This is a genomic window from Streptacidiphilus neutrinimicus (genome assembly GCF_000787815.1).
Taxonomy (GTDB): domain Bacteria; phylum Actinomycetota; class Actinomycetes; order Streptomycetales; family Streptomycetaceae; genus Streptacidiphilus; species Streptacidiphilus neutrinimicus.
This window is the reverse complement of record NZ_BBPO01000005.1, coordinates 116,869-174,539: the sequence shown is the minus strand read 5'-3', so window position 1 is coordinate 174,539 and position 57,671 is coordinate 116,869. Positions and strand designations below refer to the sequence as shown.

Here is a 57,671-nt window from a genome sequence, read left to right as displayed (position 1 = left end):
TCACTCCTTCACGGGCGGTGCACGGATGCGCCTCGGAGCGGGAGCTGAGGCGTGTGTGGCACCGTCTCACCGCCCCCCGCGGCTCCACAATGAGGTGTGACATAGCATATGGCGGCGAACGGACATAACGCCGAGGCCGTCCAGTCGGCCTCGCGGCCGGCCTCGCGGGGTCAGCCTCGCGCCGCCCAGGCCTGAAAGTGGGCCGCCTGCGCGATCAGGTCCCGGTAGGACGCGGTCGCGGCGGCGTGGAGCGACTCCGCCAGCTCGTCCGGCACGCCCTCGCTCCGCCAGGCCAGCAGGTAGCGGCACCACAGCGGGGTGCCGGCCAGGGGCTTGACCACGACTCCGGCGATCGGCCGCAGCGTCGCCTGCACCACCGAGACGCCCAGGCCTTCGGCGATCATGTGCTGCAACTGGAGCTGGTCGCCAAGGAACTCGTGCACCGTCGCGGGGGCGAAACCGGCCCGGGCACAGGCCGAGTGGAACACCCCGGGCCAGCCGGCGCCGTCGTCGGGCGTCACGAACCAGGCGTCGTCGGCCAGTTCGGCCAGCTCGATCTCGCTCCGGTGCCGCAGCCGGTGACGGGCAGGCAGCGCCACGAAGGACGGCTCGGTCACGATGCCGCGGTGCCGGACCGCGTCGGAGTGCCGCAGGTCCAGGCCCGGGTAGTCCGCCGCGACGGCGGCGTCGAGTTCGCCCTGCTCCAGCAGGCCGACGATGTCGGCGGAGGAGTAGACGCTGCTCACCCGCAGCCCCACATCGGGCGCCCGACTGCGCAGTCGGGACACCAACCCGGGCAGCACGGGCGAGTTGGTGGCCGCCAGCCGCAACGTCCGGCACGCCTCCGCGGATGCCGCCTCCCCGGGCGGGTGGCCGCCGATCGCGTCCATCCGCGCCAGCACGTCCCGCGCCCGGCCGAGCACCTCCGCGCCGTACGGCGTCGGTTCCACCCCCCGGGGGCTCCGCTCGAACAGCGCCTGCCCGAAGTGCCGCTCGATCCGCCGCAGCTGCGTGCTCATGGCCGGCTGCGAGTAGCCGAGCCCGGCGGCGGCGCGACTGACGCTCCCCGCGTCCGCGATCGCGCACAACGCCCGCAGATGCCGCAGCTCCAACTCCACCCGCGCCCCTCCGTCCCCGGCCGACCGGGCCGGCTCCGATCGGGACCGACCGGACCGGACGCTCATGGAGCGTAGCCAGCGGCGGGCCGCCCCCGGACCCGCCGATCGGCTGCCCGGACGGACTCGGCGGGGGGACGCACAGGGGTCGGTCAGGGGTGTGTGGTGCGTCAGGGGAGCATGCCCAGGCCGCCGACCGCGCCGGGCAGCATCCCCAGTGCCGTCGGGGCCATGCCGATCCCGCCGGTGAGCGCGCCCGCGCCGGTGAGGGCGCCGCCGGTGACCAGCTTCGTCGGCGACATGTTCTGCGACAGGTGCTGGACGTCGTGCGGGGCCCCCGCCGCGTCGGCGGACGCGGGAGTGGCGGCGCCGAGAGCGGCAGCTCCTGCGGCGAGTGCGGCGGTGGCGAGGATGCGACGGCGGAGATTGGTCATGCATGGCCAACGATCCGCCGCCGCCGGGGGCAACGCCCGCGGGCGAAGAACAGCACGTTCGGGCCAGCAGACCCCAGGCCGCGGTCAGCCTGAGCGGCGGACGGGATGAGCCAGCGGGACGGCGCTCAGCGGGAGGGCGGTCAGCGGGACGGCGGTCAGCGGTCCTTGAACTCCTCGATGGCGGTTCGGACGACCTTGCTCAGCGCCTCGCTGCCCGCGTGGCCGGAGTCCTCGATGATGTGGAGACGGGCCTCCGGCCAGCCCTTGGCCAGCTCCCAGGCCGTCTGCGGCGGGGAGCCCATGTCGTGGCGGCCGTGCACCAGCACCGTCGGGATGCCGGCCAGTTTGTGGGCGTCACGCAGCAGTTGGTCCTCCTCCAGCCAGGCGCCGTTGCTGAAGTAGTGGGCGCAGATCCGGACGAAGGCGATCTGCGCGTCGACCTCCCGATCGCTGTACATTCCGGGCACCCCGTTGGGCTCGCCCGAGATCACCGCGTCCTCCCAGGCGAGCCAGTCCGCGGCGGCCTTCTCCCGGACCGCGCGGTCGGGGTTCTCCATCAGCCGGGCGTAGGCGGCGAGCAGGTCCCCGTCGCGTTCGTCCTCCGGGACGCCGTCGCGGAACCGCTCCCACGCCTCCGGATGGAAGCGGGCCGCGCCCCGATAGAGCCAGTCGAGCTCGGAGCGGCGCGTGGTCGTGACGGCCGGGATGACCATCTCGGTGACCCGCTCGGGATGCTGCTGCGCGTAGGCCAGGACCAGGGTGGAGCCCCAGGACCCGCCGTTGAGCAGCCAGCGCTCGATGCCGAGGTGCTCGCGCAGCCGTTCCATGTCGTCGATGAGGTGCTGCGTGGTGTTGAGGCTCATGTCCGCCGCCGGGTCGCTGGCGTGCGGGGTGCTGCGGCCGCAGTTGCGCTGGTCGAAGCGGATGACGCGGTAGCGCTCCGGGTCCCAGGCCCGGGTCGGGCGCTGCGGAGCGCCCGAGCCCGGCCCGCCGTGGACGTTCAGGGCCGGCTTGCCCTCGGGGTTGCCGAGCTGTTCGTAGTAGATGCGGTTGCCGTCTCCGGTGTTGAGGTAGCCACTGTCGTAGGGACCGGTCGGAGGGTAGAAGTCAACCATGACCACCGATCCTAGGCGGCACGGGCCGCGCGGCGGTTCGGTCAGCAGAGGTTGACGTGGCGGACGGCCAGCACCTGCCCGGCGGCGTCGATGAGGCGGGCCCGGGGGAGATGGCCGCTGCCGACGGCGTCGGTGATCGCCGTGGAGATCGCGTTCGTCTCGCCGCTCACGTTGGAGACGAGGCCGAACATGACGAGGTCGGCCCCGGAGTTCAGCGCCTGGACGGCCGCCGCCGGGACGCCGAAGCCTGCCGCGGAGACGGCCTTGGCGGTCAGCGAGTCGGTCATCACCAGGCCGTGGAAGCCCAGTTTGCCCTTGAGCTCGTAGGTGATCTGGGTCGGCGAGAGGCCGCCCGGATTGGTCGCCAGCCCCGGAACCGTGGCGTTGGACATCATCACAGAGGGGGCCCCGGCGGCGATGGCCGAGGTGAAGGGCGGGAGGGCGACGGTCTTCTCCGTCGCCCACGGCAGGGTGTGCGCGGGCCCGTCGTCGGTGTTGTAGCTCGCGCCGCCGAGGCCGGGGAAGTGCTTGAGTACCGGGATCACCCCGGCCGAGCGCAGGCCGTTCATATAGGCGACGGTGTCGCGGGCCGCGACCGCCGTGTTGCCGCTGAAGGAGCGCCAGCCGTCCGGATCGGTCGCGCCGGGCGCGACGTTGCGGCCGTCGACGTCGGCCACGGGCGCGAGGTCCACGTTCACCCCGGCGGCGGCCATCTTCTTGCCGACGGCGGCCACGTTCGCCTGGATCTGGGCCGCCGTCCAGTGCGCGCCCATGTAGGACGGCCAGGGCAGCGATCCGACCAGGTTGGCCATCCGCTGGATGCCCCCGCCCTCCTCATCGGTCATCACCAGCAGTCCCAGCCGCCCCGGCACGTGCGAGCGCAGCGTGGCGAGCTGGAAGCCGAGGTTGGACGGGGCGGAGCTGCCGAAGAGCAGGACCGCTCCCGCCCCTGCGGCGACCTCCGTGGTGACGGCGGAGGGCGTGGTCTCCGGGACGGGGACCGCGATCGTCATCATGGCCAGCCGCTTGTTGGACCAGGTGGCGAGTTGACTCGCGTTCGTGCAGGTGGCGACGGTGTCGGCCGCGGGTTCGGCGGCGGGCGTCCGCACGGTGTCACCGGCGAGGGCGGCGGCGCAGCCCGAGAGCAGCATCGCGAAGCCGAGGGTGACGGCGGAGGCCTTCACTGGCAGTCCGCGCGGGTGGGGGGTGGCGGGAGCGGGATGCAGTCTCATGGCTGGCTTCGTTCGAGGAGGGACGGATGGAGACCGGGCGAGGCGAGTGTGCCGCAGACAGAGCGCGTCGTACATATGGCGGGTCGTATCCAGAGTGCGCCGCCGGGCCGCCGGACGACCAGTCAGGAAAGGATGTTGATGGCCCGGGCGATCACCAGACCGACCACCACCAGCGAGACGGCCGCCTGCGTCATCATCAACAGCTTGGCCCACGGCTTGATCGCGGACACGTCGGTCGGGCTGAACGCCGTCGCGGTCCAGAAGGCCAGCGACAGGTAGTCGACGTAGACAGGCACCCAGTCCGGCGCCCCGTAGCCGCCGCGCTGCATCTCCGGGAAGACGAACGCCGGGTTCGCGAAGGGCTGGTGCGCGCGGGCCGCCGCGCCGCCGCGGTCCAGGTCCCAGTACCAGAGACCGAAGGCGATGATGTTGGTCGCCCAGATCACCCCGCCCGTCGCGAGCAGGCCGATCGCGTTGTTCGCATACAGCTTGTTGTTCGTCAGGATCTCGGCGACGAGCTTTCCGGCGGCGAAGAGGTTCGCCGTGGTGATGGCGATGATGAGCAGGCTGGTGACCACGCGCAGCCAGGTACGGCGCCGGTCGATCCGCCCCGGGTCCCCGACGATCAGCGCCGCCAGCAACGTGAGGACTGCCGCCGGCACCAACCAGCGCGGCGAGGTCCGGTACGCGGCCGGCAGGGCCACGTGCAGCGCCGCTGCCACCAGCACCGCGAGCGCCACCGGCCACCAGTGCTCACCGCGCTGCGCCGGGCCGCCCTCCGCGGCCGACGGGGTCGGACCGCCCTGCTCAGGAGCCGTTGCCACGGCTCATTGTCGGCGGCGGACGCGAGAGGTCCGCGCTGCGACACGCACGCGGACCGGCTCGGCGTGCCGTCGCGCTGGCAGGATGACGGCATGGAACGTGTGCTGGGAATCGGTGGGTACTTCCTGCGGGCTTCCGACCCGGAGGCCCTCGGCGCGTGGTACCGGGACTGCCTGGGCCTGGACGCGGACGAGAACGGCGTGTGGCGGCAGGAGGCGGGCCCGACGGTGTTCGCGCCGTTCGAGGCCGGGACGGACTACTTCGGCTCCCGCGCCCAGCAGACCATGCTCAACTTCCGGGTGCGCGACCTGGACGCGATGCTCGCTCAGCTGCGGGCCAAGGGAGCCGACGTGGCCGAGGAGACGCAGGAGATGGAAGGTGTCGGCCGGTTCGGCTGGGTGACCGACCCGGAGGGCAACCGGGTCGAGCTCTGGCAGCGTCCCGTGCAGTAGGTCCGGGGGCTCGCCCCGGGCGCACGGCGCAGGGGAGACGCTCATGAACGCAGGAAGACCGCACGCGAGAAGATCCGGACGGTGGCTCACGGTGGCGGCGGTCGCGGCTGCCACCGCGCTCGGCTTCTCGGGGACCGCCTGGGCGGGGGGTGCGCTGCCGAGCGGGACCGCGGTCTCCTCGACGGTGGCCCAGGGATACAACTACACCACGTCGTACGACTACTGGTCGGTCGCCGCAGTCCAGCCGTCCTCGGGCGCGAACTACGGGCTCAGCCTGCTGAACGCGGGCGGGGGCCCCGTCGGCGGCAGCAACCTGGGGGCGAACCGGACCAACTTCGTCGCGGTGGACTCGAACGCGGGCACGAATCCGTTCGGCACCTGGTACCCGCAGGTCGTCCAGCACACGGCGGGCTCGTACTGGGTCGAGGCGCAGTACGGCGCGAAGGTCACCACCATCCCGACGCCGACCCACCACGGCACGACTGGAGCAGGCGACCCCGACATCGCCTTCTCCGTGCTGAACGGAAATCAGGTCGCGTCGATCTCGGACATCTACCTGACCGCGGGCCAGTCCTTCTGGGCGAGCACGCCGACGGCGGCCCAGTCGCTCTACCTGCTGGAGGCCACCCCGGGCCAGTCGTCGACCTACACGCAGGGCCGTGGCACGGCCGCCGCCGCGCAGAGCACCAAGGTGGTCGACAACTGCACCCTGTACACGGCCGAGCAGACCGGCTGGCACGCGCTGGTGCTCGTCGGGGACGCCCCGCTGACCGGCAACTCGCAGGCGGGCATCGCGATCGGCATCCACCAGTACGACCCGTCCCAGCCGAGCTCCTGCCCGATGGCGGACTTCCCCGGCCCCACACCCTGACCACGCCGCGTCCACGAGACCCACGCCCGCGTCGAATAGTCACACAAACAATCCCCTCGGCCATTGACATGGCCAGGATCAGTCTGAATTCTCTGTCGCACCGCCAGAACGCCTGAATGACAGGCATGTTGACAGGGGAAACCATGCGCCGCACCATCTCGGCCGCGCTCCTCACGCTCGGCCTCGCCGCCACTTTCACCGTCCCGGCCGTCGGCACCGCCTCAGCGGCCGGGACGTCCGCCCCGGCGCCGCACCTGAGCCACCGGATCGACCGCCACGCGAGCGGCGATTCCAACTGGGGCGGCTACGCCGTGACCGGCGGCACCTACCGCACCGTCACGGGCGACTGGACCGTCCCGGCGCTGGACTGCTCGGCGACTTCGGGGGACATATCCTTCTGGTCCGGCCTCGACGGATGGAGCAGCAGCAGCGTCGAGCAGATAGGCCTCGACGCCGTCTGCACCCGCAAGGGCGCCGTGCAGTACAACCCGTGGGTCGAGATGTATCCGGCGAACTCCATCTACTTCACCGAGACGGTCAAGGCCGGCGACACCATGACGTCCTCGGTGACGACCAACGGCAGCGGCTCGTTCACGCTCACCCTCGCCGACCCGACCCGGGGCTGGACCAAGACCTACACCAAGACGCTGGCGAGCGCGCCGCTCAGCTCGGCCGAGGTCATCGTCGAGGCGATCGGCAGTGCCGGCATCCCGGCCTGCCCCGACTTCCACCAGGTCCAGTTCAGCGACGTGACCGCCAACGGCCAGGCGTTCGCCTCCGCCGGGACGGTGAACACCACCAACCTCGAACGCGGCGGCGTCCTGCTCACCCAGGACGGCGCGCTCAGCGGCACCTCCTTCCCGGTCTCCTGGCTGCACGCCTGACCAGGCCGGGCCCCAACCCACGAACGACGGCGCACGAACGACAGCGCGGCAGCCGCGAGTTCGCAGCTGCCGCGCCGTGTGCCCGGGACGCCCTCACGTCCCCGCGGTTCGCGTCAGCGACGCTGCCCGCTGCGCTGCCGGGACCGGTTCGGCACCCGGCCCGCGGCGACCACCTCGTGCTCCGCGCCGCGGCCGAGCCGGCTCGGCCACCAGAGCCGGTGGTCGAGGTCCATGGCCAGCGCCGTCACCAGGACGGATCGGACCACGAAGGTGTCCAGCAGGACGCCGAGGCAGACCGCGAAGCCGATCTCGGCGAAGCTGACGATCGGCAGCGTGCCCAGCACCCCGAAGGTGCTGGCCAGGATCAGACCCGCCGAGCTGATCACCCCGCCGGTCGCCGCCAAGGCGGCCAGCGAGCCCGTCCGGGTGCCCCGGTGGGCCGACTCCTCGCGCACCCGCGTCATCAGGAAGATGTTGTAGTCGATGCCGAGCGCGACCAGGAAGACGAAGACGAACAGCGGGAACGCGTTGTCCTCGCCCTGGAAGTGGAACAGGTGCTGGAAGGCGAACGCGCTGACGCCCAGCGCCGCCGCGAAGGACAGCACCACCGTCAGGATCAGCACGATCGGCGCCACCACCGCCCGCAGCAGCAGGCCGAGGATGAGCAGCACGACCACCAGCACCAGCGGGATGATCACCTTGTTGTCGTGGTCGGAGGCCCGGGCCACGTCCAGCTTGACCGCCGTGTCGCCGCCGAGCAGCGCGTGCGCGCCGGGGACCGCGTGGACGGCGGCGCGGGCCGCGTCGACGGTGTTCTCGGCCGCGGTGCTGTCCGGCGCGTTGGTCAGCGTGCCGGTGAAGTAGGCGAGATCGCCCTTGACCTTGGGCGTGGTGACGCCGGTGACGCCGGGGACGCCCTTGAGCGCCGTGACGACCTGGTCGGCGGCGGAGGCGTCGGAGACCACCTGGAGCGGCGAGCCGGTCCCCGCCGGGTAGTGGGCGTCGATCACGGACTGGGCGGTGATCGAGTCCGGCTTGTTGGTGAAGGTGCCCATGTCGCTCAGGCCGTTCGCCTTCAGGCTGAACAGGCCCAGCGCCAGCGCGCCCAGCACCACCGTGGTGCCGATCCAGACGAACCGCGGGCGACGCGAGATCGAGCCGCCGACGCGGGCCCACAGACCGGTCTCGGTCGGCTCGGCGGAGCCGAAGCGCGGCCGCGACGGCCAGAAGACCCAGCGCCCGCAGATCACCAGCAGCGCCGGCAGCAGCGTCAGCATCGCCAGCAACGCGACACCCACGCCGATGGCGCAGACCGGGCCGAGGCCGCGGGTGGAGTTCATCTGGGCGGCCGTCAGGCAGAGCATCGACACCGCGACGGTCGCCGCGCTGGCCAGGATGGCCGGACCGGCGCGGTGCAGGGCGGCGGCCATGGCCTCGTGACGGTCCTCGTGCCGGCGCAGTTCCTCCCGGTAGCGGGCCACCAGCAGCAGCGCGTAGTCCGTTCCCGCCCCGATCACCAGGACGGTCAGGATGCCCGCGCTCTGTGCGTTGACGGTCAGTCCGGCATGGGTGGCCAGCAGGTAGATGACCGCCTCGGCGACGGTCAGCGCCAGGCCCGAGGAGATCAGCGGCAGCAGCCACAGCGTCGGGCTTCGGTAGGTGAGCAGCAGCAGCACGATCACGATGCCCAGGGTGGCGTAGAGCAGCGTGCCGTCGATGCCGGTGAACGCCTTGCTCTGGTCCGCGCCGAAGCCGCCGGGCCCGCCGACGTGCGCGACCAGCCCCGGATCGCCGTGGTTGGCCGTCGCGCGCATCGAGTCGACCAGCGAACCGATGTCGGTCCAGCCGCCGTTGGACAGGTTGATGACGACCGCCACGGTCAGCGCCTTGCCGTCCTGCGACGGCTGCGGCGGCGTCTCGGGGCCGACGACATGGTCGAGCTTGGCGAAGGTCTGCGCGTCGGACGCGGCCTTGGCCTGGTCCGCCGCGGTGATGCCGCCGTCACGCGAGTAGACGACGATGGTGGGCATGGTCTGCGTGGAGACGAACTGTCCCTGCAGATTCACCACCTTCGTGGACTCCGCATTGCCGGGCAGCCAGCTCGACGTCTGGTTGTTCTCGGCGCCGTTGAGCTTTCCGGCTAATTGGCCGAGCGCCATCAGCAGCAGGATCCAGACAGCCAGGATCACCCACTTGCTGCGGCGTCCGGAAGGGAGGGCGGCAAGCCGCCGGGTGAAGTTCATCAGTAGGTAGCCCCCACTAGAGACAGCGCTGGTCAGCGCGTCAAGCGTGACGGGGCCCACTCGATTCCCGGTCGTGAACCGGTCGTGTCCGAAAACATGGCCCGCAGGCGGCGGGCCGCGGGTGAGGCGCGGCGGAAGGACAGGCGGGACACTGGCGACATGAACGCCCCCGATCCCGCGACCGTGGCCGCCCGGGCCGCCGAACGCGAGCGGCTGCGCGCCGCCCATCTCCTCCCGCGCGGGCGCCGGCCCGCATCCTCCGCACGCGGTATCCACCACACGGCGCTGATCAGCAGCGACGTGGAGCGGACCATCCGCTTCTACCAGGACCTCCTGGAGTTTCCCCTCACCGAACTGATCGAAAACCGCGACTACCCGGGGTCCTCGCACTTCTTCTTCGACCTCGGCAACGAGAACCTGCTCGCCTTCTTCGACTTCCCCGGCCTGGACGTGGGCCCCTACGCCGAGGTGCTGGGCGGCTTGCACCACATCGCCATCTCGGTCGAGCCCGGACGCTGGCGAAGACTCCGGCAGCGGGTCGCCGACGCGGGCGTCGCCCACGAGGTGCACAGCGACGTCTCGCTCTACTTCCGCGACCCCGACGGCGCGCGCATCGAACTGATCGCGGACCCGCTGGGTGAGATGTACGGCAGCGAGATCCTCGAACCGCGCCCGGACGCCGAGGCGGGCCCCGAAGCGGACTGAGCGGCTCCGCCGAGTTGTTCCCCCGGGTGGGTGGGTTCAGGCTGATCTCATGGAGCCCGGGAGCCGAGAGCGCGGGGCCGGGGTGACCGGACGGCCCCGCATCGGCACGATCGGCGCCGACCCGCTGCCCGGCATGTTCGCCCACGCTCCGGTGATCTTCGCCGCGCTCGGCGGCCCCACCCATCTGGTCGAGGGGGCCAACGAGGCCTTCTTCGAGACGGTGGGCGTCGGCCGGGCCAGGGACGTACTCGGCCGGCCGGTCGCGGAGGTCGTGCCCGAGCTGGTGCACCAGGGCCTGCTGCCCATGCTCGACTCCGTCTACCTGCGGGGCGAACCGGTCGTCGCGCGCACGGCCGGCGTGCTGCTGGGGCCGGTCGGCAGAAGCCGCCTGCGGTACTTCGACTTCAGCTTCGAGCCGCGCCGGGACCGGGCCGGGCGGGTGCGCGGCGTGGCCTTCCTCGCCGTCGACGTGACCCGGCAGCACGCGGCGCACAAGCTGGCCGCCGAGCAGCAGGCGCTGCTGGAGCAGATCGCCCGCGACGCGCCGCTGGGGGAGGTGCTGGACGGCATGTGCCGGGCCATCGAGAAGCTCTCCCCCAAGGTGCTCAGCTCCGTGCTGCTGCTCGACGAGACCGGCACCCGGCTGCTGCACGGCGCGGCCCCGAGTCTGCCCGCCTTCTACAACGAGATGGTCGACGGCAGCCCGATCGGCCCGCACGAGGGCTCCTGCGGCACCGCCGCGTACCGCCGCGAGATGGTGGTGGTCAACGACATCGCCACCGACCCGCTCTGGGCCGACTACCGGGACCTGGCCAGGCGCGCGGGGCTGGGGGCCTGCTGGTCGTCCCCGATCCTCTCCAACGCGGGAGACCTGCTGGGCACCTTCGCCATGTACCACCGCACGCCACGAACCCTGCGCGAGGAGGATCTCGACCTGAGCATCGTCTTCACGCGCACCGCGGCCCTCGCCATCGAACGCCACCGCACCGAGGTCGCGCGGCGGCAGGCACACGAGCGCGAGCACGCGCTCAGCTCCGACCTGGAGTTCGTGCTCCGGACCAGTACCGCGGTCAGCGAGGAGGCGTCCTACCCGCAGAACCTCCAGCGGCTGGCGCGGCTCGCGGTGCCCGCCCTCGGGCCGGTCTGCGTGATCGACGTGATGGAGTCGGGCCGCGTCCGGAGGGTGGCCGTGGCCGTCGCGCCCGAGCTGCCCCGGCGGGTGGAGGCGCTGCTGGCGGCGGAGAGCTCGGCCCACGTGGAGGACGGCCCGGTCGGCCGCGTGCTGGCGAGCGGCCGGAGCGAGATCGGCAACACCGCGCCCGGAGGCGCGTGGCAGGAGCTCGGCCTCGACATCAGCGGCCAGGTCTGCGTCCCGCTGACCGCGCGCGGGCACACCTTCGGCGCGCTGACGCTGATCTCGACCGTGGACCGGCCGCTGGGGGCCCGCGCGATCGCGCTCGCCGAGGAGCTCGCCCGCACCGCCGCCGCCGGAGCGGAGACCACCCGTCAGCACGCCCAGCGGGCGCGCCTGGCGCACGACCTCCAGGCCGGTCTGCTGCTCGCCGCGCTGCCCGACGTCCCCGGGGCGCGCCTGGCGGCCTCGTACCGGCCTGCGGGCGAGGGCCTGGACATCGGCGGCGACTTCTACGACGTCTTCGCGCTGCCGGGCGACTGGTGGGGCCTCGTCATCGGCGACGTCTGCGGTCGCGGCGCCTACGCGGCGACCACGACGGCGCTGGTCCGCAACACCGCCCGCGCGGTCGCGCCGCTGCTCCCGACGCCGGGGAAGGTGGCGGAGGCGGTCAACGAGGCGCTGCTCGCCCGGCCGGACAGCACCGAGAGCTTCGTGACCCTGATCTACGCCGAACTGCGCCGGGTGCGCGACGGCATCGCGGTGAGCATGGTCCGCGCCGGACACCCGCCGCCGCTGCTGCAGCGGGCCGACGGCACCGTGACCAGCCCCAGCCCGGCAGGCCAACTCCTGGGCGTCTCCCCCGATCTGGAGCTGACCATGGAGTCGTTCACCATGCGCAGCGGGGACCACCTGGTCCTGGTGACCGACGGAATCCTGGAGGCCCGCGACCGGGCCGGCGTCCTCTTCGGCGAGGAGCGCCTAGTGGCCGCCCTGCGGTCGACGGCGGGGGCCGACGACGCGCAACGGGTTCTCGACGCGGTCACCGCGGCCGTCGACGGCTTCGCGGGCGGCCTCACGGACGACGACCAGGCGGTGCTGGTCCTGGTCGCGGAGTAGCGGCCCTGTTTCGCGGCGTGACGGCCCGACGCGTGAGACCGTGAAAGCTCCGTGACGAGGGGGCAGCTCATGGGGCATCCGGTCCGGCGCGTCGACCGGCGATCTCGCTCCCGCTCCACCAGGACGTCGCCCCCGGCCTGCCCGGCGGCGTCCAGATCCTCGCCGCTCCCTGGCGCGAGGACCTGCTGCTCCAGGTCGCCCGCGCCCTCGAGGTCGCCCTGCCCTGGGCGCGCCGCCGCCCGCCCGTGGGCTGAACCTCGGAAGTCACGTCGGCCCGCGCGTCGGACGGGGGTCGGACCGCGATCGGACGGGGGTCAGACGGCGGCGACCGGGGCGTAGTCCGGCTGCCACATGGCGTCGCGGACCCGTGCCTCGATGTCGTCGCCGACGGGGGTGCGGGCGACGCCGTCGGCGTCCGCGGCGCGGGCGACGGCCACGGCCACCGCGAGGGAGGTGTCGCGCAGGTGGCGGGTCGGCGGGAGGATCGGCGCGCCGGGGGCGCTCGCGTCGACCTGGCCCGCGACGGCGCGGGCGGCCGCGCTGAGCATGCCGTCGGTGATGCGGGTGGCCCGGGCCACGATCGCGCCGAGACCGAGCCCGGGGAAGACCAGAGCGTTGTTCGCCTGCCCGATCTCGTACGTGACCCCGCCGTGCTCGACCGGGGCGAACGGGCTGCCTGTGGCCACCAGTGCGCGGCCGTCGGTCCAGGCGAGCAGGTCGCCCGGGGTCGCCTCGGCGAGCCGGGTCGGGTTGGACATCGGCAGGATGATCGGGCGGTCGACGCCCGCGGCCATGTCGCGGACCACGGCCTCGGTGAAGGAGCCGCCCTGGCCAGAGGTGCCGACCAGGATGGTCGGCCGGCAGCGGTGCACCACCTCGGCCAGGGTGATGCCTGCCGTGCCCGCGCCGCGGGCCCAGTCGGCGACCTCGGCGGCCGGGCGGGCGTAGGGGCGCTGGAAGTCGCGCAGGTCGGTCATGTCGTCGGTGAGCAGGCCGTAGCGGTCGACGCACCAGATCCGGCGGGCGGCCTCCTCGCGGTCGAGGCCGTCGGCCATCAGGGCGTCGCGGAGCTGGTCCGCGACGCCGACGCCGGCGGTGCCGGCGCCGAACACGACGGCCCGGTGCTCCCGCAGCGGGGTGCCGCTGGCCCTCACGCCGGACAGGACGGCGGCCAGGTTGACCGCGCCGGTGCCCTGGACGTCGTCGTTGAAGGTGAGATGGCTGTCGCGGTAGCGCGTAAGGATCCGGCGGGCGTTGCTGGTGCCGAAGTCCTCCCAGTGCAGCAGGGCCCCGGGGAACAGTCGCGACGCGGTCTCCACGTAGGCCGCCAGGAAGGCGTCGTAGGTCTCCGGGTCGACCCGGGGGTGGCGGTTGCCCAGGTAGAGCGGGTCGTCCAGGAGTTCCTTGCGGTTGGTGCCGACGTCCAGCACCACGGCGAGGGTGCGCGCCGGGTCGATCCCGGCGGCGGCGGTGTAGACGGCGAGCTTGCCCACCGAGATGCTGATGCCGCCGACGCCCCAGTCGCCGATGCCCAGGATCGCCTCCCCGTCCGTCGCCACGACGAGGTCGACGTCGTCCGGGCCGAGGCCGCTGGCCCGCAGCGAGCGCTCGATGTCCTGCGGCGCGTCCACGGAGAGAAAGAGGCCGCGTGGGCGCCGGTAGTCGTGGCTGTAGTGCTCGATCGCGGTGCCGATGGTCGGCGTGTAGACGATCGGCAGCATCTCCTCGAGGTGCTCGCTGACGAGCCGGTGGAACAGCACCTCGTTGCGGTCGTGCAGGGCGGCCAGGTTGAGGTGCTTGGCCAGGTCGTCCGGTTGCGCGAGGTACTGCCGGTAGGCACGCGAGCTCTGCTGGGCGATCGTGAGCACCGTCGGCGGGATGAGGCCGACCAGGCCGAGACGGTCCCGCTCGTCCGGCGGGAAGGCGGTGCCCTTGTTCAGCCGCGGATCGGTGAGCAGCGCCCGCCCGCGAAGCTCGGTCTCCCAGCGCCGTCCCTGCGGGTTCCACTTCGTCGGCTGCACTGTCGTTCCCGTCTACTCCTGGTCACAGGCCCGTTCATCGTCGCCGGGAACGGGCGGCCGGGCAACCGGCGGGAGCCGCCCGGGTGCGCGGCTGCGGCCTGGCCCACGCCGTAGCCGAGCGGGGCGGGGGCACGGGCCTACCCCGCCGCGCAGGAGGCGTCGGACAGGGCGGACCGGTACCACGGGGCCGCCTGCGCGAACGCGGACGCGAAGCCCGGACCGGGGGTGAGGCGCAGATCGCGCCAGAGCGGGGCGCTGTCGAAGAAGTGGTCGGTGCGCAGCATGTCGAGGGCGTGCAGCGAGCGCGGGTCAGACGCCAGCAACCCGCAGGCCTGGAGCGCGGTCAGATCACGTTGCGGCCACGGCAGTTCGGCGCAGTCGGCCACGGCCCGCAGCAGCGTCGCCGCGGTGACGGGATCGGGGTGGGAGGCGTGGTAGGTCATGGCCGTCAGGTCGGCGGCGGGCGCGAGCCCGGCGGCGACCGCGAGCCGGGCGAGCTCGTGGACCGAGACGAGGGAGAGGCGGGCGGACCACCCCTCGACGGTGCCGGGCAGCGCCCGCAGCAGCCGGCTGACGCCCGGCACCACCCACGCGTCCCCCACGCCGTAGACGAGGTGCGGCCGCAGCACGAGACCGCCGGCGTCCAGGACGGCGTCCTCGGCCGCCGCCCGCGAGGCGGAGGTGGGCGACCCCGGGTTCCGGGTCAGCTCGGCCGGGGTCGCGCCGCAGAAGGAGCCCCGCCCGTACACGGAGGCCGTGCTCACGTAGACGACGCGGGACACCCCCGCCCGGCGCGCCTCGGCGACCAGGTTGCGGGTGCCCTGGGCGTTGACGAACTCGTTGTTCTGCACGGAGCCGCCGATGTAGGAGGCGCAGTGCATCACCACGTCGATCCCCTCGCAGACTCCGCGCAGCGAGTCGGGGTCGCGGAGGTCGGCGCAGACCACCGCGCACCCCGGCCGGGTCACGACCGCCGGTCGGCGGTGCGACATGAGTCTCAGGGCGGCGTCCTGCCGCGCGGCCTCCTCGACGACGTGCCGTCCGAGAAAGCCCGCCGCACCGGTGATCAGAACGGACGTCATGGTGTGGTCTCCTGTCGGCGGGGCGGGTCAGTCGGTGGGACGGCCGAGCAGCAGGTCGGCGCGGAAGACCTGCTCACCGTGCTGGGTGGCGCTCACCGCGACCCGGACGGAGCAGGCGCGGTCGGCCGAGGGCTCGGCCAGGGCCTCGCCCCGGGGTCCGACACGGGGTCCGACACGGGGCTCGATCCGGGCCTCGATCCAGCACGGGGCGTCCAGTTCCGCGTAGCGCAGGAACGAGCTCGCGGCGCCCAGCAGCACCGCGTCCGGCTGCCGGGTGGCGGCGCGGGCGGCCTGCCGGGCGGCTTCGAGCAGCAGCATGCCGGGCACGTGGTCCACCGGGTGGTCGAAGAAGATCGGGTGGTCGGTGTCGACCCGCAGCTCCCAACGACCGTCGGCGTCGGCGGCGGCGTCGCGACCGTCGGCGGCGGCGTGGGCCGTGGCCTGGCCCCGCGCAGCGCCGAGCAGCACGTCCTGCGGCAGGGCGCGGCCCACCAGCGCCGGGTCGGCGGCGGCGGGCAGGGCGCGTCCGTTGACGGTGGGACGCCCGGCGCGCATCCGCCGCTGCACGGCGCCGCTGGTGCAGCTGAACCGCGCGCCGCCGGCGGCGACGGGCCGTCCGGCGCGCAGCATGGTGACCTCGTACCGCATCGCCGCGATGCCGCGTCCACGACGCGCGATGTCATGGCAGACGACGCGCAGTTCGACGTCCGTCGGCGCCGGGCCGGTCGCGAACGCGTCCGGGACCGCCGCGAACGACAGTTCCCACATGAGGAACTGATGGCCGAACGGCACCTGGTACTCGGCGTGCGAGAGCAGCAGTCCGGCCTGGCGCACCGTCTCGGCCAGGAGCATCGGGTCCTGCTGGCCGCGGGCGGGGGCGAACAGGGCGTGTCTCCTGGGCCATTGGGCCCGCACGACGAAGGAGTCGGGCTCGCCGCCCGGGGCGTCGTCCCAGCCGGTGAGCAACACCTCTGCCACGGAGGCACGGTGGACGTACTCGCGGGGCACGGTCGCCGTGAGCGCCGGCGCCCGGCCCACCACCACGTCGTTCCCTCGATCATGCACGAGACCCAGCACGGTCGGCTCCCTCCCCAACGGAAAACCCGTACACGATCAACATACAGGCAGGTCTGCATGTTTTTGAGGGCCAGGCGTTAAGAATCCGACAGAGATGCCTTGTTTGCGTCCGAGTTGCCAGCGGATTGCGAGATTGTGAAGCCAACTTCCCTCGCCCGAGCCCGGCTTAGGACGCCATATGTCCCTATCTGCCCGCCCTGGAAGGGCGTTGACAACCAGACAAGCCTGCCTGGTACTGTCCCCTGCATGGTCGCTCAACAGTTCGCAGTGGCGCACGGGGAGGGGCAACCCACTTGCAGACCGTTACCGAGGAGCCCGAGCGCCCGGCGGACACGCAGGGGCTTCGGGTGCTGGTCGTCGAGAACGATCCGGACGCCGCCGAGTGCCTGGTGCACGAGCTGCGCAGACACGGCCACGCCGCCAGGAGCGCGGGCACCGGCGGCCTCGCGCTGCAACTGCTCCCGAGCGTCGACCTGGTCCTGCTGGACCTCGACCTGCCCGACCTGGACGGGCTGGAGGTGTGCCGCAGACTCAGGGCCGAGGGCGACACCCCGATCATCATCGTGACCGCGCGCGGGACCGAACTCGACCGCGTGCTCGGCCTGCAGGCCGGATCGGACGACTACGTGGTCAAGCCCTACGGCCTGCGCGAACTGCTGGCCCGGATCGACGCCGTGATGCGCCGGGCCCAGCCCTCCGCACCGCCCCCGGCGCGGGTCATCACGCACGGGACGCTGCGCATCGACGCCCGCAGCAGGGAGATCGCCCTCGGCGGCCGGCCGATCCCGCTGACGCCCAAGGAGTTCGACTTGCTGCACCTGCTGGCCTCGCAGCCCGGCACCACGCTCTCGCGTCGCCAGCTGCTCCGGCAGGTCTGGGACGACGAGTGGTCGCACCAGGGACGCACGATCGACACCCACGTCAGCAGCCTGCGCAGCAAACTGGGCTCGGGGAGCTGGATCGTGACGGTGCGTGGGGTGGGCTTCCGGATCGGCGATGCGCGGTAACATACAGGCAAGTCTGTTTGGTCTTCTCGACCACGAGCCGCTAGGACTAGAGGATGGCCCAGCAAGAGCGCGGAATCCGATCGAGACGCTCGATCCTCGAGGCGGCCGCCGAGGTGTTCGGCGAGCGCGGGTACGACGCCGCCAGCACCAACGAGATCCTCAGCCGAGCCGGGCTCACCCGCGGCGCGCTGTACCACCACTTCCCCTCCAAGGAGGCCATCGCCGCGGCGCTGGTGGAGGCGCAGAGCGAGGCGCTGGTGCCGCCGGTCCGGACGGTCAAGCTCCAGGCGGTCATCGACATGTCGCTGGAGTTCGCCCGGCGCCTGCAACGGGACACCGTGCTGCGCGCGAGCGTGCGCCTGGCCGTCGAGCAGTCCTCTTTCGCGCAGTCGGCGCGGGCCCCCTACGACGAGGCGATCGCGGTGATCGAGCACCTGCTGCGACAGGCCGACCGGCAGGGGGAACTGCTGCCCGGGATGGATCTGCGCGAGGTCGCCTCGACCGTCGTCGGCTCGTTCACCGGGCTGCAGGTGATGTCGCAGGTCTACAGCAACCGCCAGGATCTGCCGGCCCGGGTCTCCGCGCTGTGGCGTCTGCTGCTGCCGGGGCTCGCCGCGCCGGGCATCATGCCCCGACTGTGCACCGACACGCCGGCGGCCGAGGGCGGGACGGAGGACGCCGACGCCGCCCCGGATCTGCAGGCGGCGCCGGTGTGACCTTCACAGAAGGCTGTCCGCCAGGTGGGCGTCCCCGCCGACGGCGCTTCTCAACTCCTCGACCAGCGCGGCGATGCGCTCCTCGTCGCGCCGGTAGTGGGTCCATTTGCCGACCCGGGTGGAGCGCACGAGTCCGGCGCGCTCCAGGACGGCCATGTACGCGGAGACGGTCGACTGGGCCAGGCCGCTCTTGGCCTGGATGTGACTGACGCAGACGCCGACCGCCCGGGGATCGGTGACGGCCGGCTCGACCGGGAAGTTCCGCTCCGGCTCGCGCAGCCACTGGAGCACCTGCAGCCTCACCGGATTGGCCAGCGCCTTGAGCGCCTCCAGCAGCGACGCGAGGCTCTCCGTCGAGGCTGCGTACGTCGGGGCCGTGTTCGGCGGGGCTGTGTCCGGCGCGGATGTGTCGTGTGTGGTCATGAGCCTTCCTGGCGGTGCGGGGCCTCCACCGATCCATCGATGATAAGCGATGCGTCCGCTTGACAGAACATATCGACGTTATGCGATGCTTCGATGCGTTGGGGTTCACAACGGCGCGGTCCCGCACCGCTCGCCTTGGCACTGGAGGGATTCGACATGCCTATCGGGCTCATCGCCCTGGCCCTGGGAGGCTTCGGCATCGGCCTCACCGAGTTCGGGATCGTGGGTCTGCTGCCGGAGGTGGCAGGCGACTTCCACGTCTCCGAGTCGGTAGCCGGGTACCTGATCTCGGGCTATGCGCTCAGCGTCGCGATCGGCGCCCTGCTGCTGACCGCCGCGGTCTCCCGTCTGGACCGCAAGAAGGTCCTGGTCGGCCTGATGGCGCTGTTCATCGTCGGCAACCTGGTCTCGGCCGTGGCCGGCAGCTACGACGTGCTGCTCTTCGGCCGGATCGTGGCGGCGCTCTGCCACGGCGCGTTCTTCAGCGTCGGCGCGGTGGTCGCTTCCGACATGGTCGCCGACAACAAGAAGGGCAGCGCCATCGCGCTGATGTTCGGCGGCCTGACCGTGGCCAACGTGCTCGGCGTGCCGCTGGGCACCTTCCTCGGCCAGCAGGCCGGCTGGCGCTCCACCTTCTGGGCGATCACCGTCATCGGCGTCGTCACACTGATCGGCATCCAGGTGCTGGTGCCGCGCCAGACCGAGGCCGCCCGGCCGAACCTGCGCAGCGAGCTCGCCGTCTTCCGGCGCGGCCAGGTCTGGGTCTCCGTCGTCCTCAGCATCCTGGCCTTCGGCGGGGTCATCGGCGGCTACACCTACATCGCCTTCACCCTCACCAAGGTGAGCGGCTTCGCCACCACGACGGTGCCGTGGCTGCTGATCCTCTTCGGCGTCGGCACCTTCGTCGGGAACTTCGTCGGCGGCAAGGCGGCGGACAAGTCGGTGAACGCCGCGCTGATCGGCATCATGGCACTGCTGGCCGTGGTGATGGCGGCGTTCGCGCTCACCGCGCACAACAAGGTCGCCACCGTCGTCGCGCTGCTGCTGATGGGGGCCGTCGGCCTCGCCTCGGCGCCCGGTCTGCAGGTGCGCACCATGACGTACGCCTCGGACGCGCCGACCATGGCCTCCGGCGCGAACATCGCGGCCTTCAACGTCGGCAACGCGCTGGGGGCCTGGCTCGGCGGTCTGGCGCTGGCCGCCGGCGAGGGCTACGTGGCCCCGCTCTGGGTGGGCGCGGGGCTCGCGCTCGCCGGGCTGGTCGTCGTCGCCGGCGGATCGCTCGGCCGCGGCGCGGCCCCGTCGCCCTCGGCGTCCGACGAGGCGCTGCCGGCGCACATGACCGAGGCCGGGGTCTCGTAAGGGAATATCCAAGAACTGCCTGTCCCACTCCCCCAAAAAAGGAGCCGGGGCCGGAGGACGAAAGTTCTCCGGCCCCGGCTCATTTCTTATGGCAGGATGCGCTGCTGACATTTTTCTGACCTTCCACGGAAGAAACGTTCACACGCCCCTGAACTGGCATGACAGAACCCTGAACCAAGATCGCTTGAAGGCACGTCAGCCTCTCCGGAGAATTCTCGAAGAGAGTTTTCCGATTCCGCAGAGGACAATCCTGAGAGGGCGATTTCCGTGTCCCGCTCCCTTTTCCGCGCCGTCCCGGCTCCTCGGGGGGCCGTCGAACTCGCACTGCCGGCCGACCACGCCCTCGGTGCGAAGCACCGGGCGCGCATCGCCGGATTCTTCCCCGGCCTGGGCAGCCGCTCGTTCTACCGGAACCTCGACCGCTCCCTGCTGGACTGCGACGTGTCCGAGGTCGGGGACGTCTACCGGGAGGCTGCCGACGCCCTCGGCATCGCCGCGCGGCCCGACCTGCTGCTCATGCCGTCCAACGGGCCCCGGCGGGGCATGCTGGAGCGTCAGGGCTTCATCGGGGCGGCGCTGCTGGTGCACAGCCTGGTCCTGGACGCCTGCCTGCGGCACCGGATCGCCGAGTCCGGCACGCCCGCCGACGTCGTCGCCTACGCGGGCGAGAGCTTCGGCGTGCTGACCGCCGCGGTGGCCGGCGGGGCGCTGACCGTCTCCGACGGCGTCCGGATCGCCCGCGTCTTCACCCCGCTGATGCTGCTGGCCGCGGGCGGCTTCGACGCCGACGAGCCGATCGCCCGGGACCTCTCCCGCCACCTGCCCGCGTCCGTGCTGGCTGCCCCGCTGGTCCCGGAACCCTGCCACGTGCTGGCCGTCACCGCGCCGGACGCCGAGACTCTGGAGGCGGTCCTCGCCGCCGTCGCCGCGCGCTTCCCGCTCACCGACGTCGAACCGCACAAGGCGTACGCGCGGACCCAGGCCAACCTGTACGTCCGCGCGGGCTTCCGGGCGCGGTTCGACCGCTTCGTCGCCGACTTCCCCGAGGTGACCGTCGGCGAGCTCAAGGACCCCACGGTCTTCCTGGCCCACTCCGCACGGATGCGACCGGCCCGGCAGGCGCTGGACGCGTTCCTCGACTCCGCCGGGATCCGCTTCCGGCAGCCCCGCGTGCCGGTGGTGTCCAACCACGACATGTCGCTGCTCACCACCGCGGCGGAGGTGCGCCGGGGCGTGCTGGCCATGACGGACCGGGTGATGGCGTCCCGGGAGACCTGCGAGACGCTGGACGGCCTCGACCTGGATCTGGTGCTGGAGTTGGGACCGGGCGGCAAGTCACTGCGACTGCTGCGGGACAACGCCGTCGAGGTCCCTGTCACGGACTACACCGCCCGCCGCGAGGACGACGACCACGTGCTGGGCGCCGTCACCGCGACCGGGCGGGTGCTGGCCCGGCTGGAACACCTCTACACCCGCGACGAGCCGCCGGCGGACGTGGACCTCGAACTCGCCCGTGAGCTGCTGCGCCGCGCCGCACGCAGCTCCTTCGCCGAGGAGTACGCCGCCCGCGCGCTCGAACGGGTCGTCACCGTGCAGATGCTGCGCCCGGACCGCAACGGTACCGGGGCGTTCTACCGGCTGCTCGAACTGCTGCAGCACACCTGGAACCACCGCGAGCACGTCGACGCCGCGGGCGGCGAGCTCGTCGCCCGGGCGCGGCTGAAAAAACGGCTGACCGGGGCGGACCCGGAGCGGCTCGGCCGGGCCGAGCTCGAACTCGACGTCCTCACCCGGGCCGGAGGCTCCGTGCACCGGACCGCGCGGACCACCCGCCCCGAGGTGCTGGTCGTGCACTTCGACGCCCCGGTCGGGCTGGACGAGGACGCGCTGGCCGACCGGATCCGGCTGCTGCAGGTCGAGCAGCCCGCGGCGATGCGCATCCGCGACGCGCTCCGGCGCGAGCTCGGCCTGCAGGAGGACGAGCTGCCGCCGCAGGGCCGCCGGATGCTCTACCAGTACCTGCTGTTCGACGCGCTGCAGCAGCACCGGCCCGCGCTGTTCGCGCAGCACGACCACTATCTGGCGGGCGGCGACCCGCTGGGCTGGCTGGCGGCGCTCGCCGTCTCCGGCGCAGTCCCGCTGGCCGCGGTCATCGGCCTGTTCGTCGACGGGCCACGGCCCGAGGCGCTGGAGCGGATGCTGGGCGGGCTCGCCGAGCCGCAGATCCCGCTGGTCTCCCCCGCGGGCGTGCCGGTGCAGTCGCTCAGGGAGCTGGCGGAGACCACGCGCACCGTGCTCGCTGACCGGATCCCCGGTGCGTACGACGGCGGGGCCCGGATCCAGCTGGGCGGCAACTGCCAGGTGATCTCGCTCGGTTCGCGGCTGACGGCGGACGGCGTGGACGCCGACCCTTACCACGCTGACCTGGTCCGCGTGGGCGAGCCTGCCGAGATCTGGCGCAGGCGGCGCAACCCCGCGCTGGACCGGCTCGAGAGCGCCTGCGCCCTGGCGCTGACCCGGGAGAACGCGCGCGTGCTGGAGGTCGCGCGCAGCCGCCGCGTGCTCTCCAGCACCGTCTACGCCTACATCGGCATCGACGAGTCGGTGGTCAGCTTCGGCAGGGGCGGCAGCGAGTCGATGACCGTCTTCGTCCGCAAGCGCGGCGAGGAGCGGATCACCGTCCGCAAGATCCTCAGCGAGGCGCTGACCACCGCGCGGTGGAACCCGGAGGGCACCGGCGTGATGCTGCCCCCGTTCGCCAAGGCGAAGAAGCAGGCCGAGTACCTGCGGGCGCTCCCCGCCTCGGTGCGCCCCTACTTCCCCGAGGTCTTCGACGTCTCCGAGCGCGAGGTCCCGGTTCCGCCGCAACGACGCCGCGCCGACCGAGCGGTGGACCGGGCGGTGGATCGCGAGGTGCTCTACGAGATGAGCTATGTGGCGGGCGAGGAGGTCAGCCGGTTCGTCGAGCGGCACTCCCCGCCGCCGGCCCTGGTCGCCCGGTTGTACGAGCAGGTCATCCGGGTGCTCAACGAGCGGGTGCACAGCGTGGGCCGGGTGCCCGCCCCGGGCGAGACGCTGGACGTCTCCTACTTCCGGAAGATCGAGGACCGGCTCGACCTGTGCCGTCGCACCGCGCCGCGGACCTTCGACACACATCTGCTGGACACCGAGCGGATCGTCGTGAACGGCGTCCCCTACCTGAACTCCGGCGCGCTGCTGCGTCGGTTCCGCGGCAACCCCGACTACGCCCGGATCCTGGAGCCGCGCTTCCACTCGCTGGTCATGGGCGACACCAACACCGAGAACATCAAGATCACCGACAGCGGACCGCTGCTGCGCGCCCAACAGGTGATCGAGTCGGGCGCACCTCGGGAACAGATCGACGCCGCCCTGGACGCCGTCACCGCCGAGACCCTGGGCATTCGCTTCCTGGACCCGCGCGCGATCGGCTTCAAGAGCGAGGGCGCGGACACCCGCGACGACGCGATGTACGACAACAAGCCGTGGCACAACTCCCTCGGCCACTACGACGAGATCCACTTCGAGCAGTTCACGCTGGCCGTCGACGCCACCGCGGGCCGGACCCCGTGCGTCGACATCGCCTTCCTGGAGGGGAACCCGTACCAGCGCGCTTACCGGGTCCGGGATGTGACGGCGAACGGCGGCGCCCTGCACCCCGGGGCCCCGCAGGGTCTGGAGGACCACTTCGCGCCCGTGATGACGGCCGCCCTGGGTCTGGACGACCCCGACTCGCCCTTCCTGGAGCAGGACCCCTACTGGCTGGTCCGCTTCGTCTTCATGATGGGACAGCACTTCACCGCCATGCCGCCGTTCCACTTCCAGAAGGAGCTCGACGGCACGCTGGTGGACGGCTACCGCAGCCAGCGCCGCCCGGTCGCGATCTACTGCGAGGGCGTCAAGTGGCTGAACTGGGCCCTGCAGATGCTCGACGGCACCCGTACCGAGTTCCTCGGCCTGGACGTTCCCCCGCTTCCCCACCTGCGTGCCTGAGCAGCCGTCCCCGGAAGGAGCCCCGCATGACCACCGTCTCGTTCCCCCTCCCTCTCCCGGTCCCGGTGCACGGTCTGGACGAGCTGACGACCGAGACCCGCGTGATCGCCACGCCCTGGAGCCGCATGGTCCGCGGCATCGGCCTGGGCCAGCACCCCGTCGCCTACGACCCCGAGGCCGCCGGGCGGATCCGGCACGTCTTCCGGCTGCTCGACGCCCAGGGCGCGGGCGCCGGCTCGTACACCCGGTTCTCCTCGCTGCTGGCCGACTTCGTGCTGACGACGGTGCACCCGTCACGCGGTCCGTACCGCCGTGCCGAGCCCGAGGAGTTGGGCCCCGTCCTCGCCGCTCTGCGCGCCGAGGAGAACCCCTACTTCCGGGTCATGGCCGGGTGCCTCCTGGCGGACGCCGTCGCCAAACTCGGCCTCCCCCGCTCGCTGCTGGTCAACGACGAGACGGACCTGCCTGCCGAGCTGCTGGACATGGTGGACCGGATCGAGCCCGACCGCGCCAGGGACGAGAACGCGGGACGCCACGGCCACTACGAGCGCCTGTCCGCCTGCACGGCGGTCTTCCTGGCGACCGGTCAGCTGGGCCTCGGGGACCGGCTGGTCTCCGGGCCGCGGAACCGGGTGCGCGAGGCGCTGGACCTGCTGGAGCAGGTCCCCGCGCCCTTCTTCCGCGGCCGCGGCGGCTCGATGCTGCTGTCCGTCGTCTCGCTGCTCGGCCACGAGCGGCTCATCACCGACGACGGCGGCCGGGACCGCCTGCGAGAGGTCCTCTCCCACCTGGACCACGCCGACGGCCCGAGCCTGCGCCCCGCCTTCCCCCAGCCGATGTCGGACGCCTTCGTCCGCATCTACCCACTGCTCACCATGCTCAACGCGGTCGCCATGACCGAGCGGCCCGAGACGTACCTGAGCCACGGCCGGGACCGGCTCGCCGAGGCCGCCGAGCTGATGGCCGCGCTCACCCCGGTCGAGCGGACCCACATGGGCCTCTACTACCTGGTCGCGCTGCACAACCTGGGCCGGCTGCGGGACCAGGTGCCGGATCTGGACGCCTTCGTCGAGGACGTCGTGGGCCAGGGGGAGCGCATCGACCCCGGCGCCGACTACTTCCTGCGCGGCATCTCCTACGCCTACCTCGTGCAGACCGCGATGTTCACCGGCCGCATGGACCTGGTCGGCGAGCCGCTGCTGAACCGGTGGGCGGACGCCTTCCCCGACCTGGACCGCACCGACGACGACCGGACCAACCGGCCCTACCCGTTCGCCTACGCGCTCAACGTCCTGGCCGAGATCGGCCGCTCCGACCTGCTGTTCTCCCCGAGGCCCGGCTACGGCGGAGCCACGCCGGTCGAATGGGTCGTCGGCCGGCTCTCGGAGGGGGGCCGCGAGGAGCACCGGCTCTACATGCTGAACCACGCGCTGGTCAGCTGGGCGCTGCGGCTGCGGGGCACGCAGCGGCGCGAGACCCCGCTGTTCGCGGGCGTCAGCCCGTTCCGTAGGTCCGGTGCACGGTGAACTCGTAGATCAACCGGCCCTCGTCCACCATCCGCTGACGGAACGCCGCCTCGTCGAGCTCGCCGCCGAACCAGCTGAGCGCGCCGGCGGGGCGGCCCTGCATCTCCCGGAACAGGCGCACGCTCTGCTCCGGAACGTCGGGGCCCTCCAGGATCGTCACCGTGGTCTCCAGCGTCAGCCAGCGGTAGGAGTCGCTGAAGACGAAGACGGTACAGCGCGGATCCTGCCGCAGCCGCGCGGTCCGCACCCGGTCCCTGGTCCCGCTGCTCCACAACCGCCCGTCCACCAGCACGACGCCCACCCGCGCCGTCTTCGGAATCCCGTCGGGCGCGACGGTGACCATGGCGGCGGCGTGGTGTTCGGCAAGGAACGCTAGATCCCGCTCGGATAGCTGCACACCGGCACCCTACGCGGCGGAATCCCCCAAAACCGGTGCACAACACGCAGACGGTCCTAGCAGGCGGGGCGCAGGCGGTGGGTGCGGGCGAGCAGGAGGGCGACGTCGTCGGTGCCGTCGTGGTGGTGGAGCGCGTCGAGGAGGAGGTCGCAAGTGGCTTCGAGGGAGGGGCGGTCGCGGTTGAGGAGGTCGGTGAGGGCCTGGAGGCGGGTGTCGATGGGGTGGTCGCGGGTCTCGACCAGTCCGTCGGTGTAGAGGAGGAGTTCGTCGCCCTCCCCGAGGTCCAGGCGGACGTCCTCGAAGGAGGCGCCGCCGACGCCGAGGGGGACGCCGGTGGGGAGATCCAGCAGGCGCGGGGCGTGGCCGTGGCGGGTGTGGACCGGGGGCAGGTGGCCGGCGCAGGCGATGCGGCAGCTGCCGCGGTGCGGGTCGTAGACGGCGTAGACGCAGGTGGCGATGGTCTCGTCGAGGCCGCCGGCGATGCCGTCAAGGTGCGTGAGCACCGTCGCCGGGTCCAGGTCCAGGCGGGCCAGGGTGCGGGCCGCGGTGCGCAGTTGGCCCATGGTCGCGGCCGCGTTGATGCCGCTGCCCATGACGTCGCCGACGACCAGGGCGGTCTTGTCTCCCGCCAGGGCGATGACGTCGAACCAGTCGCCGCCGATCTCGACCACGCTGCCCGCCGGCTGGTACCGGTAGGCGACCTCCAGGCCGGGCGGCTGGGTGGGACGCGTGGGCAGGAGGTGCCGCTGCAGCGCCAGCGCCGCGTGGCGCTGGCTCTGGTACCAGCGCGCGTTGTCGATGCAGACCGCCGCGCGGGCGGCCAGCTCGGTCGCGAGCAGCACGTCGTCGTCGGTGAACGGGTGCGGGTTGCGGGCGCGGACCAGGTCGAGCGCGCCCAGGACCTGGCCGCGGGCGCGCAGCGGCAGAACCATGTAGGAGTGGATGCCGGACTGCTTCAGCAGCTCCGCCGCGGCCTCGTCGCGGGCGATCCGCGGCAGGTCGGCGTCGGTGACGTGGGCGACGAGCAGCGGCCGACCCTTGCGGACGCTGCGGGTGACCAGGCGGCTGGCGTCGTACCGGGCGATCTCGCCGACCGGGTCGGCGGCCTCGGCGAGGGTCCGGTAGGCGGTCTTGATCGCCAGAGCCCGGAACACGGCCGGGCTGCCGTCGCCGGTCCGCGCGGTGCTGTCGGAGAGCACCGAGTCCAGCACGTCGACCGCGGCGAAGTCGGCGAACTCGGGCACCAGCACGTCGGCGAGCTCGCGCGCGGTGACGTCGAGGTCGAGGGTGGTGCCGATGCGCTCGGAGGCGTCGGCGATCACGGTGAGCCGGCGGCGGGCCGCCGCGGCGGCGACCTCCGAGCGGTGCTGCTCGGTCACGTCGACGATCGAGGTGGCCACGCCGACGACGCGGCCGCCCGGGTCGTCCAGGCGGTAGTAGGACACCGACCACGCGCGCTCGCTCCCCGGCTTCGCCGGGGTCCGGCCGACGGTGAGCTGGTCCAGCAGCGGAGCCCCGCTCTCCAGCACGGTGCGCATCGCCGACTCGATCCCGTGCGCGTCCAGGAACGGCAGCGCCTCGCCGACCGTGTGCCCCAGCTGGTGCACCGCGGAGATGCCGTTGATGCGCTCCAGCGCCGGGTTCACCAGGATGTAGCGCAGGTCGGTGCCGACGGCGGCGAGCCCGATGGGCGACTGCTCGACCAGGCGCAGCGACAGCGCCAGATCGCGTTCCAGGCGCCGCAGCGTGGCCTGGTCGGAGGCGAGCAGCAGCGCGTAGTGGCGTCCCTGCCCGTCCTCGAGGCGCATGTTGCGGAACTCCGTGAGCCGCGTGGACCCGTCCTTGTGGCGGACCGGGAAGACGCCCGCCCAGGCGCGGCCCCGGGACATGATGCCGGCGAACCAGGACAGCACCCAGGCGACGTGCTGCTCGTCGACCAGCACGCGGGCGGCCGGCCGCCCCAGCGCCTCGGCTGCGGAGTAGCCGAACAGGGCCTCGGCCTGCGGGCTCCACAGGGCGATCCGCCCCTCGGCGCTCAGCACGATCGCCGCGACGCCGAGCACGTCCAGCAGCCCGCCCGGCTCCAGCGACGGGTCCGGCTCCTGCCGGCTCCTGTTCGCGGCTCCCATCCGGCCACCTCCCTCCGCCGGACCCGCGCCACCGCGTCCCGGCGCCCGGGAATCACCCCCCTATCGTCTCGCTCCCCCACCAACCCGCCAGCCGGCCCGCACGGGCTTCTTCGTCTCAGGCGTCCGGGAGGAGGGTCTGTTCGCACCAGATGGTCTTGCCGTTGGCGGTCGGGCGGGTGCCCCAGCGCTGGGTGAGCTGGGCGACGAGGAGGAGGCCGCGGCCGCCCTCGTCGAAGGTGCGGGCGCGGCGGAGGTGGGGGGCGGTGCCGCTGCCGTCGGAGACCTCGCAGATCAGCGTGCGGATGGGCGCGCCGCCAGGCCCGGTGAGGGGATGGGGGTGGATCAGCCGCAGCTGGATGGGCTCGCGGCCGTAGCGGATGGCGTTGGTGACCAGCTCGCTGAGGACCAGCTCGGTGACGAACCCGGCCTCCTCCAGGCTCCACTCCGCGAGCCTGCGGTTCGCCTCCGCCCGCAGCCCGGCGACCGCCGCCGGATCCGCGGGCACGTCCCAGGTCGCGACCCGGTCGGCGTCCAGCCGCCGCATCCGGGCGACCAGCAGTGCGGCGTCGTCCGCGGGCCGTTCCGGCAGCAGCGCGGTGACGATCCGGTCGCACAGCGCGTCCAGCGAGCCGTCCGGCGCCGTCAGTGACTGCTGCAGGGCGTCGAGCCCGGCGTCGACCGCGCGCTGCCGGTTCTCGATCAGGCCGTCGGTGTAGAGGGCGAGCAGGCTGCCCTCGGGCAGGACCGTCTCGGCCGCCTCGAAGGGGAGCCCGCCGAGGCCGAGCGGGGGACCGGCGGGCAGGTCCAGGACGGTGGTGGTGCCGTCGGGACGGGCCACCGCGGGCGGCGGGTGCCCGGCGCGGGCCAGGGAGCAGCGGCCCGAGACGGGGTCGTAGACGGCGTAGAGGCAGGTCGCCCCCACGTCGGCGACGGGGGTGCGCTCCGCGCCGGTCGCGGTGTCGGTGTCGGTGTCGGCGGCGAGCCGGATGACGAGGTCGTCGAGGTGGGTGAGCAGCTCGTCGGGCGGGAGGTCGGCGTCGGAGAGGGTTCGCACGGCGGAGCGCAGCTGGCCCATGGTCGCGGAGGCCTGGAGGCCGTGACCGACCACGTCGCCGATGACCAGCGCCACCCGCGCGCCGGACAGCGGGATCACGTCGAACCAGTCGCCGCCCACGCCGAGCCGCGGGTCGGCCGGCAGGTAGCGGAAGGCCGCGTCCACCGCGGACTGCTCCGGCAGCCGCCGGGGCAGCAGGCTGTGCTGGAGGGTGAGCGCGGCGGTGTGCTCGCGGGCGAACCGGTGGGCGTTGTCCAGGCAGACGGCGGCCCGCGCGACCAGCTCCTCGGCCAGGGCGAGGTCCTCGGCGGAGAACGGTTCGGGATGCCGGGAGCGCAGGAAGTCCACCACGCCGAGGGTCGTGCCGCGGGCGATGACCGGGACCACCATCCACGAGTGGATCCCGTACGTCCGGCACGTCGCCGACCGGGCGGGGTCCTGGGCCAGCCACGCCACGATGGCCCGGTTCTCGACCTGGTGCAGCTCGGAGCGGCCGGTCGCCAGGCAGCGGGCCTGCGGCGAGGCGTCGGTGTAGAAGTCCGCCTCGCCGACCTGGACCACGGCCTCCGGCGCGCCCTCGAGGACGGACCGGTTGGCCACCCGGCGCAGCACCGCGCCGGTGACCGGGCCCGGGGCCGGCTCGCTGCCGGTCAGCAGGTCCTCGATGAGGTCGACGCTGACGAAGTCGGCCAGCCGGGGCACCGCCACGTCGGCCAGCTCCTGCGCCGTGGCGGCGACGTCGAGGGTGGTGCCGATGCGCATGCCCGCGTCGTAGAGCAGCTTCAGCCGCTCCCGGGCCTCCTCCGCCCGGTCGGCGACGGTGAGCAGCTCGGTGGTGTCGCGCAGGGTCGCCACGTATCCGGCGGGACCGCTGCGGATCTGCGTGGGACGGAGGTTGACGGCCAGTAGGCGGTCGCCGGCCGGGTGCACCTCGTCGGTGACGGTCCGCCCGCAGGCCAGCAGCTCGGCCATGCCCGGCTCCAGGCCCAGCTCGTCCAGCGGCAGCCCGTGCGCGTCCGGGGAGAGGCCGAGCAGGTGCTGCGCCTCGTCGTTGGCGAGCACCAGACGCTGGTCGGCGTCCAGGATCAGCACCCCCTCGCGGACGCTGTGCAGCACGGCGTCGTGGTGCTCGTACATCCGGGTCATCTCGACCGGCCCGAGGCCGTGCGTCTGGCGGCTCAACCGCCTGCTGACCAGCAGGGCCCCGCCGGCGGCGAGCACCAGCGCTCCCCCCGCCAGCGCGATCAGCAGCGGCTGCTGGCGGTTGGCGGTGGCGGCGACGTCGGTGGTCTGGACGCCCGTGGTCACCAGCCCGACCACGTTGCCGTGGGCGTCCCTGACGGGGACGAGCGCGCGGACCGCGTTCTGCGGGGAGCCCTTGAAGATCTCGGTGAAGGACTCCCCGGAGGCCGCCCGGGCGATGTCGCCCTGCGCGCGCCGGCCGATCAGCCCCGGGTCCGGATCGGTGTAGCGGATGCCGTCCTTGCTGAGCACGTCGACGAAGTCGACCCCGGAGCCCTTCTGGGCCTCCAGGGTGAGCGGTTGGAGCTCCGCGGTGGGATGGGGCGACTGGAGGGCCTGCACCAGGCCGGGGGCGTGGGCGAATCCCTCCGCGACGGCGAGGGCCCGGTCGCGGGCGTCGGACTGGGCGTCGTGCGTGGTCTTGATCGCCAGGGCGATCGTCGCGGCCACGACGAGCAGCAGCAGGACCGTCAGCTGCCACACGAACGCCTGGCCCGCGACGCTCCATCCCCGACGCCGGTGCACCCCTCGGTTGGGCGAGGCCGGCCGCGCGGGGCTGCCCCGCACCCAGAAGTGGCCGAATCTGCCCATACGTACGTTTTACCCCGCTGCACGGCGGCTAGCAGGGAGGGCGGAAACCGGGAGAAACCGCTGGACGCCCCGCCCTACTCGAACCGGGACGGGTCGCCCGCCCCCCGGCGGACGATCTCGGCGACGCCGCCGGAGAAGTCGATCACCGTGGTCGGCTCGGTGCCGCAGTCCCCCGAGTCGAGCACCGCGTCCACCACGTGGTCGAGCCGCTCCTTGATCTCCCAGCCCTGGGTCATCGGCTCCTCCTCCCCCGGCAGCAGCAGCGTGCTGGAGAGCAGCGGCTCCCCCAGCTCCGCGAGCAGCGCCTGGGTGACGACGTGGTCCGGGATGCGGACCCCGACCGTCCTCTTCTTCGGGTGCAGCAGCTGCCGTGGCACCTCGTTGGTCGCGGGCAGGATGAACGTGTAGCTGCCGGGCGTCGCCGCCTTGATCGCCCGGAAGACGTTGTTGTCGATGTGGACGAACTGCCCGAGCTGGGCGAAGTTCTGGCACACCAGCGTGAAGTGGTGACGGTCGTCGAGCTGCCGGATCGACCGCATCCGGGTCAGGCCCTCACGGTTGCCCAGCTGGCACCCGAGGGCGAAACACGAGTCCGTCGGGTAGGCGACGAGCGAGCCGGACCGGATCAGGTCGACCACGTTGTCGAGGATGCGCTGCTGCGGGTTCTGCGGGTGCACGTCGAAGTACTTCGCCATCCGCCGAGCCTACGGGATCGGGCCGCCGACTCCCCGGCGCCACAGGCCGGAACGACTCCGCCCCCGGACCTGCCGGAGGGCGGAGCCGTCAGTTTCAGCGCACGAAGCCGATCTCCGGATAGGCGTGGTGGGGCCCCTCGAGCAGGGGGCTGTGGTGGCCGCGCAGCTCCTGGTCGAAGAAGGCCGCGAGGTAGACCCGCTGGATCTCGATCGCCCGGTCCGGGTCGATCGTGCCGAACTGCTGCTGGACCTGGTAGGGGGACTCCCCGGTCAGGCTCGCGTACTCCGGGACCAGCGCCTCGTTGTCGCTGAACGACAGGTGCGCCGCGCCGTGCAGCTGGATGTCGAGGCGGTAGCCCTTCAGGTGCGACCACAGGGTGCGCCACGACGCGTCGTCGTTGCGGTTGTGGGTGCCGGAGCTGAAGAGCATGAACGGGCGGTTCAGGTTCTTGCCCGGCGCGGAGCCGAAGAACTGGCCGTCCAGGTCGGCCCCCGCCTTGATGCGGGAGTCCAGCTGCATGGAGGTGTCGACCGCCGCGCCACCCAGCGACCAGCCGAACATCCCGATCCGGGACATGTCCACCACGCGGCCCAGCCCCGAGGGAAGCGAGGCGTGGTCGGCGTCCGGGTTCCTGCCGTCGGCTATCTGCTGGAGTTGGTTGATGACGAAGCGGATGTCGGCCGCGCGCACGGCGAGCGTCTGCGAGGAGTGCGCGTTCGAGGGCATCGTGTCGACGGCGAGGCGGTTGCCGGGGAACTGCACCTCGTTGGCGTCGTGGGTGTGGTCGACGGTGACGACGAGGTAGCCGCGGCTGGCCATGTCCTCGGCCAGGGCGGTGCCCATCGAGCGGTCCGAGTGCAGGCCGGTCGAGTAGAGCAGGACCGGCAGCCTGCCGAGCTTGGTGTCGACCGGGGCGAGCACGTGGCCGGCGGTCGTCGGCAGCGCCACCTGCTGCGGGGTGAGGCCGCGAGAGGCGAGGAAGCTGGCGCCGGACAGGGAGGGCATGTACGGCGCCGCGTGGTGACCGGCCGTGGAGGACGCCGGGTACCAGACCGACACCATGAGCTCGCGCGGGGCGGTGCCCGGCACGTACGGGTCGGTGCGGGACCGGTCCACGAGGTGCATGCTGAACGTGCCCACCGCGTACTTGCCGGTCGGCGCGGGGATGCTGAGCCGTCGCGGGGCCCTGCCCGCCTGCCTGGCCGTCACCGACGGGTGCACGGCCTGGTGCCGCAGCGGCGCCTCGTCGTTCTGCGGCGCCCAGGGCGTGTTGTCGTCGTCGGGCGAGAACCCGGTGGCCGTGGGCGTGCCGGACGTCTTCCCGGCGGCCATCGCGGGCGCGACGCCCGCTCCCAGGACGACGGCCAGCAGCCCCGTGGTGCCGATCGCCCTGGCGACCAGTCGGCTGCTCGGGCGCGGGCGACGGTGATGCATGGAGCCCCCTCTTCGATGTGCTCTTCGATCGCGGACCAGACGATCGGATGTCGCACACAGTACCGTCGCCGAACCTGCACCCCCTGCGCAGCCCTGACGTTCCGTCGGCGGGCCCCGCAGGGCCCAGCAGAGGTCAGTGCTGGCTGCGGCAGTCGTACAGGGAGGTGGTCCCGTTGGCCGCCTCACCGTAGGCCATCGGCGAGACGAGCGTGCAGTGGGCGGTCACCCAGCGGCTCGCGGCCGTCTTCGGCCTGATGGACGTCGTGATGACGAACCGCAGCTGCCCCTGCTGCACCAGCGAGGCCAAGTCCTGCGCCGAAGGGAACGGGGTGTTCCCGGTGAAGCCGCCGGTCACCAGGATCGGATCCGAGGTGGCGCGCAGCAGCGGCTCCGCGGGCTCCGCGCTCTGGGTGGCGACCAGGTAGTGGGTGGCGCCGCGGTTCTGCTGCAGGTAGGTGAGGAGCTTGCCGTAGCGGCCCGCGGCGGGGCCGAAGCCGACGACCGAGCCGCCCCGATGGTGCAGCAGCTGGGTGTAGCCGACGCCGACGGGGCCGGCCAGCGGCGAGGTGGCGCTGCCCGCGTACAGCGGATCCAGCGTGGCGAAGCACCACACGAGCGGAGCCAGGACGACGGCCAGCAGGCCCGTCGCGGCGGACGCGGCGGTGACCGCGTCGATCCGGGGACGGGCGGCCGTGCCGCCCCGGGCGAGTCCCGCCGCCGCGACGAGGGCGAGCAGCCCGACGACGGGGACGAGCCAGAGGTTGAAGCTCTTGTACTTGGAGCTGACCACCGCCGCCCAGAGCACGCCGACCAGCAGCGCCGCGAGCAGGGCGCGGCTTCGGTCGCCGCCCTCCCGGTAGGCCGCCCACGCCGTGGTGAGACCGGCCGCGGCCAGCGCGGCGATCGCCGGGGCCAGCACGATCAGGTAGTAGTCGTGGATGCCGGAGGAGGCCCCGAAGGCCAGGGTGTTGATCAGCAGCCAGCCGCCCCAGAGCAGGTAGCCGGCGCGCACCGGGTCGGTGCGCGACTCGGCCCGCCGCCAGGCCAGGCCGATGCCGAGGCCCAGCAGGGCGATCGGCAGGAACCAGCTGATCTGCGGCGCCGCGGTGTGGCTGACCAGCACCGTCCAGCCGGAGCCGCCCACCGGGCGGCTCGCAGCTGTGCCGGCCACGCTGCCGAACCCGGCGCTGTTGCCGACGCCGCCGCTGCCGAAGCGGGAGAGACCGTTGTAGCCGAAGGCCAGGGCGAAGGGGTTGTTCCCGGTCGTGCCGTCCAGGTACGGGCGGTCCGCCGCGGGCATGACGAGCACCCACAGCATCCACGAGCAGGACGCCAGCAGCGCGACCAGCCCCGCGACGACCGTGTTCCTGACGCGCCGCCGCAGGTCGCCGGGCGCCGCGTACAGCACGACCAGGGCGAAGACCGGCAGGACCACCCAGGCCTGCAGCATCTTGGCCTGGAAGGCCAGCCCGATCCACACGCCGCAGGCGACCAGCGGACGCAGTCCGCCGGTCCGCACCGCGTTCATCAGGCTGCCCGCGGCCAGTACCAGCAGCAGGGTCAGCAGCGAGTCGGCGATGTTGCGCCGGTCCAGCGCGGTGGCGATCGGCGTCACGGCCAGCATCAGGGCCGCGAGCAGGCCCGTGACCTGGCCCGCCCACTTGCTGACGATCCGGTAGAGCACCAGGACCGTGGCGACGCCCTCGACCGCCTGCGGCAGTGCCACCGCCCAGACGTTCAGGCCGAAGATGCGCACCGACAGCGCCTGCAGCCACAGCGAGCCGGGCAGCTTGTCCACGGTGATGCTCGCGCTCGAATCCAGCCCGCCGTACCAGAAGGCGTGCCAGCTCGAGGCCATGGAGCGCACGGCAGCGGTGTAGTACGGGTGCAGCGACGTGCCGCTGAGGCCCCATCCGTACAGGTAGGCGGCCAGCAGGCAGATCAGGACGAGAGCTGCGATCACCCAGCCCGGCGCACGGTCGGTGGTGCGGCGGCGAGCCCTGTGGCTCCGCCGTGTGCCCGCCTCGGCCGACAGAGAACCGAGATCAGTGGTGGTCATGGGGCGGCACCTCTGCGGCAGGGGTCAGCGGACACGGGGTGATGACGGGGAGTGTAGGCCAGACCCTCTTCGCGTACTCTCTCGGGTTCGGATGGAGAGCGGAATATACGAACATTACCGGCATATATGTCGACATCTCTTCGCACAGAAATCGCACAGCCTCGAACGTGTCGACAAAGTCTGGTAGGAAGGGGCAACTCATGTGACGCTTTTGTGCCTGTTGGCTCGCTAGCTTCGGTCAGCAGGCCGCCAAGGCGAGGAGCGGCGCCCCTCCCTGATCCAGAGGTGAATACCCTGTCCACGCCCTCCGGGACGCCGGGGCAGCCGTCGCCGATCGTCCGCAACCGGCCTCGTCGGCACAAGACCCGGCTCCGCGCCGACATGCCGCTGCTCGGCGGCGTCCGCCCGCCGATCGCCGTGCTGCTCTGTCTGCTGCTCGCCGTGGTCGCCCTGGCGATGCTCGCCCTGGGCACCACCGTAGCCGAGGACGTGCCCCAGGCCGTGCTCACCTCCCAGCAGCACATCGCCGCTGACACCGCCTCCGAGATCCGCGCCGCCGTCAACCAGGACGTGGCGGCGGTGCGCGAGTCCGCCACCGCGCTCTCCGAGGCGCAGGCCCCCGACGACGCCGGATACCTGAAGCTCTTCACCTCGCTCGGCACGCACTGGCGCGGCGCGGCCCTGGTCGACCCGACGACCGGCAAGGAGCTGGCCGTCACCGGCGAGGCCTTCCCGGCGAGCGCGGTCAGCGCCGTCGCCGCGAACGACACCATCGCGCCGAAGCTGGTCACCCTGAGGGACGGTCAGACCCGGCTGCTGGCGTTCGCCTCGGTGGACCTGCCGGGCCAGGGCAGGCGCCTCCTGGTCGGCTCGGACGTGCTCTCGGTCCAGGCGCCCGGCGGTGATCTGACCCGTACCGTGCAGGCCGTCAACCAGCACGGCAAGGTGGTCGCCAGCGTCGGCCCCGCCCTGACGACCATTCAGGACCGCCGCATTCCCACCGACGCGGCCACCACCTCGGCGCAGCAGGGCGACATCAACAGCACCACCCGCCCCTCCGGCTTCCTGCTGGGCAGCCTGGTGAGCGGCAAGCGCACCGTCGCGGGCTGGGCCGACGTCGCGTCGCAGGCCGACGGCAGCGCGGACGCCCTGCACCTGGTCGCCGTCGTCGCCGTCAGCACCCCGCAGACCTCCGCCGTCACCGGCAACACCCTGGTGGCCCTGACCGCCGCCGCGTCCCTGATCGTCGCCACCCTCCTGATCACCGCCCTGCTGGTGCTCGGCCTGCAGCGACCCCTGCTGCGGCTGCACCTCGGCGGCGCCAGGCTCGCCCGCGGCGACCTTTCCCGGCCCGCCCCGCAACCGCGCCTGGGCGAGGCCGCCCGGATCGGCCACGCCCTGGAGGCGCTGCGCGTCCAGCAGCTGGGCGCCTCGCCGCAGGAGTTCCAACCGCTGCGCCGGTCCTTCGGCTCACGCGCCCTGGTCGTGCTGTGCGGCGTCGTCCTGGTGGCCTGGTCCGTGCCGCTGCTCTTCCTGGTCGACCGCCCCACCCCGAACGCGAACACCGTCCCGACCCAGATGGTGAGCGACCAGCAGTTGCGCACCGTCGCCGCGGCCGGCCGCATCAGCAGCAGCCTGGCGACCGGCTCGACCGACGTCTCCGGGATCGCCACCGCCATAGCCAGCCTGAGCAGCCCCGACCAGATCCAGCTGCTGCTGAGCCGAACCCTGAAGGAGCACGGGCGCTACAGCACGCTCTACGTGCTGGCCCAGGACGGCTCGGTGATCAGCCGGGCGGGCGGCAGCCCGCGTCACCAGCTGAGCTCCGTGCCGCAGGGCGACGGCGTGCTGCAGCTCAACACCGGCGGCAAGGTCCCCTCGATGGCCGTCTACGCCACCGTGCCCAAGACCGCGAACGCCATCTTCAAGAAGCCGACCGCGTTCGGGTCCCGGGGGCCGGTCGCCGTCGTGGGCGAGTTCGACACCACGTACCTGAACAGCATCCTGAACCACGCGGGCATGGGCCATGTCTGGCTGGTGGACGCGCGGCACAAGGTGATCGGCTCCCCCGAGGGGTTCAAGGCCTTCCAGAGCCTGCCCGACTCCTCGCTGACGAGCCTCGCCGTGGACAGCCCGTCGCAGCCCGCGCACTCGCTGGTGCCCACCTCCGACGGCCCGGCGATCGCCGCCAGCGCCCCGGTGTCCGCCATCCCCGGCGTCTCCCGTCAGCCCAGCTGGCAGGTCGTCAGCTCCCAGCCGGTCTCCTGGCTGGACCTGAGCGCCAACCGCACCCAGCACCTGACCATGCTCGTCGGCCTGATCGGCCTGACCGTGTCCGTGCTCTGCCTCGGCTGGCTCCTCGTGGTCGTCGTGCGGCCGCTGCGCGAGCTCTCCGGCATCGCGGAGAGACTCGCCGCGGGCGACCGGCGTACCGTGCTGTACCCGGTCCACCACGACGAGGTCGGCTCCATCACCCGCAGCCTGGAGATCATCCGTCAACGGCTGGTGGCCGGTCACCACTCCACCGCGTCCACCCCAGCAGCCTCCGCGCCCCGGTACTGACCGATCCGAAGGAACGATTCGGTGCTCTTCCTCTACTGCGTGCTCATGATCTGCTGCGCCGGGCTGCTCACGGCCGGCGTCGTCGAGCAACGGCGGCACTACACCTCGCTGGAGCAGATACCTGTGCGGGTGCTGGTCAACGGCATCCGCGGCAAGAGCTCCATCACCCGTCTGTGCGCGGGCGCGCTGCGCGGCGGCGACCTGGTCACCGTCGCCAAGACCACCGGCACCGCCGCCCGGTTCATCCACCCCGACGCCACCGAGGAGCCGGTCTACCGCAAGTTCGGCCTGGCCAACGTGGTGGAGCAGATCGGCATCGTCCGGCGCGCCGCCGTCTACCGTCCGGACGCGCTGGTCATCGAGTGCATGGCGGTCATGCCCGCCCTGCAGGAGATCAACCAGCAGAAGCTGATCCGCTCGACCATCGGCGTGCTCTGCAACGTCCGCGAGGACCACCTCGCGGAGATGGGCCCGACCCTGGACGACGTGGCCCGGTCGCTGTCCCGCTCCATGCCCGAGGGCGGCGTGTGCGTGACGGCCGAGCGCGACCGGCTGCACATCCTCCAGGAGGAGGCCGACAAGCGGAACTGCCGGCTGGTCGCGGTGGATCCGGAGACCGTCAGCGACGAGGAGCTGCGCGGCTTCAGCTGGTTCACCTTCAAGGAGAACGTCGCCATCGCGCTGGCCGTCGCGGAGTTGCTGGGCGTCGAGCGGCAGACCGCGCTGCGCGGCATGTGGGAGGCCCCGCCGGACCCGGGCGTGCTCTCGGTGGAGCGCTACCGCACACACGACGGGAAGCGGCTGCGCTTCGCCAACGTCTTCGCGGCCAACGACCCCGAGTCCACGCTGATGAACGTGCAGCAGCTGCTGGACCTCGGCGCGATCCGCAAGCCGGTCAACGTCGTCATCAACTGCCGCCCCGACCGGGTGGAGCGCAACGGGCAGATGGGCGCGATCGTGCCCGACCTGGCCCCGGAGACGGTCTTCTTGATCGGTCATCCGACCAAGAGCGCCCGCGACGGCATCCCCGAGGGCTGGCGCGGCGAGATCGTCGACCTGGGCGGTGACAAGCGCGACCCCGAGGAGCTCACCCGGGACCTGCTGGCGGCACTGCCGCCGGACTCCTCCCTGGTGGCCGTCGGCAACATCCACGGCCAGGGCGAGCTCTTCCTGGACTGCCTGGCCGAGTTGCCGGCCGACGACGAGGAGGACGACGCCTACACGCCGGCCGCCCCCGAGAACCGGTACGAGGAGTTCCCCGAGGGCATCGAGGACCCGTGGGCGTCCTGGCCCGGCGCCCAGCTGCCGGACTCGCCCACGATGACGCTGCGTCTGCCGCTGCAGCTCCAGCGTCGCCGCCAGAACCACCAGCCCCGGCCCCAGACGTCGTCCTGGTTCGGCGACCCCCGTACGGACGAGGCGCACCAGGACCGGCAGCCCGGTCACCAGGAGCGCGGCCGGCAACGGCCCAGCCACCAGCAGCACGGCCACCAGCAGCCCGACCCGCACCAGCCGGACGAGCCCTACGGCGACCAGCACTGGACGCCCGACCAGCACTGGGCCGGCGGCCGCCCCACGACGAACGACCACCACGACGACAGCCGCCACCACGAGGAAGCCCTGTGATCCCCGCCAACGTCACCCCCCAGACCGCCGCGCTGGGTATCGCCCTGGGCCTCGTCTTCTCGCTGATCTGCTACCTCACCACCAACCTCTCCCCGGGCGGCATGATCACCCCCGGCTGGCTGGCGCTGACCCTGGTCACCGACCTGCAGCGGTTCGGTCTGGTCATCGGCGTCACCGTGCTGACCTTCCTGGTGACGGTGGCACTCCAACGCGTCGTCATCCTCTACGGCAAGCGGCTCTTCGCCGCCGTGGTGCTGACCGCGGTGGTGCTGCAGATGACCGTCATGCTGGCGCTGCAGCAGCAGTTCCCGCTGCTCTACACGGCGCAGACACTGGGCTTCATCGTGCCCGGCCTGATCGCGTACCAGCTCGTCCGCCAGCCCAAGGCCGCCACCATCATCTCCACCACGGCGGTGACCCTGGCAACCTATGTGGTGCTGGCGGCGGGTCTGCTGCTCGGCGCCCTGCCCACCGCCTGACCCCGCACCGCTCACACCGCCGCCGCACACGCCCGACCCTCGACGGCCCCCAGCCTCGACCCCCGGAGTCCCGATGTCCTCGCCGCTCTCCCGCCGCCGTCTGCTCGCAGGCACCGGTGGCGTCGCACTGGCCGCGACCGCTGCCGTGCTCGGCTTCGAGCTCAACAAGGGCAGGGCCGGGGCGTCGGGGCCCTCGCTCGGCAGCGCCGACGCGTCGTCGGACGCCCCGACGACGTCCGGCGGCTACCGGTTCCAGCGCCAGAACTCCCCCGGCCGCACGGTGGTCCAGGACGGGTCGGGCGACGAGCTCGCCGTCTTCACCGACGGGGCCCGCACCGCCGTGCTCGTCGGCCCGAGCCGGACCTTCAGCGAGCCCAGCACCACCGAGGCCACGGTCACCACCAACGCCTGGGTGCGGGTGCTGCCGAAGGCCTGGAAGCAGGGCGAGGAGCAGAGCGCCTGGTTCACCCAGTGGTTCCCCAAGGCGCTGCACGACACCAGCCCGGACGTCTTCGGGGTGGCGTTCGAGTACAGCAGCGCCGGAGCGCCGAACCGCGTCGACGCGAAGGGTGTCCGCTACGCGGGCACCGCCCACTTCGGCCCGCGCAACCCGAGCGTGACCGGCGCCCTGGACTTCGGCTACCACGACGAGAAGTCCGACTTCTACGACTACCTCGGCATTCCCTGGACCTTCTCCGACGGCACCCACGCGCAGCCCGAGAAGGACCGCTACGGCGACGCGGACTGCTCCGGCTTCCAGCGGCTGGTGTGGGGCTACCGGATGGGCATCCCGATGCACAACACCAACACCGCCGGCATCGGCCTGCCGCGCCGCGCCTACGCCATCGCCGCCGACGGCCCCGGGGTGCTGCTCATTCCCAACTCCGGCAAGCAGGCCACGGATCTGAGTGTGCTGCAGCCGGGCGATCTCGTTTTCTTCGCCATCCGCAAGGACCAGCCGAGCGTCATCGACCACTGCGGCATGTACCTGGGACCCGACAACGCGGGCCGCCCGCGCTTCTACTCCAGCCGCTCCGCGGCCAACGGCCCGACCATGGGCGACCTCGCCGGCCACGCCCTGCTGGACGGCACCGACTTCTACGCCCACGGCTTCCGCGCGGCAAGGAGACTGTGAGGCCGTGACCGCTGACTCCTGCTGATGTCACGCTCCGCGCCCCTGTTCTGTCCTGTTGACGGAACCGGATCAGCGGACCCAGCAAAGGAGCGCGGCCATGAAGGCCCTCATCGTGTGCACCTCCGTGTCCCACGGCAACACCCGGCGGATCGCCGACGCCATGGGCCGGGCACTGCGGGCCCGGGTCGTCGACCCCGGGCAGGTCGATCCGGAGGAGCTGTCCGGCTTCGATCTGGTCGGCTTCGGCTCGGGGATCTACCTGCGCAGGTTCCACCCGCGACTGCGCAGGTTCGTCAGGGCGCTCCCGGCGGACGGACACGGCCGGGCGTTCGTCTTCGCCACCAGCGGACTGCCGGGCGTGCCCTTCCGCCCGCTCGAACGGGCGTTGGGGCAGAAGGGCTTCCGGGTGGACGGCGCGTTCTCCTGCCGCGCCTTCGACACCTTCCTCCCGTTCAGGCTCGTCGGCGGTCTGCACAAGGGGCTGCCCGGGCCGGCCGACCTGGACGCCGCGCACGCCTTCGCCGAGCGGCTGGCGCGCCGGTCGACGAAGGCGTGACGCTCCACTGAGTTCACGAACCCGAGGTGGGCACCTCCGGCGCGAGGGAGTTGCCCATGGCGATCCCGCCGCAGTCGGAGGGCGCGGCGCGCCCCGCGAAGCGGTCGTTCAGGTAGCCGATGGCGGCCACGGCCCAGGGGACGGCCGTGCCGATGTGGCTGAGCGCGTCGAACTGCTGGTAGTCGATCGCGCTGTCGCCGGTGGCGCAGTACTGCCGGGCCAGGGCGCGCACGTCACCGGCGACCATCACGCCGTCGCCGGTCCCGATGCCCGGGAGGTTGCTGAACGTCCCCTCCCAGACGCCCCCGTCGCCCTGGCCGATGTAGCCCGGGATGGTCGGGGTGGCGGCGGAGCCGAGGTTGATCCTGTTCACCGCGCCGACGAAGGCCGGCACCGAGTCGGGGTTGGCGTACTGCGGCTTCGCCATCTGCTGCCAGGTCAGCCCGGGGTACTCGCCGATCGCGTTCACGATCGAGCCCTGCCGCAGGCCGTTGTAGACCTTCAGGCCGTAGCTGCTGAGGTAGGGCGTGAGGTCCAGACCGTAGGAGCGCGCGACGCCGATCAGCGCCATGGGGATGACGCCGGACCAGGCCAGGGAACCGCTCACGTACGTGAGGTTGTGCGCCGGGTCCACCAGCAGCCCGCCCTCGGCGAAGCCGACCAGCTTGCGGTTCACCTCCGGCGCGTACGCCGGGGCCAGGGCGGCCGCCCAGTTGGTGGCGATCGCACCGCCGGAGTAGCCGATCAGGCCGAAGCTGGTGTCGCCGCTGAGGCCGGTGTCCGCGGCCCTGGTGGCGGCCCGGATCGAGTCCAGCGTGGCGGCGCCGTACTCCGGACCGGCGGCGAAGTCGGCGTTCTGGCCCTCGGTGTCCGGGATGACCAGGTTGTAGTCCTGCACCAGCAGCGGGGCCAGCAGGATGGCCTCGGCGTTGGGGATCACGCCGCCCAGGCTGAGGCCGCCGGCGATGGCGCGGCTGGGGCTGTCCGCCGGATTGAGCGAGTCGTAGAACGACTGATAGGACACCGCCTTGGCGCTCTGACCGCTCAGGCTGCGGACCACCGAGGTCACGTTGGCGACGGGCCGTCCCTCCGCGTCGACGGTGCGGTAGAGCAGCTGGACCACCTTCACCGGCGTGGGCACGCCGAGGACGTGGTACTGCAGCGTCCGCTCCTTCAGCACGTCTCCGGGGGCGAAGGAGGCGAGCGGCCGGCTGCCGTCGTAGCTGTAGAACGGGTCGCTCGTCGCGGTCGTCGTGGCGGTCGTCGTGACGGACTCGGCCCGCGGGGCGGCGGCGGCGGCGGCCTCGGCCGTGACGGCCGGGACGACGGCGACCGTCGTCGCCGCGACGACGGCGGTGGCCAGGAGACGAGCGGCTCTTCCGGGCATGAGTCCCCCAGGGATCGTGAAACGGATCACACATGGACCTGACGCCCGAGTAAGTTACCGTGCGGTAAACGCAATGCCCAGAGGTACGACAGGAATTTCCCCTCACCGGGTGTTAGGGATGGATCCCACGGACGCGGCACCGAGCAGCGGGAGCACCGAGATGGCGACGCCGGATCCTGAGGATGCGGACCGGCCCTGGTGGGAGCAGGGCGATGAGCCGGACTACCGTGCCACGCTCGCCAACGAGCGGACGTTCCTGGCCTGGACCCGCACCTCGCTCGCTCTCCTCGCGGGCTCGCTGGCCATCCTCCCGCTGGGCGGTGTCGCGCCGTTCCGGCTGCGGCTGGCCCTGTCCGCCTACCTGATCACCCTCGCCATGGCCACCACCGTCACCGGGTACGTCCAGTGGCGCCGCCGCCAGCACCGGATGCGCCTGCGCCGCCCGCTCGGCCACTCAGCCTGGCAGGCCGTGATGCTCTTCGGCTTCCTGCTGCTCGGCGGCCTCGTCTGCGCTGTGGTGGCCACCGGCTCGGGATGAGCTTCCGGCCGCGCCGCCGTCGCCGCGTCCCCCGAACGGACGAGAGGTGGGTCATCGGCCCACGCGGAGGGCAGCATGGTCGAGGACCGCTGAAGCGGTGACGGCTGCTCCCACGGGAGGCACGGCACGGTGGAGGACGAGACTCGGCAGGCCGGTACCGAGATCCGGCCCGCCGTGCGCGAGGTGTACGGGCCGACGGATCTGGGCGCGCAGCCGATGTTCGCCGGAGGGTTCATCAACTTCGGCTGCTGGCGGGCGGTCGACCCCGGCGGTCCGATGGGCGAGGCGGAACGGGTGCGCAGCCAGGAGGCTCTCTATTGGCGCGTCCTGGACTCCGCCGGGCTGCCGGGAGAGCCGGGTGGGCCAGAGGTCCTGGAGGTGGGCCGCGGTCTCGGGATGGGCTGCGCGGGGGCCTGCGAGGCCCGGGTCCTCGACTACTTCGTCGTCACCGCGCGACGACCATAGACTCGTCCGATGAGCGAGGAGCAGCAGGACCCCGAGCGCGCGGACCCCGAGCGCGCGGACCGCGAGGCCGGCGAGGGGCCCGAGCGCGCGGACCGCGAGACCGGCGAGGGGCCCGAGGACGAGGCGCTCGCCGCCCTCGGGGCCCTCGGCGATCCGGTGCGGCGCGGGCTCTACCGGTTCGTCGCGGCGGCGCCCGCGGCGGTCGGGCGCGACGCCGCCGCCGAGGCCGCCGGGATCTCGCGCTCGCTCGCCGCCTTCCATCTGGACCGGCTCGTCGAGGCCGGGCTGCTGGAGACGGTCTTCCGGCGACTGTCAGGCCGGTCCGGCCCCGGCGCCGGGCGTCCCGCCAAGCTGTACCGGCGGGCTGCCCGCGAGCACACGCTGTCGCTGCCCCCGCGCGCCTACGACACCGCGGGGCGTCTGCTGGCGGAGGCGGTGGAGCGGGCCGGGCTCGACCGCGAACTCCAGGCGGTCGCCCGCGAACGCGGGGCGGAACAGGCTTCGGGCGACGCCGTCGACACGCTCCGGGCGCACGGCTACGAGCCGTTCCACGAGGCGGGCGACGAGGACGTCGTGCGGCTGCGCAACTGCCCGTTCCACGCGCTCGCCGAGGAGTTCCCCGCGCTGGTCTGCGGGATGAACCTGGCGCTGGTGGAGGGCCTGGTCGCCGGGCGGGACGACCGCGCGGCAGGGGCGGACCGGTGGTCGGCGGAGATGTCACCCGGCCCCGGCCGCTGCTGCGTCGCCCTGCGGAGATTCTAAAAACAAATCTCATTGACGATAGAGCAAGGGTGCCGCCATCCTTGCTCCATGACTGGTTTTCATCTCGCGCAGGTGAACGTCGGGCGCATCGTCGCCCCGATCGACGGACCGGAGCTCGCGTGCTTCGTGGCCGAGCTGCCCGCGATCAACAAGCTCGCCGAGGAGTCGCCCGGGTTCGTCTGGCGCATGGTCGACGACGACGGCGCGGACGCGACCACGCTGCGACCGGACGGCGCCGACGACCTGCTCCTGGTCAACTGCTCGGTCTGGGAGTCGGTCGAGGTGCTGCGCGACTACGTCTACCGCAGCGACCACCTGCGGGTGCTCACCCGACGCCGCGAGTGGTTCACCCGGATGACCGAGGCGCACCAGGCGCTGTGGTGGGTCCCGGCCGGACACCGGCCGACCGTGGCCGAGGCCGTGGAGCGCGTCGCGCTGCTGCGCGAACACGGCTCGGGGCCGCGTGCGTTCACCTTCCGCGACCCACACCCGGCCCCGACCGCCTGATCGGGAACAGCCGCCAGGCCGCGGGTCAGAGCACGGCCAGATGGTCTGTCAGGTCGTCCAGGCCGAGGGAACCCTGACGGATGGCGGCCATGTGCCAGGCCTTGAGGTCGAAGGCGCTCCCCGAACGGGCGCGGGCCGCCTCGCGGCCGGCGAGCCAGGCGCGCTCGCCGAGCTTGTAGCCGATGGCCTGGCCGGGGCGGCCGAGATAGCGCAGGATCTCGCTGTCGCGGGCCGCCGGGGGCATGCCCACGTAGTCGTTCATGAAGTCCGTGGCCAGCTCCGGGGTCCAGCGCTCGCCCGGGTGGAACGGGGAGTGGGCCGGGATCGCCAGCTCCAGGTGCATGCCGATGTCGACGATCACCCGGACGATGCGCATCATCTGCTTGCCCAGGTAGCCGAGACGCCGCCCGGGGTCGTCGAGAAAGCCGAGCTCGTCCATCAGGCGCTCCGCGTACAGGGCCCAGCCCTCCACATTGGCGCTGATCTTGCCGAGCGTGACCTGGTAGCGCGAGAGCCGGTCGGCCTCGGCCGCCCAGGAGGCGATCTGCAGGTGGTGGCCCGGGGCCCCCTCGTGGTACCAGGTACTGACCAGGCGCCAGGTGTGGAACCGCTCCTCCGCGTCGCCGTTGGCGAGCGGCAGGTAGGTGCGGCCGGGGCGGCTGAAGTCCAGACTCGGGCCGCTGTAGTAGGGCGCGGCGGCGCTCCCGGCCGGGGCGATCCTGGTCTCGACGCGGCGCAGCGGGCCGCCGATGTCGAAGTGGCTCCCGTCGAGGGCCGCTATGGCGTCCTCGACGAGCTGCTGCAGCCACGCCCGCATCCGCTCGGCGCTCTGCACGGTGTGGCCGTGCCGGTTCAGGTGCTCCCGCGCCTCCTCGACGGTCGCGCCGGGCAGCACCCGTTCCGCCTCGGTCCGCAGCTCGGCCCAGACGCGGTGGAACTCCTCCCAGCCCCAGGCGTAGGTCTCGTCCAGATCCAGGGCGGAGCCGGTGAACTGCCGTGCCCACACCAGGTAGCGCTCCCGGCCGACGGCGTCCGGGGTGCCCTGCGCGGCGGCGGTGTAGTCCGTGCGCAGCCAGTCGCGGAAACCGGCGACCGCCTCCGTGGCCGCGCAGGCCGCGGCGGCGAGCTCCGGGCGGAGCCGCCGCGGCGCGGGCTCGACGAACTCGGCGAACCATCCGGCCGTTCCGGTCTTCTCGCCGGTCCACTCGGTCAGCTGCGCCGCGAGCACCTGGGCCTGACGGGGAGCGGCGAGCAGGCCGCGCCGAACGCCTTCGGCGAGGGTGGCCCGGTAGCCCTGGAACGCGGCGGGCAGCTTGCGCAACCGCCCCAGCACGGGGACCCAGTCCTCGTCCGTCGCGGTGGGCATCTGGGTGAGGATGCCCCGCAGTTGGTGCGCGGGGGCGTGCAGGTTGCGCACCGCGCGGAAGTGCTCCCCCGCCTCGTGGACCTGGAGCTCCGAGCTGAGCCGCTCGCGCAGCAGCCGGGCGCAGACCCGCTCGGCCGGGTCCGCGGCCGCGTCGTCCACGCCCGCGCCCGGGCCGCGCAGGGCGTCCAGCCGCCGCAGCGTGTCGCGCGCCAGGTCCGCGAGCGCGTCACATCCCTGCGGCGAGAGGTCCGGCATCCGGTCGTCGGCCGGGTCCAGCCCCAACCACGTGGTCACACCGGGGTCCAGGGCGGCGACGCGGGCGACGTGGTCGTCGGCGAGCTGCCGCGGCGTGGTCGCCACCGCGTTCGTCGGTGTGGTGCTCATGGGCGTCGTCCCCCGGGATGCTGACGTGTCGGTGTCGATCATCCTGCTCGGTGCGCCGGATCGGGAATACCGCCGCCGACTGGTGTAGACCCGACACCGTCAGCTCTCCCGTACCGCGACCAGCTCCGGAGGTGGACCCCGATGGCCATCGCGACGTCGCCGCAGAAGATCACCACGTTCCTCATGTTCGAGGGCCGGGCCGAGGAGGCCATGCGCTTCTACATCTCGCTCTTCGACGACGGCGAGGTGGTGTCCGTGGACCGTTACGGACCCGACCAGGACGGCCTGGAGGGGACCGTGCGCCACGCCCTCTTCTCCCTGGCCGGGCAGTCGTTCATGTGCATCGACAGTCCGGCCCGGCACGCCTTCGGCTTCACGCCCTCGGTCTCCCTCTACGTCCGGTGCGAGAGCCAGCAGGAGATCGACCGCCTGTTCGGGGAGCTCGCCGAGGGCGGCCAGGAGCTGATGCCGCTCGGCTCCTACGGGTTCAGCACCCGGTTCGGCTGGGTGAACGACCGGTTCGGCGTCTCCTGGCAGCTGAACCTCGCCTGAGGCCGGACGCGGCGGCCCCGGCCCCGCGACCGGCGCGGGCTCAGCCCGAGACCCAGTGGCGCCGCCCGAGGCTGATCAGGCGCAGCTGACGCCGGGCCGTCGCGGTGATCTGCCGCTCGGTCTCGGCGTCGGCCTGCTGGAGGGCCGCCGCCGTCAGCACCATGTGGTCGACGTACAGTTCGGCGACCATCCGGACGTCGGCCCGGTCCCAGCCCGCCGAGACCGGCTGGGCGGCCAGCGCCTGCGTCACCTCCTCGGTGAACCGCTCCAGCTCGGCGGCGATCGCCTCGCGGACCGGGGCCACACCCCCGAAGCGTTCGCGCGCGACGAAGCGGACGTGCGCGCGGTGCTCGCGGACGTGATCGGCGATCACCCTGACTGCGTGGTCTATCAGTTCGTCCGGCTCGCCCTGCTCCTTGAAGGCGGCGCGGACCATCTCGTGCAGGCTGGCGAGCGCCTCCTCGACGAGGGCGACCCCGAGGTCGGCGAGGTCGCGGAAGTGCCGGTAGAAGCCCGCCGGCGACATGCCCGCCTCGCGGGTGACCTCGCGCATGCCGAGGCTGGAGAAGCTCTGGTGCTCCAGCAGGTGCAGGGCCGCGTCCATCAGGGCGCGGCGCGACTGCTGCTTCTGGGCCTGCCGGACCCCTGTCGTGTGACTCACGCCATTGAGTAAACAACTGTTTGCTGAAATCCGCCACCCGTCGTAGGATGGAGAAGTCAGCGAACAGTTGTCATCACAACTGTTCGCTGAAAGTTCACGCCGTCTGCACACTCCGCCGAAGACCAGAGAAGAGCCTCGCCGTGAGTCTCCTTTTCGCCCTCGCCGCCCTCACCCTGCTGCCGGGAGCGGCCTTCCACACCGACACGTCCGTCCTCGTGAGCAGCGCGGCCGCGATCGCCGCCTGGCTGCTCGCCTTCGGCGCCCGCGAGCGCCTCGCCCGCCGGAAGCAGCACTGACCAGCCCCTCGGAGCCTCCCGTGGACACCCTCACCGAACGCCAACGCACCTTCGACGCCGACCAGATGGCCGTCGCGTCGTTCATCCTCGGCCTGCTCGGCCTGCTCGTGTTCAACCTGGTGCTCGGCCCCTGCGCGATCGTGCTGGCCACGATCGCGCTGGTCCGCCGCACGCGCCGACCGGTCCGCGCGGGCCTCGGCATCGCACTGGGCCTCGCCGACCTCGCCGTGCTGGCCGCGTCCGTCGCGGCCACGCCCGGCATGATCTGGCACGTCGCCTGAGTCGAGCAGCCCCCCTCGGGGCCCGGTGATCCTCGGATCGCCGGGCCCCGATCGCGTTGCGCGCGTCTCCCCCGAACGGCTCCGCCCGCTCGCCCCACGGTGGCCCCTCGCGGAGGCTGGCCCGAGACGCCACCGGGCGAGCTGCGAGGAGGCAGGCAGATGACCACACCGACTCCCACCCGCGGGAACGGCGCCCACGAAGGCCGGCTGGCCGCCGGCGCCGTCGTGTTCGCAGCGGTGCTGCTGCTGGTCGGCGGGGTCCTGGGGGTGCTGGAGGGCGCCTCCGCGGTCTCCAAGGACAAGGTCTACGTCGCCACTCCGCACTACGTCTACCAGTTCAGCCTGACCGGCTGGGGCTGGGTCCACATCGTGCTCGGCATCCTCGCGATCCTGGCCGGCGTCGGCCTGCTCGCCGACCAGACCTGGGCCCGCTGGGCGGGCATCGGCATCGCCGGGCTGAGCCTGATCGCCCAGTTCCTGTGGCTGCCGTACTACCCGTTCTGGTCCGTCGTGATGATGGCCGTCGACGTCTTCGTCATCTGGGGCCTCACCAGCCACCGCCGGGTCAGCGACTTCTGACCCGGCGTCCTCGGAGGCTTTGAGCCCCGGCCGAGCACGACGGCCGGGGCGGCCCCCGCCCACTGAGGCGCGGACGGGCGTTCCGCTCCCCATCGTCGCGAAGCCGCCCGGCGGACGGGTACCACCGGCTGGAGGCCTCGGCTCCGCCGATCGTCGGTTCCGTGGACGCCCACCGCCCGGGCATGCTGGGCCGACCGGCGGGTGCCGCGCACAGGGCGCCGAGCGGGGCTTCGCGGAATCTTCACGAGGGTCTTGGGCCCCGGGAACCGTCGGACGACTCCTCACTTCGTCCGCATCTCCTCCGCGTTCGGTGCACGTGCGCCCTTGTCGGACACACCGCACCCTCTGGGACATCACACAACCAACGCAACAGCGCCATGGTTGTTCGCATTCGTTCACGGCAGCCCCACTATTCGGCCGAATTCGCGGATGCGCCCGCCCACGAACCGACTCGAACGTTCACAATAAAACCCGAACGCCGCGAGTGGACATATACGACCGGCGGCTGGTTGGATCATGCCAAGAAAGGGGCGGGCATATACCCGTTCCCACTACTGGAAATGCTCAGAGCGTTGAGAGGAAAAACACTCATGCGCAGCGACTTCACGCCGCAGGTCGAGACCCGCGAGATCGCCGACACCGACCTGGACGGCGTGGCCGGCGGCCTCGGCATCGGCGCCGGCGCCGGCGTGCACGGCGTGGCCGGCCTCGGCGTTCACGTGTCCGGCATCTCGGACGCGCTGAACGGCGTCGGCTCCGTCCTCCCGGTCGGCGGCCTGGTCTCCGAGGTCACCGGCCTGGCCGGCATGACCGGCACCGTCAGCAACCTGACCAATGTGGTCACGGGTATCTGATTTCTGGATATCCCCGCCGAGCTGAACGGTTCGGGATCAGGCCCTGGAACTGTCCGTTCCGGGGCCTGTATCGCGCCCTTTTTCATTCCGGCGCATTTCCGGAAGTCCACGACCGAGCAGTCGCCGGGTCGTCCAAGGAAAGAAATACTCTGTGCAGTTCCGGCAGCAGGCGCTGGCCAAGCAGCAGTCGCCCGAGGATCTCGACGTGCCGGCTCAGCTGGCCCGACCGCAGGGCCGCCTCGTGCTCCTGGTCACGGCGGCGGTGGTGGCGGCCTCCGGCTTCTGGGCGGTGACCGGCACGGTCGCCAGCACGGTAAGCGCGCCCGGCATCCTCTTCCACGCGGAGGGCAGCTACTCCCTGCAGAGCCCGGTGGCCGGACAGGTGGTCGCCGTCTACGCCAACGCGGGCGACACCCTCGCCGCCGGGGTCCCCCTTCTGGCCGTCCGCACGGGCACGAGCCAGAAGGTCCAGACGATCAGGACGGTGTCGGCGGGACGGATCACCACGCTCGCCGCGCCGCTCGGCTCGGTCGTCGAGACCGGCTCCGAACTCGCCGCTGTCGAACGCGTCACGAGCCCGGACGAACCGCTCGTCGCGGTCCTGTACGCGTCGGCGACCAACGCCGCCTCGATGCCCGTCGGCGCGGAGGTCGACCTGAACGTCCAGTCGGTGCCGGTCCAGCAGTACGGGCTGCTGCGGGGGAAGGTGCTGTCGGTCGGCGGCGGCCCCGAGTCGCACCAGCAGATCGCCGGCTTCCTCGGCAGCGACCAGCTCGCCCAGGCGTTCAGCGCACAGGGCCAACCGGTCGCCGTGGTAGTGCAGTTGGAACGGTCCGGCAGCAGGTCCGGCTACGCCTGGTCCACCACCCAGGGCCCGCCGTACCAACTGCAGTCCAGCGAGCTGGTCAGCGCCGCCGTGCACCTGCCCGGACAGCACCCGATCGATTGGATCCTGCCGTGAGCGGACGACGCGCCGCCGGGCGGAAGGCGACGCACCAGCGGGGCGTGCGCCGGCAGACCGCACACGAGAAGACCGCACGCGAGAGGACCGTGCGCCAGAAGACCGTGCGCACCCCCACCGTCCTGCAGATGGAGGCGGTGGAGTGCGGCGCCGCCGCGCTCTCGATGGTGCTCGGGCACTACGGCCGGCACGTCCCGCTCGAGGAGCTGCGGATCGCCTGCGGCGTCTCGCGCGACGGCTCCCGCGCGAGCAACGTGCTGAAGGCCGCCCGCGGTTACGGCCTGACGGCCAAGGGCATGCAGATGGAGCCCGGCGCGCTGGCGGCCGAGGTGCGCACCCCCGCCGTCCTGTTCTGGGAGTTCAACCACTTCGTCGTCTACGAGGGCACCGCCCGCCGGTTGGGCAGGCGCGGCGTGCAGCTCAACGACCCGGCGCGGGGCCGCCGGTTCGTCGACGAGGAGGACTTCGACTCCAGCTTCACCGGCGTGGTGCTGACCTTCGAGCCGGGCCCACAGTTCCGCCCCGGCGGCAAGCGGCCCGGCGTGCTGAGCGCCCTGCCCGCACGGCTGCGCGGCACCAAGGGCACCACGCCCGCTGTCCTCGCCGCCAGCCTGCTGTTGGTCGCCGTCGGCGTGGCGATGCCCGCGCTGAGCCGCACCTACATCGACTCCTTCCTGATCGGCGGCCGGACCGCGCTGCTGCCGGTGCTGTTCGCGGCGATGGCGGCGCTGGTGGTGCTGACCGGTGTGCTGACGGCCGTGCAGCAGGCCAACCTGCTGCGCGGCCGGATGATCGCGTCCACGCTGAGCAGCGCGCGGTTCCTGCGTCACCTGCTCCGCCTGCCGGTGGCGTTCTTCACCCAGCGCAACCCCGCCGATCTCGTGCAACGGTTGCAGTCCAACGACTCCGTGGCGGAGACCCTTGCCCGGGACCTCTCCGCCGTCGGCGTCGACGCCGTCGTGGTGGTGCTGTACGCCGTGCTGCTGTGGACGTACGACCCGCAGTTGACCGTCCTCGGCATCGGGATCGCGCTGCTGAACGTGGTGGCGCTGCGGGTGGTGGTCCGCATCCGCGGCACCGGGGTGCAGAAGCTGCGCGCGGACAGCGCCCGGCTGACCAACACCTCCTACAGCGGGCTCCAGCTGATCGAGACGATGAAGGCCACCGGCGGCGAGACGGGGTACTTCCGCCGCTGGGCCGGCCAGCACGCGATCACGCTCGTCGGCGAGCAGCGGCTCGGCGTGCCGGGCGCAACGCTGAGCATCGTCGCGCCCACCCTCGCCGCGCTCAACAGCGCGCTGATCCTGCTGATCGGCGGACTGCGGGCGGTGGAGGGCCAGATCTCGATCGGCCTGCTGGTCGCGTTCCAGGCGCTGGTGGCCAGCTTCACCGCGCCGGTCACCCGGCTGAACGGGGTGGCCGGGCGCGTGCAGGACTTCACCGCCGACATGGCCCGGCTCAAGGACGTCGAGAGCTTCCCGGCGGACTCGCGGCTGACGAGCTCGCGCTCGGTGGCGGGCGCGCGCCGGCTCAGCGGTCACGTGCTGCTGGAGGACGTCACCTTCGGCTACAGCGCTCTGGACCAGCCGCTGCTGAAGGGCTTCACCCTGGACGTCGGCCCCGGCCGCCAGGTCGCCCTGGTCGGCGGCTCGGGCAGCGGCAAGTCCACGGTCTCCCGGCTGATCTCCGGTCTCTACCAACCGTGGGAGGGCGAGATCACCATCGACGGCCGGCGACTCGCCGACATCCCGCGGAGCTCGCTGGCGGCCTCGGTCTCCTTCGTCGACCAGGACGTCTTCCTCTTCGAGGGCACGGTCCGCGACAACGTCGCGCTCTGGGACCCCTCGATATCCGACGAGGCCGTCACCGCGGCCCTGCGGGACGCGGCCGTCCTCGACGCCGTCTCCCGGCGCCCCGGCGGCATCCACGGCCGGGTCGAGCAGGACGGCCGCAACTTCTCCGGCGGCCAGCGCCAGCGGCTGGAGATCGCTCGCGCCCTGGTGCGCCAGCCGAGCGTGCTGGTCCTCGACGAGGTGACCAGCGCCCTGGACGCGGAGACCGAGCAGGTCGTCATGGACAACCTGCGCCGGCGCGGCTGCGCCTGCGTGGTGATCGCCCACCGGCTCAGCACGGTGCGGGACAGCGACGAGATCGTGGTGCTGGACCGCGGCGTCGTGGTCGAGCGTGGGCGTCACGAGGATCTGGTGGCCGCCGCGGGGCCCTACGCCCAGTTGGTCAGGGAGCACTGACGTGTCGTTCGCCGAACCCCCGCTGTCCCCGCCGTCTCCGCCGTCCCCGCAGGCCCCCCAGGGCGCCCAGGGGTCGTGGCCCAGCGGGCAGACGGCCCAGGTCGTTCAGGTCGCCCAGGGGACGCCGTACGTCCAGGGCTACCCGCAGGCCTACCCCCAGGGCTACGTCCAGGAGCCCGGCCCGCAGCAGCCCGGCGACGACGGGGTGCTCACCGCGCTCGGCGGCCTCGGCGCGCCCGTCGACTGCACCGGCGTGCGACGGCTGCCGCTGGAGGGCCCGCACGTGGTGTGGCTGGTGGTCGCCGGGGCGATGGACCTGTTCGCCGTGGACGCGGTGTTCGAGGGCCACTGGCACTTCCTCGGCCGGCTCGGCGCGGGCGCGCTGCTGCCCGGCCCCGTCGACGGGCCGCAGCACACGGTGGTCGGCCGCCCGCAGGCCGGCTGCGTGCTGCGCCGGATCCAGCTGCGCGAGCTGCTGTTCGCCCCGCAGTACGCGCCCGACTGGGCGTACTACGGCGCCCACGGGATGCCGTCCCCGCTGGAGGACGCCTTCGCCCGCGGCATCGGACGCAGCCTGCGCCTGCTCTTCGAGGCCCGCGCCGGCGCCGGCTCGGGCGGGCCCGACGTCGTCATGGACGACCTGGGCGAGGACATGCAGTGGCTGTCGCTCCCTCCGGGCAGCCTGGTCCACGGCGGCGTCTACAGCCAGGAGACGGCGCAGGACCTCTTCGTCGACCCCGCCGCCTGGCAGCAGTTGGTCGACCAGCAGAGCCGGCTGCTGTTCGCGCTGGACCGGTGGATCGACCAGCTGGAGCGGGCCTACGAGGACCGGGCCGAGGCGGGCGTCAAGGCGGGCGACGCGGCGCGCGCCCGGGCCGACCAGGCGCTGCTCACCTCCCTCCGGCGCACCGACCGGGGCCGCTCGGAGCAGGCGCCCGCAGGCGGCGCGGGCCTTGACGACGCGATCCTGGCCGCCTGCCGGATCGTCGGCGCGGCGGCCGGGATCACGATCACCGCGCCCACCGGCGGCGTCACCTCGGCCGACCGGCTCTCCCCGATCGAGAGGATCGCGGTCGCCTCCCGCTTCCGCACCCGGCAGGTTCGACTCCAGGGACGCTGGTGGCGTCAGGACGCCGGACCGCTCCTCGGCTTCCGGTCCGCGTCCGGCACGCCCGTCGCGCTGCTGTGGCGGCGCGGAGGGTACGAGTCGGTGGACCCCTCCGGCGAGCGGCGCACCCGGATCCGCGAGGAGAACGCGGACCAGTTCGAGCCCTATGCCGTGCTGTGCTACCGGCCGCTGCCCGAGAAGCCGCTCTCCGCCTGGCGGTTGCTGCGCTTCAGCGTGCGCGGCACCCGGCCGGACCTGTGCCGGCTGGTCGTCAGCGGACTGGTTGCGGTGGTGCTCGGCACGCTGGTGCCGATCGCCACCGGGCAGGTGCTCGGCGACTACGTGCCGCACGCCGAGAGCGATCTCATCGTGCGGACCTCGCTGGCGATCGTCGCCACCACGCTGGTCTCCGCCGCGTTCATGCTGATGGAGAACCTGTCCATCCTGCGGTTCGAGGGCCGCGTCGAGGCCACCCTGCAGCCGGCGATCTGGGACCGGCTGCTGCGGCTGCCCACCCGGTTCTTCGCCGGACGGTCGACGGGCGAGCTGGCCTCGGCGGCGATGGGCATCAGCGCCATCCGCCGCCTGCTGTCCGGCGTCAGCACGGTGGTCGTCCAAGCGGGCACGGTCGGCCTGGTCAACCTGGCGCTGCTGCTCTGCTACAGCGTGCCGCTGGCGCTGGCCGCCGTCGGCATGCTGGTCGTGATCGCCGCGGTCTTCCTGGCGCTCGGCCTGTGGCAGGTGCGCTGGCAGCGCAGGCTGACCGTGCTGAACAACAAGCTGAACAACCAGGCCTTCCAGACCCTGCGCGGCCTGCCCAAGCTGCGCGTCGCCGCCGCCGAGGACTTCGCCTACGCGGCGTGGGCGGGCGAGTTCGCCCGCAGCCGGGAGATGCAGCGGCGGGTGGGCAGGATCAAGAACTTGATCACCGTCTGCAACGCCGTCTACCTGCCGGTCTGCATGCTCGGGATGTTCATGCTGCTGGCCGGACCGGCCCGCGGCAGCATGTCGGCGAGCAGCTTCCTCACCTTCAGCACCTCGGTGACGATGGTGCTGACCTCGGTCACCCAGCTCACCGGCTCGCTGCTCTCGGTGGTCTCCGCGCTTCCGCTGTTCGAGCAGATCAAACCGGTCCTGGACGAGGTGCCGGAGGTGCGCGGAGGCAGCGCCGCGCCCGGCCGGCTGTCGGGCGGGATCGAGGCCCGCGGCCTCTCCTTCCGCTACACCGAGAGCGGGCCGCTGGTGCTCGACAACGTGACGTTCCGGATCGAGCCGGGCGAGTTCGTCGCCGTCGTCGGCGCGAGCGGGAGCGGCAAGTCGACCCTGCTGCGGCTGCTGATCGGCTTCGACCGGCCCGTCTCGGGCGCGGTGCTCTTCGACGGCCAGGACCTCGCCTCGCTCGACCAGGCGGCGGTGCGCCGCCAGTGCGGCGTCGTCCTCCAGCACGCGCAGCCGTTCAACGGCTCGATCCTGGACTGCATCCGCGGCACCGAGCCGCACAGCATGGAGGAGGTGTGGGAGGCCGCGGCGATGGCCGGGCTCGCCGAGGACGTCAAGGCCATGCCGATGGGCCTGCACACCGTGCTGTCCGACGGCGGCGGCACGGTCTCCGGCGGGCAGCGGCAGCGCCTGATGATCGCTCAGGCGCTGGTCCGCCGTCCGCGCATCCTGCTCTTCGACGAGGCCACCAGCGCCCTCGACAACGAGACCCAGCGGATCGTGATCGAGAGCACCCGTCGGCTGCGCGCCACCCGCGTGGTGATCGCGCACCGGCTGTCGACGGTGCTCGACGCCGATCGGGTCCTGGTCATGGCGGACGGCCGGATCGTCCAGGAGGGAACGCCCGCCGCCCTCCTCGCCGACCCCTCCGGCCCCTTCCACCAACTGGCCCGGCGCCAGCTGCGCTAGGGCGGCCGGAGCCCCCGGATGCAGTAAGCGCGGTGGGTCCGGTGACCGTCCGGGCGATCTGATGAGACCGGGCGCTTCATGAGAAAGGCCTTCAAATCGACTCCTCCCACGCGTGACGCTCTCGCCCACCGGGCACGGATCTGTCAGGCAGGGGAGGCGCGCCGAGCACGGAGGTGGCGCCATGAGGTGGAACGCAGCAGGAATCGCGGCCTGCGGGATAGCCGTGTCCCTGGGTGTCGCCGGGTGCACGCTGTCGACGTCGTCGACCGCGACGTCGCCCACGCGGTCGTCCTCGCCGTGGACCGCGCCCTCGGCGTCGGCGTCGTCGGGCTCCTCGGGGTCGGGGTCGCTGGGCGCGGCGCGCTCGGGCACGACGCCGCGGACGCTGGCGCAGGTCGCGGCGGGAAGCGTCGACCTGGTGAGCGAGCAGGGACTCCAGGGCACCGAGGCCGCCGGCACCGGCATCGTGCTGACGTCGGACGGCATGGTCCTCACCAACAACCACGTCATCAACGGCGCCACCTCGCTGTCCGCCGTGGACATCGGCAACGGCCGCACCTACAGCGCGTCCGTGATCGGCTACGACCGCAGCCACGACCTGGCGCTGGTGCGGCTGCACGGCGCCTCCGGCCTGCAGACCCTCAGCCTGGCGGCGGGCACCCATGTCTCGGTCGGCGACGCGGTGACGGCACTCGGCAATGCCGGCGGGCGCGGCGGGCAGCCCAGCCAGGCGGCCGGTTCGGTCACCGCGCTCGACCAGCGGATCACCGCCACCGACGAGGGCTCCGGCAGCTCCGAGCAGCTCAGCGGCCTGATCCAGGTCGACGCGCAGATCCAGGCCGGCGACTCCGGGGGTCCGCTGGTGAACGCCCAGGGGCAGGTGATCGGCATCGACACCGCCGCCTCCGTCGGCTACCAGTTCCAGAGCGCGCCCACCGAGGGCTTCGCCATACCGGCCACCCAGGCGCAGGCCACCGCCGAGGCCATCGCGGCGGGTCACGCCTCGTCGAGCGTGCACATCGGCGCGACGGCGTGGCTGGGCGTCGGGGTCGGCACCGCGAACCAGTACTCGGCGACGAACGGCGCGGCGGTCGTCCAGGTCGTGCCCGACTCACCAGCCGACCACCTGGGGCTGATCGCGGGAGATGTGATCACCTCGGTCGACGGCGCCTCGGTGCCCGACCCGAACACCCTGACCGCGCTCCTCGGGCAGCACCACCCCGGCGACACCGTCACCCTCGGCTGGACCGACGCCGGCGGCCAGGCGCAGACGGCCCGCGTCGTCCTGGGCACCGGCCCGGCCGGATGAGATGAGACGGCGGGGACGAACGAGGTCATTGAGGACATAGGGACTGCCGCAACAGCTGTGACTGATGGAGTGAAGGAGACGGCTGGGACAACTGTGGCAAAGCCCTCCCGATCGGGACATCCCGAGTCCTCCGATGGTCAGTGCACGGCCGGTCCTTCGGGGGCCCGGCAAGGAGGCCGCCCCCGCCGTTCGGCG

General features: G+C 72.5%; 47 protein-coding genes. 28 read left to right on the top strand and 19 right to left on the bottom strand.

Annotation, left to right across the window (positions count from 1 at the left end; genetic code table 11):
• Positions 1 to 170: 170 nt before the first annotated feature.
• The 5 genes from TR48_RS06070 to TR48_RS06050 all read right to left on the bottom strand — a co-directional run bounded on the left by TR48_RS06070 (position 171) and on the right by TR48_RS06050 (position 4,720).
• Positions 171 to 1,118, bottom strand: coding sequence for a LysR family transcriptional regulator (locus TR48_RS06070; protein ID WP_042364830.1), 948 nt, complete (start codon positions 1,116 to 1,118; stop codon positions 171 to 173).
• Between the two features lie 167 nt (positions 1,119 to 1,285).
• The gene (locus tag TR48_RS06065) at positions 1,286 to 1,549 is read right to left on the bottom strand and encodes a hypothetical protein (RefSeq protein WP_042364829.1); all 264 of its coding nucleotides are present in this window, start codon (positions 1,547 to 1,549) and stop codon (positions 1,286 to 1,288) included.
• 155 nt (positions 1,550 to 1,704) lie between these two features.
• Complete coding sequence (gene pip, locus TR48_RS06060) at positions 1,705 to 2,664, bottom strand: prolyl aminopeptidase (RefSeq protein WP_042364828.1); 960 nt, start codon at positions 2,662 to 2,664, stop codon at positions 1,705 to 1,707.
• Between the two features lie 41 nt (positions 2,665 to 2,705).
• Positions 2,706 to 3,896 (bottom strand): glycoside hydrolase family 3 N-terminal domain-containing protein, encoded by a 1,191-nt coding sequence (locus TR48_RS06055; protein ID WP_161789780.1) that lies wholly within the window; start codon positions 3,894 to 3,896, stop codon positions 2,706 to 2,708.
• Positions 3,897 to 4,018: 122 nt separating this feature from the next.
• Positions 4,019 to 4,720, bottom strand: coding sequence for a hypothetical protein (locus tag TR48_RS06050; RefSeq protein ID WP_052442429.1), 702 nt, complete (start codon positions 4,718 to 4,720; stop codon positions 4,019 to 4,021).
• Positions 4,721 to 4,810: 90 nt separating this feature from the next.
• Here TR48_RS06050 and TR48_RS06045 point away from each other — a divergent pair, with 90 nt between their 5' ends.
• The 3 genes from TR48_RS06045 to TR48_RS06035 all read left to right on the top strand — a co-directional run bounded on the left by TR48_RS06045 (position 4,811) and on the right by TR48_RS06035 (position 6,925).
• The gene (locus TR48_RS06045) at positions 4,811 to 5,170 is read left to right on the top strand and encodes a VOC family protein (protein ID WP_042364884.1); all 360 of its coding nucleotides are present in this window, start codon (positions 4,811 to 4,813) and stop codon (positions 5,168 to 5,170) included.
• A 43-nt stretch (positions 5,171 to 5,213) separates the two neighbouring features.
• Positions 5,214 to 6,041, top strand: a complete 828-nt coding sequence (locus TR48_RS06040; protein ID WP_152627816.1) for a hypothetical protein — start codon at positions 5,214 to 5,216, stop codon at positions 6,039 to 6,041.
• 125 nt (positions 6,042 to 6,166) lie between these two features.
• On the top strand, positions 6,167 to 6,925 hold the full coding sequence (locus tag TR48_RS06035) for a G1 family glutamic endopeptidase (protein ID WP_161789779.1): 759 nt from the start codon (positions 6,167 to 6,169) through the stop codon (positions 6,923 to 6,925).
• A 113-nt stretch (positions 6,926 to 7,038) separates the two neighbouring features.
• Here the strand turns inward: TR48_RS06035 and TR48_RS06030 are convergent, their stop codons facing one another.
• Entirely contained in the window at positions 7,039 to 9,168 is a 2,130-nt protein-coding gene (locus tag TR48_RS06030) for an MMPL family transporter (RefSeq protein WP_042364824.1), read from the bottom strand.
• A gap of 159 nt (positions 9,169 to 9,327) precedes the next feature.
• On the opposite strand from TR48_RS06030, the gene TR48_RS06025 reads away from it, so the two are divergent.
• The gene (locus TR48_RS06025) at positions 9,328 to 9,873 is read left to right on the top strand and encodes a VOC family protein (protein WP_042364823.1); all 546 of its coding nucleotides are present in this window, start codon (positions 9,328 to 9,330) and stop codon (positions 9,871 to 9,873) included.
• Between the two features lie 49 nt (positions 9,874 to 9,922).
• Positions 9,923 to 12,124, top strand: a complete 2,202-nt coding sequence (locus TR48_RS06020; protein ID WP_042364822.1) for a SpoIIE family protein phosphatase — start codon at positions 9,923 to 9,925, stop codon at positions 12,122 to 12,124.
• 314 nt (positions 12,125 to 12,438) lie between these two features.
• Here the strand turns inward: TR48_RS06020 and TR48_RS06015 are convergent, their stop codons facing one another.
• The 3 genes from TR48_RS06015 to TR48_RS06005 all read right to left on the bottom strand — a co-directional run bounded on the left by TR48_RS06015 (position 12,439) and on the right by TR48_RS06005 (position 16,205).
• Positions 12,439 to 14,145, bottom strand: coding sequence for an NAD-dependent malic enzyme (locus tag TR48_RS06015; RefSeq protein WP_042364821.1), 1,707 nt, complete (start codon positions 14,143 to 14,145; stop codon positions 12,439 to 12,441).
• Positions 14,146 to 14,282: 137 nt separating this feature from the next.
• Entirely contained in the window at positions 14,283 to 15,227 is a 945-nt protein-coding gene (locus TR48_RS06010) for an NAD-dependent epimerase/dehydratase family protein (protein WP_042364820.1), read from the bottom strand.
• A 27-nt stretch (positions 15,228 to 15,254) separates the two neighbouring features.
• A complete protein-coding gene (locus tag TR48_RS06005) occupies positions 15,255 to 16,205 on the bottom strand; it encodes a ScbA/BarX family gamma-butyrolactone biosynthesis protein (protein WP_236652027.1) in 951 nt (316 codons plus the stop codon).
• A gap of 392 nt (positions 16,206 to 16,597) precedes the next feature.
• Here TR48_RS06005 and TR48_RS06000 point away from each other — a divergent pair, with 392 nt between their 5' ends.
• Together TR48_RS06000 and TR48_RS05995 are read left to right on the top strand one after the other, a co-directional pair.
• Complete coding sequence (locus TR48_RS06000) at positions 16,598 to 17,311, top strand: response regulator transcription factor (protein ID WP_042364818.1); 714 nt, start codon at positions 16,598 to 16,600, stop codon at positions 17,309 to 17,311.
• A gap of 53 nt (positions 17,312 to 17,364) precedes the next feature.
• Complete coding sequence (locus TR48_RS05995) at positions 17,365 to 18,027, top strand: ScbR family autoregulator-binding transcription factor (protein ID WP_042364817.1); 663 nt, start codon at positions 17,365 to 17,367, stop codon at positions 18,025 to 18,027.
• Positions 18,028 to 18,030: 3 nt separating this feature from the next.
• Here TR48_RS05995 and TR48_RS05990 read toward each other — a convergent pair whose 3' ends face one another.
• A complete protein-coding gene (locus TR48_RS05990; protein ID WP_084728871.1) occupies positions 18,031 to 18,450 on the bottom strand; it encodes an ArsR/SmtB family transcription factor in 420 nt (139 codons plus the stop codon).
• A 156-nt stretch (positions 18,451 to 18,606) separates the two neighbouring features.
• On the opposite strand from TR48_RS05990, the gene TR48_RS05985 reads away from it, so the two are divergent.
• From TR48_RS05985 to TR48_RS05975, 3 genes are all read left to right on the top strand, one after another.
• On the top strand, positions 18,607 to 19,812 hold the full coding sequence (locus TR48_RS05985) for an MFS transporter (RefSeq protein ID WP_042364816.1): 1,206 nt from the start codon (positions 18,607 to 18,609) through the stop codon (positions 19,810 to 19,812).
• A gap of 267 nt (positions 19,813 to 20,079) precedes the next feature.
• Positions 20,080 to 23,823, top strand: a complete 3,744-nt coding sequence (locus TR48_RS05980) for an ACP S-malonyltransferase (protein WP_236652026.1) — start codon at positions 20,080 to 20,082, stop codon at positions 23,821 to 23,823.
• Between the two features lie 26 nt (positions 23,824 to 23,849).
• Positions 23,850 to 25,349 (top strand): hypothetical protein, encoded by a 1,500-nt coding sequence (locus TR48_RS05975; protein WP_042364815.1) that lies wholly within the window; start codon positions 23,850 to 23,852, stop codon positions 25,347 to 25,349.
• Here the strand turns inward: TR48_RS05975 and TR48_RS38615 are convergent.
• From TR48_RS38615 to TR48_RS05945, 6 genes are all read right to left on the bottom strand, one after another.
• Positions 25,318 to 25,746 carry a pyridoxamine 5'-phosphate oxidase family protein gene (locus TR48_RS38615; RefSeq protein WP_152627815.1) on the bottom strand — a complete coding sequence of 143 codons (429 nt, stop codon included), beginning with the start codon at positions 25,744 to 25,746 and terminating at the stop codon, positions 25,318 to 25,320. The genes TR48_RS05975 and TR48_RS38615 overlap by 32 nt on opposite strands.
• A gap of 56 nt (positions 25,747 to 25,802) precedes the next feature.
• Complete coding sequence (locus tag TR48_RS05965) at positions 25,803 to 27,875, bottom strand: SpoIIE family protein phosphatase (protein WP_042364814.1); 2,073 nt, start codon at positions 27,873 to 27,875, stop codon at positions 25,803 to 25,805.
• Between the two features lie 115 nt (positions 27,876 to 27,990).
• Positions 27,991 to 30,762 carry a SpoIIE family protein phosphatase gene (locus TR48_RS05960; RefSeq protein ID WP_084728870.1) on the bottom strand — a complete coding sequence of 924 codons (2,772 nt, stop codon included), beginning with the start codon at positions 30,760 to 30,762 and terminating at the stop codon, positions 27,991 to 27,993.
• A gap of 74 nt (positions 30,763 to 30,836) precedes the next feature.
• The gene (locus TR48_RS05955) at positions 30,837 to 31,457 is read right to left on the bottom strand and encodes an L-threonylcarbamoyladenylate synthase (RefSeq protein WP_042364812.1); all 621 of its coding nucleotides are present in this window, start codon (positions 31,455 to 31,457) and stop codon (positions 30,837 to 30,839) included.
• A gap of 94 nt (positions 31,458 to 31,551) precedes the next feature.
• A complete protein-coding gene (locus tag TR48_RS05950; RefSeq protein ID WP_236652025.1) occupies positions 31,552 to 32,892 on the bottom strand; it encodes an alpha/beta hydrolase family protein in 1,341 nt (446 codons plus the stop codon).
• A gap of 133 nt (positions 32,893 to 33,025) precedes the next feature.
• On the bottom strand, positions 33,026 to 34,951 hold the full coding sequence (locus tag TR48_RS05945; RefSeq protein WP_052442426.1) for an ArnT family glycosyltransferase: 1,926 nt from the start codon (positions 34,949 to 34,951) through the stop codon (positions 33,026 to 33,028).
• Positions 34,952 to 35,236: 285 nt separating this feature from the next.
• Between TR48_RS05945 and TR48_RS05940 the strand changes: the two genes are divergently transcribed.
• From TR48_RS05940 to TR48_RS05920, 5 genes are all read left to right on the top strand, one after another.
• A complete protein-coding gene (locus tag TR48_RS05940) occupies positions 35,237 to 37,513 on the top strand; it encodes a HAMP domain-containing protein (protein WP_052442425.1) in 2,277 nt (758 codons plus the stop codon).
• A gap of 21 nt (positions 37,514 to 37,534) precedes the next feature.
• On the top strand, positions 37,535 to 39,139 hold the full coding sequence (gene pgsB / locus TR48_RS05935; RefSeq protein ID WP_084728868.1) for a poly-gamma-glutamate synthase PgsB: 1,605 nt from the start codon (positions 37,535 to 37,537) through the stop codon (positions 39,137 to 39,139).
• A complete protein-coding gene (locus TR48_RS05930; protein WP_042364811.1) occupies positions 39,136 to 39,618 on the top strand; it encodes a poly-gamma-glutamate biosynthesis protein PgsC/CapC in 483 nt (160 codons plus the stop codon). Before pgsB ends, TR48_RS05930 begins: the two co-directional genes overlap by 4 nt.
• Positions 39,619 to 39,691: 73 nt before the next feature.
• Entirely contained in the window at positions 39,692 to 40,753 is a 1,062-nt protein-coding gene (locus TR48_RS05925; protein ID WP_042364810.1) for an NlpC/P60 family protein, read from the top strand.
• Between the two features lie 97 nt (positions 40,754 to 40,850).
• Positions 40,851 to 41,309, top strand: a complete 459-nt coding sequence (locus TR48_RS05920; protein ID WP_042364809.1) for a flavodoxin family protein — start codon at positions 40,851 to 40,853, stop codon at positions 41,307 to 41,309.
• 13 nt (positions 41,310 to 41,322) lie between these two features.
• On the opposite strand, the gene TR48_RS05915 is transcribed toward TR48_RS05920, so the two are convergent.
• Complete coding sequence (locus TR48_RS05915) at positions 41,323 to 42,696, bottom strand: lipase family protein (protein WP_042364808.1); 1,374 nt, start codon at positions 42,694 to 42,696, stop codon at positions 41,323 to 41,325.
• A 118-nt stretch (positions 42,697 to 42,814) separates the two neighbouring features.
• On the opposite strand from TR48_RS05915, the gene TR48_RS05910 reads away from it, so the two are divergent.
• The 4 genes from TR48_RS05910 to TR48_RS05895 all read left to right on the top strand — a co-directional run bounded on the left by TR48_RS05910 (position 42,815) and on the right by TR48_RS05895 (position 44,968).
• A complete protein-coding gene (locus TR48_RS05910; protein WP_052442424.1) occupies positions 42,815 to 43,234 on the top strand; it encodes a YidH family protein in 420 nt (139 codons plus the stop codon).
• Positions 43,235 to 43,363: 129 nt separating this feature from the next.
• Positions 43,364 to 43,699, top strand: a complete 336-nt coding sequence (locus TR48_RS05905; RefSeq protein ID WP_042364807.1) for a hypothetical protein — start codon at positions 43,364 to 43,366, stop codon at positions 43,697 to 43,699.
• A gap of 9 nt (positions 43,700 to 43,708) precedes the next feature.
• Positions 43,709 to 44,461, top strand: a complete 753-nt coding sequence (locus tag TR48_RS05900) for a helix-turn-helix transcriptional regulator (RefSeq protein WP_084728864.1) — start codon at positions 43,709 to 43,711, stop codon at positions 44,459 to 44,461.
• A gap of 48 nt (positions 44,462 to 44,509) precedes the next feature.
• Positions 44,510 to 44,968 (top strand): DUF3291 domain-containing protein, encoded by a 459-nt coding sequence (locus TR48_RS05895; protein WP_042364806.1) that lies wholly within the window; start codon positions 44,510 to 44,512, stop codon positions 44,966 to 44,968.
• Positions 44,969 to 44,993: 25 nt separating this feature from the next.
• Here the strand turns inward: TR48_RS05895 and TR48_RS05890 are convergent, their stop codons facing one another.
• A complete protein-coding gene (locus TR48_RS05890) occupies positions 44,994 to 46,718 on the bottom strand; it encodes a DUF885 domain-containing protein (RefSeq protein WP_042364805.1) in 1,725 nt (574 codons plus the stop codon).
• Positions 46,719 to 46,859: 141 nt separating this feature from the next.
• Between TR48_RS05890 and TR48_RS05885 the strand changes: the two genes are divergently transcribed.
• The gene (locus TR48_RS05885) at positions 46,860 to 47,270 is read left to right on the top strand and encodes a VOC family protein (protein ID WP_042364804.1); all 411 of its coding nucleotides are present in this window, start codon (positions 46,860 to 46,862) and stop codon (positions 47,268 to 47,270) included.
• A gap of 40 nt (positions 47,271 to 47,310) precedes the next feature.
• Here the strand turns inward: TR48_RS05885 and TR48_RS05880 are convergent, their stop codons facing one another.
• On the bottom strand, positions 47,311 to 47,931 hold the full coding sequence (locus TR48_RS05880; protein ID WP_042364803.1) for a TetR family transcriptional regulator: 621 nt from the start codon (positions 47,929 to 47,931) through the stop codon (positions 47,311 to 47,313).
• 140 nt (positions 47,932 to 48,071) lie between these two features.
• On the opposite strand from TR48_RS05880, the gene TR48_RS44225 reads away from it, so the two are divergent.
• The 8 genes from TR48_RS44225 to TR48_RS05845 all read left to right on the top strand — a co-directional run bounded on the left by TR48_RS44225 (position 48,072) and on the right by TR48_RS05845 (position 57,476).
• Positions 48,072 to 48,227, top strand: coding sequence for a hypothetical protein (locus tag TR48_RS44225; RefSeq protein ID WP_170183516.1), 156 nt, complete (start codon positions 48,072 to 48,074; stop codon positions 48,225 to 48,227).
• Between the two features lie 20 nt (positions 48,228 to 48,247).
• Positions 48,248 to 48,508 (top strand): DUF4190 domain-containing protein, encoded by a 261-nt coding sequence (locus tag TR48_RS05875; protein WP_152627814.1) that lies wholly within the window; start codon positions 48,248 to 48,250, stop codon positions 48,506 to 48,508.
• 159 nt (positions 48,509 to 48,667) lie between these two features.
• The gene (locus TR48_RS05870) at positions 48,668 to 49,087 is read left to right on the top strand and encodes a DUF7144 family membrane protein (RefSeq protein ID WP_042364802.1); all 420 of its coding nucleotides are present in this window, start codon (positions 48,668 to 48,670) and stop codon (positions 49,085 to 49,087) included.
• 590 nt (positions 49,088 to 49,677) lie between these two features.
• Positions 49,678 to 49,941: a hypothetical protein gene (locus TR48_RS05865; RefSeq protein WP_042364801.1), complete on the top strand. Its 264-nt coding sequence runs from the start codon at positions 49,678 to 49,680 to the stop codon at positions 49,939 to 49,941.
• Between the two features lie 151 nt (positions 49,942 to 50,092).
• Positions 50,093 to 50,902, top strand: a complete 810-nt coding sequence (locus tag TR48_RS05860; RefSeq protein WP_042364800.1) for an HlyD family efflux transporter periplasmic adaptor subunit — start codon at positions 50,093 to 50,095, stop codon at positions 50,900 to 50,902.
• 128 nt (positions 50,903 to 51,030) lie between these two features.
• A complete protein-coding gene (locus TR48_RS05855) occupies positions 51,031 to 53,151 on the top strand; it encodes an NHLP family bacteriocin export ABC transporter peptidase/permease/ATPase subunit (RefSeq protein WP_236652034.1) in 2,121 nt (706 codons plus the stop codon).
• A 205-nt stretch (positions 53,152 to 53,356) separates the two neighbouring features.
• Complete coding sequence (locus tag TR48_RS05850; protein WP_042364873.1) at positions 53,357 to 56,167, top strand: NHLP bacteriocin export ABC transporter permease/ATPase subunit; 2,811 nt, start codon at positions 53,357 to 53,359, stop codon at positions 56,165 to 56,167.
• Between the two features lie 418 nt (positions 56,168 to 56,585).
• The gene (locus TR48_RS05845) at positions 56,586 to 57,476 is read left to right on the top strand and encodes a S1C family serine protease (RefSeq protein ID WP_236652024.1); all 891 of its coding nucleotides are present in this window, start codon (positions 56,586 to 56,588) and stop codon (positions 57,474 to 57,476) included.
• Positions 57,477 to 57,671: the final 195 nt, after the last annotated feature.

What these genes read in the sequence shown, in the direction of transcription:
- TR48_RS05955 (WP_042364812.1), bottom strand. Translation starts at nt 31,457, where the DNA reads ATGGCGAAGTACTTCGACGTGCACCCGCAGAACCCGCAGCAGCGCATC.
- TR48_RS05985 (WP_042364816.1), top strand. Translation starts at nt 18,607, where the DNA reads ATGCCTATCGGGCTCATCGCCCTGGCCCTGGGAGGCTTCGGCATCGGC.
- TR48_RS05925 (WP_042364810.1), top strand. Translation starts at nt 39,692, where the DNA reads ATGTCCTCGCCGCTCTCCCGCCGCCGTCTGCTCGCAGGCACCGGTGGC.
- TR48_RS05965 (WP_042364814.1), bottom strand. Translation starts at nt 27,875, where the DNA reads ATGGGAGCCGCGAACAGGAGCCGGCAGGAGCCGGACCCGTCGCTGGAG.
- TR48_RS05885 (WP_042364804.1), top strand. Translation starts at nt 46,860, where the DNA reads ATGGCCATCGCGACGTCGCCGCAGAAGATCACCACGTTCCTCATGTTC.
- TR48_RS05975 (WP_042364815.1), top strand. Translation starts at nt 23,850, where the DNA reads ATGACCACCGTCTCGTTCCCCCTCCCTCTCCCGGTCCCGGTGCACGGT.
- TR48_RS05895 (WP_042364806.1), top strand. Translation starts at nt 44,510, where the DNA reads ATGACTGGTTTTCATCTCGCGCAGGTGAACGTCGGGCGCATCGTCGCC.
- TR48_RS06055 (WP_161789780.1), bottom strand. Translation starts at nt 3,896, where the DNA reads ATGAGACTGCATCCCGCTCCCGCCACCCCCCACCCGCGCGGACTGCCA.
- TR48_RS05900 (WP_084728864.1), top strand. Translation starts at nt 43,709, where the DNA reads ATGAGCGAGGAGCAGCAGGACCCCGAGCGCGCGGACCCCGAGCGCGCG.
- TR48_RS05950 (WP_236652025.1), bottom strand. Translation starts at nt 32,892, where the DNA reads ATGCATCACCGTCGCCCGCGCCCGAGCAGCCGACTGGTCGCCAGGGCG.
- TR48_RS05960 (WP_084728870.1), bottom strand. Translation starts at nt 30,762, where the DNA reads ATGGGCAGATTCGGCCACTTCTGGGTGCGGGGCAGCCCCGCGCGGCCG.
- TR48_RS06010 (WP_042364820.1), bottom strand. Translation starts at nt 15,227, where the DNA reads ATGACGTCCGTTCTGATCACCGGTGCGGCGGGCTTTCTCGGACGGCAC.
- TR48_RS05995 (WP_042364817.1), top strand. Translation starts at nt 17,365, where the DNA reads ATGGCCCAGCAAGAGCGCGGAATCCGATCGAGACGCTCGATCCTCGAG.
- TR48_RS06040 (WP_152627816.1), top strand. Translation starts at nt 5,214, where the DNA reads ATGAACGCAGGAAGACCGCACGCGAGAAGATCCGGACGGTGGCTCACG.
- TR48_RS05920 (WP_042364809.1), top strand. Translation starts at nt 40,851, where the DNA reads ATGAAGGCCCTCATCGTGTGCACCTCCGTGTCCCACGGCAACACCCGG.
- TR48_RS06065 (WP_042364829.1), bottom strand. Translation starts at nt 1,549, where the DNA reads ATGACCAATCTCCGCCGTCGCATCCTCGCCACCGCCGCACTCGCCGCA.
- TR48_RS06030 (WP_042364824.1), bottom strand. Translation starts at nt 9,168, where the DNA reads ATGAACTTCACCCGGCGGCTTGCCGCCCTCCCTTCCGGACGCCGCAGC.
- TR48_RS06035 (WP_161789779.1), top strand. Translation starts at nt 6,167, where the DNA reads ATGTTGACAGGGGAAACCATGCGCCGCACCATCTCGGCCGCGCTCCTC.
- TR48_RS06045 (WP_042364884.1), top strand. Translation starts at nt 4,811, where the DNA reads ATGGAACGTGTGCTGGGAATCGGTGGGTACTTCCTGCGGGCTTCCGAC.
- pip (WP_042364828.1), bottom strand. Translation starts at nt 2,664, where the DNA reads ATGGTTGACTTCTACCCTCCGACCGGTCCCTACGACAGTGGCTACCTC.
- TR48_RS05945 (WP_052442426.1), bottom strand. Translation starts at nt 34,951, where the DNA reads ATGACCACCACTGATCTCGGTTCTCTGTCGGCCGAGGCGGGCACACGG.
- TR48_RS05890 (WP_042364805.1), bottom strand. Translation starts at nt 46,718, where the DNA reads ATGAGCACCACACCGACGAACGCGGTGGCGACCACGCCGCGGCAGCTC.
- TR48_RS05865 (WP_042364801.1), top strand. Translation starts at nt 49,678, where the DNA reads ATGCGCAGCGACTTCACGCCGCAGGTCGAGACCCGCGAGATCGCCGAC.
- TR48_RS06020 (WP_042364822.1), top strand. Translation starts at nt 9,923, where the DNA reads ATGGAGCCCGGGAGCCGAGAGCGCGGGGCCGGGGTGACCGGACGGCCC.
- TR48_RS05855 (WP_236652034.1), top strand. Translation starts at nt 51,031, where the DNA reads ATGGAGGCGGTGGAGTGCGGCGCCGCCGCGCTCTCGATGGTGCTCGGG.
- TR48_RS05870 (WP_042364802.1), top strand. Translation starts at nt 48,668, where the DNA reads ATGACCACACCGACTCCCACCCGCGGGAACGGCGCCCACGAAGGCCGG.
- TR48_RS06025 (WP_042364823.1), top strand. Translation starts at nt 9,328, where the DNA reads ATGAACGCCCCCGATCCCGCGACCGTGGCCGCCCGGGCCGCCGAACGC.
- TR48_RS05910 (WP_052442424.1), top strand. Translation starts at nt 42,815, where the DNA reads ATGGATCCCACGGACGCGGCACCGAGCAGCGGGAGCACCGAGATGGCG.
- TR48_RS05990 (WP_084728871.1), bottom strand. Translation starts at nt 18,450, where the DNA reads ATGACCACACACGACACATCCGCGCCGGACACAGCCCCGCCGAACACG.
- TR48_RS05915 (WP_042364808.1), bottom strand. Translation starts at nt 42,696, where the DNA reads ATGCCCGGAAGAGCCGCTCGTCTCCTGGCCACCGCCGTCGTCGCGGCG.